The organism is Pseudoalteromonas sp. SR44-8, from assembly GCF_014163635.1.
Lineage (GTDB): Bacteria > Pseudomonadota > Gammaproteobacteria > Enterobacterales > Alteromonadaceae > Pseudoalteromonas > Pseudoalteromonas rhizosphaerae.
Genome location: NZ_JACJDS010000014.1, coordinates 1 through 57671 on the forward strand (window position 1 = coordinate 1; position 57671 = coordinate 57671).

Here is a 57671-nt window from a genome sequence, read left to right on the forward strand (position 1 = left end):
AGGCTAAAGGCTAAAGGCTAAAATTATAAAAGTCGTGTTTGTTAAATCAAGCACGGCTTTTTGCTTTGTATTCATTACAGTTCAATTAATACTAGTATTCACACATCAATTTAATTTCAAAATCTAATAGCAAACAACTACCAACTACCAACTACTAGAAATGGGACGATAAATGGCAGCCTGGTCGGCATGCTAAGAAAATAAAACAAATTAAAAATATTGCTAAAAACCACAGACAAGTTTATGAAAGGGCTGTAAAACACAGGGAAGTAAAAAAATAAATATCAAAACCAAAGAGAAAAAGAAAAGTCGCAATGTAAAGGTTCTGGTAGAGGAATTGCAAAAGTAATAACAGGCATCGTCTGTAGAATAAAATAACTATATTTTCATGAGCTGCATATTGCAGCTCATTTTCTAGGAGTAGATTTGATGGAAACTGAATTAGACCTTGAGGCTTTATGGGATGAATGCATCACCATGCCCGACGCTTCACCTGACGTAAAGTATGCCAAACAAGACTTTTTTAATCGTACGGAGCAACAGATATTCGTAACGTTTGATATGAGTGTTATTGAGAGCGCCAGTGAGCTAAGGAAAATCACTCCACCACTTTTTAATCTTTATTTTCCACACTTTCAAAATTATATTTTAAAATGTAAACACAATGCTATGGAGGCGAATGATATAGCAAGCTGTTACATTCGTCTTTTAGTAGAGAAGCTGCAGCAAGGAATAGTGAGTAATAAAGAGATTATTGAGAAAGCAGTGCTTGTTAATAAACACTTTAGAGAAAACCTCTGCTTTTACAACGACTGTCCAGAAGTATATGGCGACTTGAAGCTTAAATTAGATGAAGTCGATAAGTTGTTGGCTCAGTATGAAATTAAATAAACACTGATTAAAAAAGAAAAAGCGCGATGTGTTATAAATCGCGCTTTTGCTCACTTACAAACTTTCTTAACGAGCTAACTTTACTCTCGCCAACTTTAATCTACTTCCAACTTCTCATTTTATGGCCTTTAAGCGCATAGAATAAGATGAATAAGTAACTTGGGATCATCAAGGCGTAAGCACCTTGCGCACCTAAGCCTGCTGCGTTACCTAAACCAATCAGTAATGGGCCTAATGCACCACCTGCAATACCCATAATAAGTAAACCGGATGCAGTGCCAGTTAAACGACCTAAGCCAGTTAATGCTAACGGCCATATTGCCGGCCACACCATGGCATTGGCAAAACCAAGTAGGGCAATACATAACAATGGATCTGGCAGCTCAGGGCCACCAAATGGTACTAATAATATGTTAGCAAGAATAAATGAGTCGTTACTTCCCATTATTACTGCAAGTACAGTTACAATACCTGCAAGCCCAGACATAACGAGCGCATTTTGCTGCGACATAAAACGGGGAATAAGTGCAATACCAATGGCATAACCAACCAACATGCACGCCATGGTGTATGAGGTCATCACTGAGTAATCGGCAATCCCAATCTGTAATGCGTAAGAGCCAATGGTATCTGCGGCAATCACTTCAACAGCAACATATAAGGCAATACCAATTACACCCAGCACTAGGTGAGGATGTTTTAGTGCTTCTTTTACTTCGCCTTTACCATTACCTTCAGACTCTTCAAAAACCAAATCAGGTAGCGATGAAAATTTAGCAAATGCTGCAAACGCAAAGATCAAACCTGCAATTGCCATATAAGGTAAAATAAGACTATTCGCCATCGCATCTTTTTGCTGTTGTGATAATTGCTCACCATCAGCGACTACACCGCTGACAACAACGGCAGCAAAAATAACAGGCACGATAACCCCAGCAAATTTATTCAGTAAGCCCATAATACATACACGAACTGCCGCTGATTTTTCAGATCCCATTTTAACAACATACGGATTTACCGCTGTTTGTAGGATTGTTTGCCCAACACCTATCATTAGCTGTGCGAATAAAAATATTTCAATCATCTGCATTTTAGCGGCAGGAATATACATCAAGGCTGACGCGGCCATTACTGCACAGCCAATTGCCATACCATTTTTGTAACCTACACGCTTAATAAGCATTGCAGATGGGATGCCAGCGACTGTTACGGCAATATAAAATGAGGAAATAATAAACGAGGCTTGCAGTGGCGATAACACCAACATTTGCTGTAAAAACGGTGTAATAGCGCCATTTAGCCAAGTTATACAACCTAGAATGAAAAACATTGAGCCTGCCAATGTCATTGGTAGCCAAATACTATGTTTAGTGTTTGCTTCACACTCGACAGTTGCTTCCATAAATTTATCTCAACAGTTTATTTTAATTAATTATTTTAGCATTACGCCGTGAAAGCTCTATAAACCAAGGCGCTGCAATCCTAAAATCATTTTTATTACATTAAATTAATCATACACCAACAAAAATGACAGCGCTATCATTTTTAAAAAGCAAAAAATCGACCCTGTTTGTTATAAGGCTTTATAATAAGCAACGCTTAAAAGGCTTTTATTTCACCGCCAATGATCGCCCTTTACGGATACCTCTTTGAGAAAGCGTACGAACTTGCTTTACATTAGTGGCTTTATTTTCATCATCATAAATGAGCCAATTGCCAAGACTATTTTGATATTCGATGACAATCCCCGGATACAAAGTAAATGCATCTAAGCCTTCACTTTGTTGTTGTGCAGCTACGCTAGGTAAACGATAAAAGCGCCCTGCTTGCTCTAGCTTTGCAAATTCTTTAAAGCCAACTAACGCCGCAAAACGCTGCCAATCAGCTGCTTTTTGTTGCTTAAGCGTTGTATTAAAATGGCCTGTATTTTGATCATACTTAGCGCCTTGCCCGTTATAATCTAATTCCCATGGCGCTTTATGCCAAGCTCGCTCTGCAAGCGCTAATAACCGTGGATATAACATGTACTCAGCTTGCCTGTCACTGCGAATGAGCTCTGACCATAAATGCCCTTGCAAACCAATAAAAGGTTTTGTGCGCATCGTTTTACGATCATCAGCACTGTAATCATGATTGTTTACCGAACGCCAAATTTCAGCATGCGCAGGCAAATTATCCGGCATAAACTCAAACACTTTTTTACTGTCAATCGCGCGACTCGCCCAGTGATTCCCGGGCTCTTGCGGATGCGACTGATATGGGAAGTCAAAATAAGTTACATCCGGGCTTGATAACACCACATCCCAGCCTTGGTTAGCATGACGATGCGCAACCTCATGCCCACCATCGCTCAGCGTTGCCCACGCATTTGACTGCACATTTGCTGGCATGCTCTTTAGCGTAACGTCGTTCATACCGTCGCTCCATCCGGCCACTTTAAAGCCTTTTTTAGCAACTAGGCTACTCACTTTTTCAATAAAATAGCCATTAAATGAATGCAGCGCCGGTTGTTGGTTTTGCAAACGCCGACAGCTTGGAGAGTCAACCCACGCACCAGCCGTCTCATCGGCGCCAATATGGTAAGTTTTAAGAGGCACACCGGCTTGCACATGTAATGCGTTTACTTCATCGAGCACTTTATCGATAAATTGATAAGTCGATTCTAAACAAACATTTAAGGTGTTATCTTGATAATGCTGGATTGAACTGTACTGAGTTTTATCAGCGGGTTCGACTAAACGATACTGAAGCGCCTGTACGCTTTTGCCTTGGCCTATTAAACGGTTGAACCTTGCCTCCATTGCAACAATTGCCGCGCGCGAATGCCCTGGCATATCAAGTGATGGGATCACTTCAATAAAGTGCGCTTGAGCATATTTTAATATTTCAATATAGTCATTCTGGCTGTAGTAACCATTTACCGCTGATTGACTATCAAGTCCTGCGCCTAGCTGTGGTAACAAACAACGCTGTTCGGTTAAATCTAAGCAACGCTTGGCACCGACTTCCGTAAGCTCTGGTAAGTCGTTAATAGCCAATCGCCAGCCTTCATCATCCGCTAAATGTAAGTGTAATTTATTAAGCTTATAGGCGGCCATTTGCTCTATGGTATTTAAAATAAATGTTTTTGAACGAAAATTGCGTGCTACATCAATGTGCATGCCTCTAAATTCATAACGCGGCGCATCAGTAATATTAAGTGCTGGGATAGTTAAATTATCAAGGCTGACTAACCCTGCGATGCTCTGCAACGCATAAAATACCCCTGCAGAACTCGTTGCGCTAATCGTTATTTGCTCATGTTGAATTTTTAACGTGTAAGCCTCTGGGTTATCAGCTGCTAAATCTAACTTGAGCGTGGTTTTAATCCCTTGGCTATGCTGCTTAATACCAAAACGTGCTAAGCGTGCTATTGCCGCTGTAAGTTGTACTTGATCAATATCATTCGCTAGCTGTAGATTTAGGCCTTGGCTTAAATCTACAGCCTCACCCGATAATAAAGTTAAAGCGACCGGCTTTGGGATCAAGCTCAGCGGTGGCGTATTTAATATAGGCCGAGACTCACTTTCATATAAATACTCCGCATCCATCCATGGTGTCGCATCGTCGTTACTCGTTTGTAGTTGTTCATAGGTTAAAAATGGTGCTAAATATGGTTGTAACTCTAGCTTAGTGTCAGGATCAATTGAGGTTTTAGTACTGTTAATAACTCGGCTTGTTAAACCCGCACTTGCCAACATGTAATTAGGCATAAACTCAGCGCGAGTAATTTGCGATTCTTGACTATAAAACTCTATACTTATCGGCGTATTTTGTTTAAATCCGGCAAATGCCATGGTGGGCTTTATTTGGTGTAAATCGCCATTGATATGCGTAATGGTAAACTGCGACGAGTCAGTGCTATAAATTGGCATTAGCTGACTAAAATAAATTGACCACTGTTGACTGTTTGCATCAAAAGGTGTGCTGAACGTCAAACGCGATAAGTAACACTGCTTTTGATGAGGTGCAGGGCAAGTATCGGGCTTTGCCGAAAGTAACTCATATTTTACCGATAACTGCTGCGCGAGGGTATCTAACTCAGTCTGCGATGGTGCTTTAGCAAAAACTGCAGCCGGACATATGGCAAGCACCAATAATATAATTTTACGCATAGCTAGCTCCCAACGATTGCTCATAAGCCATGTCGTTTATAAATAACGCATGGCTGCCAAATAATGGAGCATCGTCGCCAAGCTCACTAATACGAATATCTAACGACTGCAAAATAACTGGGTTAACTAACTTAGCTAACTGAATATGCAAACTAGGTAAAAAGCACGCTGATGATTGTGCAACAGAGCCACCTAGTACAATAACGTCAGGGTCAAACGCGAGTATCACATGGTTTATTGCATGAGCGAGATGCTTGCCAAACTCATCAAATAAACGTTGTGCGTGTGCGTCATTTGCCAATGCCTCTTGGTAAGCTTGCTTGCCCGTTGTACCTTGATTAATAAAAAACTGCCCAGAGGTAAAGTGCTCAATAATCCCTTGTAAATAACTAAAACTGCCAAACTCTCCTGCGGCTGAGTGCTTACCCGTATATAATCGACCATTAAGCACCAGCCCGGCGCCAAGTCCAGTGCCTAAGCAAATGCCAATTAAATTCGTATCTGATTTAAAATTACCTTGAGTAAATTCTCCCATAGCAAAACAATTTGCATCATTATGCACCCGTACGGGCAGTTTAAAATGTGTGCTTAATAGCTGCTTTAACTGCACATTTTTCCAATTGGGGATATTAACCGTTTCGATCACTTCGCCAGTTTCCATCAGCACCATGCTAGGTACACCTACGACGATACCAATGCAAGTATTATCAACCACTTGCTTGATGATTCGACATAAAAAGTCGTTTGTTTGCTGCTTACTTGCTGAGCCGTCCACATCAAAATAGCGTTTTTCTATTACACCTGTTGCGGTTACTTTTGCGACCAGCGCTTTGGTGCCACCAAGGTCAACACATAATAAAGTTTGTGACATTACAACCTCTTTTGTCATTAGTTACTTTCAGCAAGCTTTGCTGTCTGTGGATTACTTTTAAGCGTGTGATTAGCAACCAGTGGGTTAGCCCAAATACCGACACTAAAAATATAACCAAGCGGCATTAACAGCAGTAATAGTGATATTTGTAAGCTACCTGTAAGCTCACTCACCGCACCAATAATAGGCGAGGCAAATGCACCGCCGACAATCCCTGTGCATAAAATACCAGATACAGTGCCATGCCCTTTTGCAACTGAGTTTAATGCCAACGAAAATATCACCGACCACATAATTGATAAGAAAAACCCAACCGCAGGAAACGCCCATAATGCCAGCTCAGTATGTGCAAATAATGCGGTAAATAGACTAACCACCGCACCAACACTAAAAGTAAGTAACACATGTTTAGCATCAAAGAGTTTTAACAGCACGATGCCCAATAAGCAGCCTAATGTCAGTGATAGCCAAAACTGACTCACTATCTGTGCTCCGCCTGTATTTGGGTCAAGTTGGTGATAGGTTTGTAAAAATACTGAAATTGAATTAGCCACTCCTTGCTCAAGCGCCACATAAGCCACGATGGCAAAAAAGAACTTGATCACGGTGGGGTCTTTAAATAATTGTAAGCTTTGTTTGATACTGCCTTGTTGCGGATTTTCTGCTTGGGTGTTGTGTTTTATCGGTAACACGCTAATAACCACCAACATCACTGTGCATAACAGTGCAAATAATAAGTACATACTTAGCCAAGTCATATCGGCGGGTACTAATTGCAATAACCAGTTTTGGCTCTGTGCTTGTGAATCTGCTTTAACAAGCGCGCTATATACCAGCGGTGATAAGGTCGCTGCACCACCAAACATTAACTGGGCTGCGACCGAAAAAACCGCAAAATGTTTAGAGCCACCACTGGCTCTAAGTAACGGATTAATTGCCACTTGCAATAGAGCCATGGCGGTCCCGATCAAAAATAATGCTGACATTGCAACAGCAAAAATCGGCAAGCTAACAAATAACACACTGCCAAATAATGCCAGTGAGAATGCTATAAGCATGACCTTTTTTTCACCTAAGCTTTGCACCAACAACCCTGCAGGGATCGACATAACTCCATACGCGATAAAAAATGCAAATGGGAAAAAACCAGCAAGGGTTAAGCCTATATTATAGCTTTGGATCAGAGCCGGAAATATCGGCGCTAATAAGTTCGTTATAAATGAAATAACAAAAAAGGTAACTAGTACTAGTAGCACTATCAAATAATTTCTTTTCATAATTGTTCTACCTGAAAGTCTCATTCTAAAAATAAATAGAGTGGTGATAGCCATCTGTTCGTGGGCATACAAACAAAATGATTCAAGGGAATAATTAATCACCACTCTTAATTAGCTAAGTCTGCCATCATAGAATGAGTTATGCGGCACTACTCTACGGCTTGTTGATACTTTTCAACTCACTTTATGCAGTCTTCATTGCACGTAGTTGCTCTGCATGTGGTTTACAGTGCTTATTACACAGTTCATGCAAATACATTTTTGCGCCATTACAAATTGCAGCGCAAGCGGGTTCAAATGACTGCTGGCACCGCGAGCTTTGGTAGTCCATGCCACCAAGTAAGCAATACCAACTAGGTCTAAAATAAACTTGCTGTTGGGTAAGCTTTGACAAATACGCATCAAAATCATCGCCATTAAGCCATGCTTTTAGTAAAGACTTTAAAGCACTAGAGCTGTGATTCAGTTGCTTGGCTGTAAGCCAGTATTCACTGTCGGTGCGTAAGCTAGTTGCATAATGCGCAACCACATAATCTTTAATGCCATACACTAATTGATGGAGTTGTTGATTGACGTGTTCTGCTACTTTTAATGACTGCTCGTTGTTTTTTAGCTTTGTTAAGGCTTGGCTAAATAACTTAATACTATGTTGAGTAACCATCAAAGATGTCGCTTCGATGGGCTCAATAAAGCTCTGCGCCAACCCTATAGCCATGACATTGCTTTGCCATGCAGACTGCATACAGCCGACTTTCATTTTTAAATGCCGAAACGCGCTATTTTGTGGATTTATGTTTAATTGCAGGGCAAGCTCATACTGGGCTTGCTCATCAGTGATATGTTTTGAGCTATATACATAGCCATTACCGATACGGCTAGTGAGCGGAATTTGCCAACACCAACCGGCACTTAACGCCGTAGATTGAGTAGCACATGGCATCACAGCATCGCTAGAAATTGGCGTCGCCACGGCTACAGCACGGTCGTTAAGTAGTTCATCAGCAAATGAATTAAAAGGTGTACCCAGTGTTTGCTCAATTAACAGTGCATTAAAACCACTGGCATCGATAAACATGTCGCCGTTAATTTGTCGTCCATCAACCAGCGTAATATCAGCTATATTGCCATTGTTGTTTATATGCGCGTGGCTAAACTCACCATCAATGTGTTCAACCCCATTCTCTTGTGCATAGGCTTTTAGCACACCCGCTAATTTTATGGCATCAAAATGATAACCATAAGTTTGCTCTTTGAGCATAGGTGTATGCACTTTTGGACTTAAATTTTGTTTTGCGATATGGCCTGTTAAAAAATACTCATCTGGGGCTTGCCAATCGCCATTACCGCGCCTTCGGGCATTAGCGTTTACAAAATAAACTTCGGCAGTTTTTTCATCCATGTCGCTATAAAATGGATGGAAATAACAACGTTCATCGCCATTCCAATTATTAAAGTAAATGCCTGCTTTGTAGCTTGCATCGCACTTGGGCATCCATTGTTGTTCACTAATACCGAGTGAATCCATAAAGTTTTTTAAGTGTGGTGTTGAACCTTCACCAACGCCAATACTGCCAATTTTACTCGATTCAATAACACTAATAGCTAATTCAGGATGCTGCTTTGATAAATACGCAGCGCACATCCAACCCGCACTACCACCGCCTAAAATTACTAATTTATTTATGATAGCCATAACTAAAAAAGGCCGCCAAGTGGCGGCCTATCTCCATTAGAATTTATAACTTACACCAAGGTAATAACGTGAACCAAACTCGATAGTATTTTGCGTTAAAGCAAAGTTAGTATCGTACGATTGCACCACTTCGTTGGTTAAGTTAACGCCTTCAAGGCTAACATCTAAGTTTTCCATGGCATGCCAGATGATTGACGCATCAATTTGTTGATAGTTATCGTTTTTAACTGCTTGGGCTGCACCAACACCAATCCATTCACTGCGCCAGTTATATGCTAAACGAGTGCTGATAATATCGTTCTCAAAGAACACTGATGCATTAAAACTGTTTTCAGAAACACCTGGTACCATTTCTTTTGAGCCATCTGGCGTGGTTGTTTCACTGTCTACGTACGTATAGTTAGTCACCACCCCAAAACCGTTAGCAAAGCTATGCTGTAGTTGCAGTTCAATACCATTTACAGAGCCTTCGCCGTTACTACGAGGACGAGTAACACGGCATTGCTCATATAGATCTGGACTGGCGCCACAGCCATCTACAAATTCAACCGCTTCAGTCGAAAAAACAACGTTATCAATTTGTTTGCTGAAAAATCCTGCTGATGCCATAGAAGCGCTTGTAAAGTAATACTCTATAGCAATATCGCCCTGGTTAGCTTCATAGGGTTTTAGATCAGGATTTCCCCCTGTGGCGCTACCAAAATTGGCATTAATTGCTAAGCCGGGTTTTAAATCACTGTAGTTTGCGCGAGACATAACTTGTGATGCTGCCGCGCGAATAATAATGTCATCCGATAAATCATAAGCAAAGTTTACGCTAGGGAGTAAGTTATTATAATCGACCGTCTCTTTGAAAACCGCGCCGTCGGCGTAGCCGCTCGATGTTTGCTCAGTCTCAACGTAACGTAAACCAATATTACCTCGGTAGTTTTCGCCACTAAAATCAGCCTTCGCGTAAATGGCGATCATATCTTCATCCACTGAAAAAGTATTACCTAAGTTAGCGACTTCGGTCAGTTCGCCAGCTGCATATTTACCGCTAATGAAATCCCACCATTTATCTGTATCAAGTGAGGCATATGCATCAAGCGTATGACCGGAGCTTTGTGAATGCAGCCCAGTTAATACGCCATCACTCCAATTTGATAAATTACCATCGGGAACAAAACCAAGTACTTCGTCTGGATTACGGTTAAATGCAATGCGCGAAAATTCGCTACTATTAAATTTAATGCCGGTCTTGATTGCAGTAAAGAAATTACCATCTAACTCAAATTTAACATCAGCTTGAGCATAACTCACATCATGCTCTTGCACTGTGGTATCAAAATTTGCTTCTTGGGCATGTTTAAATTGCGTTGCATCGGTAGCATCTAGCGAAGTTAGCCAAACTTGATAAGGACCAGTAGCATCATAAGTAAAACCACCATCAGTGCTGTTTTGTCCATTAGGAAATGCAGGATCACCTATTTTACCTCCTTCATCTGAGGCTGGGATCCACCATGAAGATGCGCCAAATTGCGTGCCGCCATCTGATGTTGATTTTCCAATTACACCACTGAGTTCAAAGCCATCACCTTGAAACTTACCAGTTAGGTTTAGTACATCAGCTTTCATATTAACGGCATTACGCACTACTGGATTATAAATAATGGAAGCATATGCAGGTAATATAGTTGCTTGCTCGGTACCGCCTAATGCATTGTTGGTTACATTAGTAGAACCCGCACCACGGGCGCCAACCGTCAGAAAGTTATGGTTTACATGCGGGTTATCAAATTCAAAACGAAAATAATCAAGCACAAACTCCATATTATCGGTTGGTGCAAACTGCGCGGTTAATTGCGCGCTGGTCCGCTCACGCTCAGACTTAAATGCTTGCGAACCTAAACTCCATGCACCGACTGTCGATTCTTGTCCTGTTGCTTGGTTTTCTGCAAAGTACTCATAGTAGCCGCCAATAGACTCAAGTACATGGCGCCCTGAAGTTAATTGTTCATAAGAGTACGCAGCTAAAATACCAAATTTTTCATCTTCATTTTTCCAACTAGCAAGAATTGATGCACCAGGATCAGTCTCATCATACAATGAACTTTGTGCCAACTCTGCAGAGAGCAGTAACGTATTTGCATCTAACTCCAGAGGTTTACGAGTCGTTAAGTTAACGGTTCCTCCCAGTGCTCCTTCTTCGATATCTGCCTCCGGTGTTTTATACACTTGCACACCCGACACTTGCTCTGCTGATAACAATTCCATATTAAAAGTACGTGTCGCTGGGCCTAAATCGTACCATGAGGTGCTTGCTACTGTTTGACCATTGAGTAATATTCTTGATTGCTCTGGTGCAGTACCACGAATAGTTACGCCATTTACCTCACCATATTGGCGGTCAACCGTCACTCCTGAAATACGTTGTAGTGCATCACCAATGTTTTTATCCGGAAATTTACCAATATCTTCTGCGGTAATGGCATCTACCACTCCATCTGCAAAACGCTTAGTGTTCATTGACGCTTCTAAAGAGCGACGAATGCCACGCACTTCAATGGTTTCTATATCACTGTCAGCTTGAGTTTGAGCTGCAGCTAATGCCATTGGACTGACGTATAGTGCTGAGATACATATCGCCAATGTCGATAGTTTAAGCGATGCTTTGTTGATGTTTTTCATTCCTAGTCCCCTATTTATTGTTATTGAAAGCGTTACTAGGGTATCGCGCCGCATTCGTGTTAAGCAGTACAATTGACACTTTATCCGGTACTTTCCTATCAAAGGAATGTTAATTTTGATGGCAAAATGTTCAATGTCCTGTTAGCAAAGAATCGCGTGCAATAGATTAATACTAAAAGTGAATTGAAAAGTATTACTTAGACTGCTAAAAATTGTTCAATATAGGGACTAAAATAAATAAGGAGGTCGTCATGCGGGCAATGTGTGAAAAAGTCATTCCTAATACCAATTCATCGTGGCGCTATTGTAAATATACGCTTGATTACATTCCATTTAATTGGCATTACCATCCAGACTTTGAGATTTGCCTTACTTTAAACAGTCAAGGGGTATGCCATATTGGCGATTACATTGCTCCTTATGGCGAACTTGATCTAGTGATCCTTGGTGCTGATTTGCCCCATACTTGGCAATCGTCACCGAATATAGATAACAGTGTACAAGTTGTTCACGTTGCACAAATTCCAAAAAAATGGCTTAGTCAGCAAATTACTAGTCACCCTGAATTTGCCATACTTGAAGAGTTATTAATCGCTGCGCGACAAGGCCTTAAATTCTCGACTAAAACAGCGATGATAGCGAAATCATATTTTGAAAAAATCGAGGTCAGTAACCCTTTTGAGCAATATTTAGGTTTATTTAAATTACTGTATTTAATGAGCCAAGAAGCAGTCCCTCAGCAGCTTTCTAGCGCGAGTTTTTGCTACACTAATAAAACTGATCCCGCAAAAGATAAATTTGATAAAGTGATTGATTATATTTATCGCCATTACACTGAGGGCTTAAGCGCAGAACAATTAGCTAACATGGCGCATATGAGCACTAACCACTTTCACCGCTTTTTTAAAAAGCGTATGGAACGCACTTTAACAGAATTTATTAACCAGTTAAGAATTGGTCAAGCTTGTAAGCTATTGATCAATACTAACCGCGCTATTACGGCTATCAGCGATCAATGTGGGTTTAAAAATACCTCTAACTTTAATCGCCGCTTTTTAACACTAAAAGGGACAACACCAAGCCAATTTAGAAAGCGCTTAAAACAAAAATCATTAGTGTGAAAGAGTAAAAAGGTAGGGCTACCTACCTTTTATAAATACCGTTATTTTTCAAGTAACCACAATGCAGGCGTGTTGGAAGGCTGCCAATTACTTTGGGAATAATGTGCTTGTAACACAGAATAAATTTTATCTTGATAACTTACAAAATTAGTAGCTTCGTATTGCCTGTTTTGTTGCCATTGAGGCGCATAATTATCAAGTGTATCAAATCGATAACCTTCTGCTCTTGCGTGCTCAACAAAGCTTTTAATTTTGGGCAAGTTAATCGTCGCACCTAGCCCGCGCGGACCATCTTCAAACAAAAAGTCATGGGTGAGTATCACTACTTTATTCGCTGCTAATCCATCGCTGCAATCTAAGTTTTGCGTGCGGCTATTGACAGGAACCATTGTTTTTCCAGGGCAAGTATTGACGATTTGATTAATGCTTTCGACCATTTGAATACCATCTGCCATTGTTTCTGCAGGGTAATCAACGCCCCAGTTCACTGGGCCCCAATCAAAATCCCAACCATAAACCTTATAGTCTTCGCTTGCTAATTTATCAGATATTTTTACTGCGACTTGTGAGCTATTGGTAGAAACCTGTGGATCACAAGAAAAAGCTGGATCCCAAGGTGGTAAATTATCAGATGTTGCGCATAAACCATCACCTTTAAAAGTTTTCGTAACACGCCACGCATTGGTATACGGCAAGCGTGCCATTGTTCTCATTTTAAAGTTTGGGAAGCTTTCTGCATTAGGTAATAACGCCAAGACCTTTTGAGTATTAAGCTCAAAGTAATCATAATCGGTACTTACATCTTGGTAGGATTTAACTGGCCATAAACCAACTTCGTTACAATAAACAGCACCAGAGCGCTCGCCATCCGTGCAATTATGCAACATATGGTCATAACTATGGTTAGCTAAAAGGTGACCGCTATTTAAAAGCTTAGCTAATGCTAATTGTGAGTGTTGTTCATTTTCATCGCCTTCGCCATACATGTGAAAAGCATTGATAAAAAATGTCGCTTTTATTTGTGCCTCATCTAAAGCATCAATTAGCCCTGAGGTGGCATTAATCGGGCCATCATCAAACGTTAAATAGATAACCTTGTCGTCATCTGCAAAGCTGTAAGTTGAGCATAAACTTGCACACAATAGCGTTACTGCCGTTTTATTTTTCATTTTGTTCTCCATTAATTAACACCAAATTAATATTGCATGCTATTTAGCCATCGACTGATACGAAGCAATGCAATTTAGGTATTAATCAAACAAAATGAATCTCTGCTACTTCCCTATCGCTTGCTTGGCAAACAGGTGCTTAATTGGGCCTAAGTTATCAACCAAGCTTAAACCCACACCACGTACCAGTTTTTTAAGTGGGTTAGCGCCTGCAAATAATTCTTTTAAGCCTTGCATCATGGCAATATGCTTTTGTGCATCAAGCTTGCGGGTACGCTCGTAATCACGCAATAGACGATTACTGGCAAACTCTTTATTGTCAGCAGTTAACAGCTCAATAAGGTAAGCGGCATCTTTAAGGCCTAAGTTCATACCAAGTCCTGCTAACGGATGAATGGTATGTGCGGCATCGCCCATTAATACCACTTTACCTGTCACCCATTGCTGCGCGTAACGCATTTTCAAAGGGAACGCTGTGCGCGCACTTTGTACCTCACATAAACCGCATTGGCCATCAAGGGCTGCCATAACTGCTTTATTAAAATCGCTATCATCCATGGCTAGTAACGTTTGGCAATGCGCAGGACTGGTTGACCATACAATTGAGTGCGTATTGGCATCTGGCAGCGGTAAAAACGCCAGTGGTCCAGTAGGTAAAAATACTTGGCGCGCAGTATTATTATGTGGCTCAGTGGTTCTTACCGTCGCAACGATGGCGTTATGATCATAATCTTTAAACGTAATGGGCAAATTAAACTGTTTCCGAATCGCTGAATTTGCGCCATCGGCTGCCACTAATAACTTGGCTATAACTGGCTCACCAGAGTCTAAGGTTATAAAGACGTCATTGTCACTTTGGTGTATTTGTTGATAGCGTGTATCAAACATAAGCGTTGCTTGGCTGTATTGTTCTAATTCATTGATCAGTGCATAACGAATGATGTCGTTTTCAACAATATGACCTAAATGAGGAAGGTCCAGTTCATCGCTGTTAAAAGCAATTTTGCCAAAGCTATCTTGGTCGCGCACATCCATATGGGTATAGGCGCGTGCTCTTTGAGCAATGATCTCAGGCCACACTTGCAAAGATTCAAACAAGTGTTGGCTGGCTAGGCTCAGTGCACTTACGCGCAAAGCGTATTCATCGCCTGGCAATACTTGTTTTGCTGCAGCATCAATTACTACTACACTTATATTGGCTTTAACAAGCCCCAGCGCGAGGGTTAAGCCAACACAGCCGCCCCCCACAACACATACTTGTGTCTGTTTCATAGTCGTTTACCTTGTTTAACCTGACCCATTAATTGCTTAGCTAAAGGTGTTTTTAAAGAAGCACACAAATCCATGGAGAATAGACCACAGCTGCGACCAAATGCGAGTATTCGTGATGAGTTTGAAAATAACCGCACTAAAGAATCTGTTAACGTCATTACAGTGGTTATATCTTGGTTACGTTGTTTGGCATATTCACGGGTAAATAGGTAACTGCCAATTGCCAATTCGCTATTTAATAATTCACATAGAAGTTGCACATCGCGCAGGCCTAAATTAAAGCCCTGCCCTGCAATAGGATGAATCGCATGCCCTGCATTGCCAATTAGTACCGTACGGTGAGCACTTAATGACTCTGCACGACCATACACCAGTGGATAGTTTGCACGCATGCCGACTTTAGTAAATTGCCCGCCACGATAACCAAATGCAGTTTGCAAAGCACTTACAAAAGCGCTGTCGTCAAGCTGCATATGCGCGTCAATATCGGCTTTATCCATACACCATACTAACGAGTAACGGTTATTACTCATCGGGAGTAATGCCATTGGTCCATGCTCAGTAAAGCGCTCAAAAGCATGGTTATGATGACCACCTGCCACTTCAATATTGGCAATGATCGCCCCTTGTGAATAAGGCTCAGGAGTAAAATTGATCTTTGCCAGCTGGCGAGTAGCCGATTGCGCACCGTCGGCAATCACCACTAATTGGCCATTAAGTTGAGCACCAGACTGCAAAGTAATACTTGCAAAGTCATGATGATAGGTAATATCTGCAACACTGTCAGGGCAATACATGACCACTTGGGTAGCTGCAAGTTGTTGATGTAAAGCACGACCAAACGGATTTACCTCAACAACATAACCTAGAGCTGACTGTGAAAACTGCGCACAATCGATCTGCGTTTTACCAAAGTGACCGCGATCCGACACGGTCACTTTTTTAATTGCCGCAGCAAATGAGGCATCAATATCAAAGGCATTAATGGTCTGTAAAAATTGCACCGATTGTTGTGCTAAGGCGATACTTCGGTCGTCAAAACTAGGATGGTGTTCAGTGCTTGGTTGATTTGCTTCAACCACCGCAATCGTTAATTGCGGCGCATGTTTCGCAAGACTCAGCGCACAACTGGCACCCGCTAAGCCACCACCGATAATAACAACATCAAACTGCTCTGCCACGTTATGCTCCTAGCGGTTAATTGCTTGCTTTTGCATTAACGCTTCAATCTCGCTGATACTTTTTGGCACACTCAAGGTAAGATTTTCGTGGCCTTGCTCGGTCACTAACAGGTTATCTTCAATACGAATACCAATGCCCTTATATTGCTCAGGTGCTTGCGCATCTAGGCTAACATACAAGCCAGGTTCAATAGTGAGTACCATACCAGCTTCAAATGGGCGTTCTTTTTCGTCTTTTTTATAGTCGCCTACATCATGCACATCAAGGCCAAGCCAATGACCAAGGCCGTGCATATAAAATGCTTTACATGCTTGGTTATCAAGTAACTCTTGTAACTCACCTTGCAAAATACCTAAATCAACTAAGCCTTGGGTGAGCACTGTCATCGCTAATTTATTAGCCTTTGATAAGCTACCACCGGGCTTTACTTCAGTAAACGCTGCTGCTTGCGCCGCTAGAACAATGTTATAAAGCTCAGCTTGAGGTTGACTAAATTGCCCATTAATAGGGAAAGTACGCGTAATATCTGCCGCGTAACCTTGCAGTTCAGCGCCAGAATCAATCAGCACTAAATCACCGTCGGTCAGCACATCACTGTTAGCAGTGTAATGCAATATATTGGCGTTATCGCCACCGCCGACAATGGTGCCATAGGCGGGATGACGCGCACCATGCATAGCGTAATGATGATGAAGCTCGGCTTCTAGCTGATATTCGGTAGCGCCTGGCTTTGCAAACTGCATAGCACGAATATGTCCTTGGGCACTTATTTCACACGCTTGGCGCATAATATTCACCTCAGCAGGTGATTTAAATAAACGCATTTCGTGCACTAAACCACGAATATCTTTAATCGTATGTGGCGCTTTATAACCTTTTTTAGGCGCGCCACGCAGCGTATTTAATAACGCCCACACTTTATCGTCAAACTGTGGATAAGTACCTTGTGCATAAAATAAAATCTGCTGGCCGTTCACCAAATTCAATAATTGTTCAGTTAGTTCACTCAGTGCACATGTTTGGTCGAATAAATAATCTTTTTTAGCTTTTTCAAAACCAATACGACGACCATGCCAAATTTCCGCCAGCTTATCTTTGTTCAAACAAAACAGCGTACTCGGTGTATCGCTGCTTGGGCAAAGCACTAACACTGCATCGGGTTCATTAAAGCCAGTTAAGTAGAAGAAGTCGCTATCTTGGCGAAACGCATATTCAGTATCACGGCTGCGGGTTACTTCACTTGCCGCTGGAATGATAGCCACACTGTTTGGTTCCATCATGGCAAGTAAACGATCTCTGCGTGCTTTAAACTCTGCTTTTTCTATTTTAACTGTTGGCATTATAAACCCTGTTTATACTGTTAATTTTAACTTAGTGAAGTGTTTTTTTAGTGCTTTTTGGCGCTTGCTCTCGACCAAGTTCAGCAAAACACAACAGCGCAGAAACTCGCACATATTCAATTACTTCGTGCAATGCTTGGCTGTCTTCTTCGGTTTCATCAAACATGGTATCTAAACGCGTAATTTCACTAAAATCACTGATCACTTCTTTTACATCAGCTGATAACTTGCCATAATCTTTTTGCTTTAAGCCAAAACCAAGCATAAACCCAGCGACCCATGACACTAAACCATTCGCTTGATCTACTAAGGTTTCGTCATCACTTGGTAAAAATAAATCAAATTGAAACTCTTCGTTGTTAAAGCTTTCTACAACTTGCTTATAAATAATGGCAAAAAATTCTTTCAGATCATGGCTAAATGCTTGGCCATCATTAAACACATCGCTTAATAAGCCTAAGTATTCTTTGGCTTCAATACTCAAGCCGCAGGCTAATAATCCACTGATCACGCCGTGTGCTTCTGAAGGAGTGACAAATATTTCGTTTTTTTCCAATAGTAATTGGGCTTGTTGGTAATCTGGTAATTCGTTCATGCTGAGATCTTCGCTTGGCTAATTAAGTCAATGCTACCACTCGATAAATAGCAACTCCAATGAAAAGTATGATTGAGGTCAAAAAGCAATCCGAAAAGTAAATAGCCAGTTACCAGTGCTGGAAAATCACTCGAACAGTATAATTATTTTGAATTTGGGGTGTAAGGATTGGCTTATGTCTTATATACTGAATTTGTTCCCTAGGGTGTTGGAGCTTGGTTAAGTCCCTGAGCCGATAAATTTTATGTTAGGGTTTCTGTTCGTCTGCTATTGTGCAAGCTCGGCATGTACCGAGAAGCCTACGGCAAACCGCAGATTCCCGCCCTGAGACCTTATGGTTTCAGGACTGACACCGAGTGCCGCATACTTGGGGAACACCTTTCTTACCTTCTTTTATACTATCTGCTGTTGTGCTTTAAACCATTAATAATAATATGAGCCAAAAGTATTTAATACCATCGTAAATGTAAGTAGTTCTTCAAGTTAGATCATCTATCTTAAAAGAATCAGTTACTGTTAATTTTTAACTCTCAGCGCACCCAATACGATACAGACAACACCACCGACCATTCCAGCCCAAGCCTCAATGGGTGTATCACCACTAAAAGTTCGCGTAATTTGCGCACTTGCAGAGTCATAAACGTCATAACCCCAAAAAGCCAGTGCAACTCCAATACAGATCAACACAATACCAATTACTTTATTCATTTTAATTCCTATTAAAGCTAACAAAGGTAATCTCTAAAAGTACGCTAAGGTATTGATTAAAGCAAAACTAAAAATAACCTTCACACCGCTATTTAAAAATTACTCATGGTATTTACGGATCACCGCAATCTTACCGTTTTCAATTTCCAGAACATCCATCAACGTTTGGGTGTATTCAATCAGTTGCTTGTTTTGCGGGTGCACACCTTTCGCGTGTTGCGTGTAACGAATCGCAATCGCGGTATTATTAAATATGAAAGTATCAAGTAACTTTGCTTCATATTCAGTGTGGGCACCTAGATAAAAAGTCATACCTTTGCGCATCATGGCCTTACCGTCAGGTGAACGAGAATCATCGCTTTGATAAGGTAGGTGTTGATTAGCAACATCGTCAGTGAGTAACGCTAAAAAAGCTTCTAGTTCTTTACTGCTAGCTTTAGGCGCCTGAGTTGCCGTCATGGTGGAAAAATATTGCTGGGCGAGTCCTTCTAGTTCGTTATTTTCGTCTTTTGCATGTAAGTTAAAAGTTGCGATAACAGCTAACAATAAAAAAGTAACGTATTTCATTATGCTCTCTTGCATTGTGTTTAATTATCACTCTATCAAAACAGCAACAAACTAAAATGTATAGTCTTTTTATAATAAATCACGCTTCGCCGGATGGTTTTATAAAATACTCTTATAAAATATCATCTAAAAGGCTGGCTTGTTCTGGACAATCTCAGTAAGCATGTAGCGAATCTTCTACAACTTAAGACCCATACCTTTTTAATTAAATTATTTTAATGTTCACCGGCACTTTCAATGCATAATAAAATTAACACACTCAATAACTTATTTAAATAAAAAGTCATTAGACTAACAACCAGCCTATAATTTACTTTAAAATAAATATAAAACTTAATGACCATTTAATATAAAAAAGTGATTGATTTAGGGAGAGGATAAATAATAGGGGTATTACGACTGCTAAGCAGCCGTAATAGAAATGCGTTGAAATAGATAGTAACGAGTTATAGGTGTGAAGAACTACCTGCTGATTCATTGAATGATAAACCTGATACAATGCCTTTAGCATTAAAACGGATTGTTACATTCTTTGTCTCATTTTGAGAACCACCGACATGGCCTGCGTATGGAATAAAGCCTACACCACCGCCTTGACCTTCGCTGTAGCTGTATGTCCATACAACTTCGTCATTACCTATATCATTAACGCCCATAGGGTCGCCAATCGCTTCTTTGACTTGCTCTTGAGTTGTTTCGCCTTTTTTGAAGCCTTTTACAACTTCCATATCAAAATCACGGCCTTGTGAGGTGCTATTACATGCGGCCAAAACAAACGCCATTGCAATTGTTAATAATATCTTTTTCATGTCATTCCTTAATAATTATCTTTTAAATTCCATTTCAACGCGATTAAGCGCATTAATTATGAACAAAAAAAATAAAATATCAACCCCAAATGGAAACATATTAAAGATAAAAAATTAATCAGTAAAAATGTATAATAAAATAAAAAACAAATACTATAATTATAAATATTTCAATCCCACTTATGATTAGATATTACTTTCCAACCCACTATAGCAACCATTTTATACCATGATTTCATTTGGATAACTTACTCACTAGTAGAGCACAACAATCCACAACTAAAGTAAATTAATGCAACATCAGCAACAATAAATGTCATTATCATTATTTTATTTTTGTAAACTCCAATTTTTAATAATTATTTTATATTTTTTATTTCGTTAAAAAATACAGCTGTAGTAATAATAGGTTAATTCACTGGATAAAATAACCAATCACTTGCCATTGCTCAGCAGATTTTTTTAATGTCACGGTTTCAATCGACTGTGCTTTATTTTCAAAATCAGTTTGAAACTCTAAAATCACATAATCACCGTCGGGCAGTTGCGGTATTGAGGTTAACACTTGACGACTGATACCTTCGCGAGATGTAACAGCACCTAGCGGCGTACGAACTTGCTCTAACTTAGATACCCAGAGCGCTTGCGGTACATTTTTTTGAAAAAACGCCCCAGCCTGCTGCCAACTGTTTGCGTATTTACCACTATCAACAACTTCTAACCAGCTAGTCGCAGGGGCGATTTCTGTTGATACATCAACAACCCTTAGCGTCTGAGACCACGTTAATGTGCTTATAAATAAACATAAAACAACAATTATATTTTTCATGGTGAGTCCTTTTTTCTATCAAGTTATTTTGCCTCAAGCACAAAATCACTGTTCAACTTTGCCATAAATGATTTTCAAAAAACAATCTGCACTGTCGAAGCATCGCTCACTATGTTCTGCTTAAAGCTGGCTTTTATTACAATATGTTGCCTTTTCAAAGTCACTGACATTCATTGCAATATTGTCGATATGTGGGAACATCTGAGTAAGTTTAGTCACTATCGCTTTTGATAATTCAGCTTTTTGCTCAGTCGTTCGCCCCTCCATTATATATCCAAAAACATGAATAAATTCGTGCTGTTTATTACCCACTAAATAACGATTATACGGGTTTACTCTGACTTTAATTTCATGCTCAGCGAACAAATCCGATGCGTTTGCAGTGTGATGAATTTGTTCATTAATGGTATCTTCATCATGATGAGTCAAGATACTCTGCGAGCAATCTATAATAAAGTGTGGCATTAAATAACTCCTTATTTATGCAGTCAATAAGTATTTAACTTACCTTTTTTTAAACTATAAAACACTGCTTAATAGTCAATTTTACTCTTGCTAACTTTGTCCTTGCTAACTCCTTCACATCTTACTTTTAACTTTACTCGTAGCCGCACTGGTGGCGGGGTTATCAGGCCAAAAGTGTTTTGGATAACGACCTTTCATTTCTTTTTGCACCTCCCGATAGCTGGTTTGCCAAAAGCCAGCAAGATCTTGTGTTAGTTGTAAAGGTCGTCTTGCTGGTGAGAGTAGTTCCATTAATAAGGGTAACTTGCCTTGCGCTAATATTGGCGTACTGGTCATGCCGTACACTTCTTGCATACGAACACTGAGTTTTGCAGGGCCGTCGAGTTGATATTCAATACGAATATTTGAGCCACTTGGAACTGACACTCTCAGCGGGAATAAATCATTTAACGCATTTTGTTGTTGCCAATTAAAACAACTTTGCAAGGCATTAAAGTAGTTAAACTTTTTCAATTGTTCGAGGGTTTTTATATCTTCCAGAAAAGTACCTAACCAAAGCTGTGCGTCATCGATTAAGCTTTGTTTAGTGACGACAGGAAATTGCTCCGGCACTAAATTACTGGCTAAACACATACGAATAAGTAACTGCTCACTGTCGCTTTGCTCATTAAATAATTCAAAGCCTTGTTTTTGAAATAAAGCTAACCACGCTTTCGCCCGCTCACTTTTATCAAGCGGATGTTTACTCGGTTGGCTAGTAACTGTAATTGCCCCTAGTTTGACTTCATCTTGATGAATAAAGCGCCCTGTTTTTTCGTCAAATTCACAGCGCGTTTGTGCAGTAAATAAATGTGTCAGTTCATCCTCAATCTCTGCAGGAGTGAACGCAACAGCTGCAAAAATACGACTGCCTTTTTGGCCTCCCATTGAAGCAATTGCAAGGTAGTCCTCGTTATGCCAATGCTCGTTGTTTAGCTCAGCACCTGCGCCATTGGCAAGCAAGTAACCATTGCCACGCTTTTTAGCTAATCGATCAGGAAAAGCAAACGCCACCAGCAAAGCCAAATAAGTGGTTTGTAGTTCGCGTACTTCAGTTAGCTTTAATCGCTTTAACCAAAATTTCAGTTGCTGTTTAAATACCGGATGTGGCCGAGCATGTTGGCTGTGTAATGCTAAGCTTAAATCTGCGGCATGGCTAATCCGACTCTCTAATAACGCAATTAAATACGCCGCTAATGTATAAATACCTGGCATCTGAGGTTCGAGTTGCTGCGCTTTAATTAGCATGTGCGCTAGGCGAATATCCGCGCCAAAACTTAGCATACGCGTAGCGAGGGGGGTCAATTTATTGTTATTATCGAGCGCCTCTAACATTTGCAGTAATTTTGTTGCTTGCTGTATTTGTTGTGCTGTTGGACTATCTAACAAGCTTAGATCAGTTAACTCCGCGCCCCAGAATTTTGCCTCCAATAATAATTGGCTAATATCAGCACTTAAAATTTCTGGCGCATCATGGCTATTACGCCGCTCAAAGGTTTGTTTTGAACCAAGCCTATAAACTACACCGGGCTCAATACGCCCAGCCCGCCCAGCTCGTTGAATTGCCGATGAGCGAGAAATACTTTGTGTGGTGAGTTCAGTAACGCCAGTTTTTAAATTAAAACTAGCAGCGCGGCGCTTGCCACTATCAACCACAATACGAATACCTTCAATGGTTAAGCTAGTTTCGGCAACATTGGTGGTCAGCACCACTTTACGAGTACCTTTTGCCGCAGGGGCAATTGCAGCTTGTTGAGATGCTTTATCTTGTTCACCAAACAGAGTAACTACATGGCAATTTGCAGGCAAATCTGACAGCGCTTGTTGTACGCGGTTGATCTCATATTGACCGGGCAAAAAAACTAACGCACTGCCTGTTTGTTCAACTAAAGCTTGTTTGATAATACTGGCCATAGCGTCAAGCCAGCGGCTTTCATCTTTAATGGGTATGTAAATTTCATCGATGGGAAAGCTACGCCCGTGGGAACTAATAATTGAACAATCAAAAAACTGCTGATAGCGTTCGCTATCAAGGGTTGCCGACATCAATAAAATCGTTAAATCATCACGCAGTGCAGCTTGAGATTCTAATGCAAACGCTAATGCGGTATCGGCCGCAATAGAGCGCTCATGAAATTCATCAAATATCAGTAGGTCAACGCCACTGAGCTCTGGGTCGTTTTGTAGCATACGCGTGAGCATGCCCTCAGTAACAATTTCAAGGCGGGTATTAACACTGACTTTGGTTTCCTGCCTGATACGTAAACCAACGCTTTGCCCTACGGTTTCGTTTTGGCACTGTGCTAAATAGTTGGCAATATTACGTGCAGCTAAGCGACGCGGCTCAAGCATGACAATGTGCTTAAAGTGCCCGTCGCGCATCAACTGCAATGGTAACCATGTTGACTTACCCGCACCCGGCGGCGCTTGCAGTAAGGTAATCGGATCACTTTGTAATGTAGTAACGAGTTGTTGATATATGTCTTGAACCGGCAGCACAGCTATTTATCCTAAATTGCTTTGTTAGCATTGTAACAAAAAACAATTGTGTGGCAGCGATTGATACTATTAATATTTAATACACATCGGCGTTTTGTGTTATCAAATTAAATATTATTGAAACAGTAAACCGACTGAGCGCAACTACCTTTATTTATGAAAGACTTAAAAAAACTTACAACAACATTTCAAAAAATAGAGCCGCGAGCTCATGCCTGCCAGTTACATCAGCCTTTTTATAAATAGCAGACGATTGATTACTAATGGTTTTTTCTGATTTATTTCGAATGCTAGCAATCTCTGATGTTGATAATCCCTTTACTAAAAATAGTGCAATCTCTTTTTCAGCAGCCGTTAATCCCCACTTTTGGAACTGCCCTTCAATTTCATTAAAAAATGCGACTTTAGAGTCTTCTAATTGCTGATTAAGAAGCCTTATATTTTCTTTCGAGACCTTTAACTGCGCCAAGTTTAACTTTTCATTAATAGTGCGCTTATGAATATCAATCACTAAATAAACGAACAATGCTAACGATAAAGCAATTAGCGTGATTTCTTGCCAAATATGCTTAGGTTCTATATTGCTTGAAATATCAGTTGATAAATCAATCAACTTAAAAATAACGATCATAATCAATGTGAATGAAATTAACTTATCTTTATGCATCATTTTTACCTAGCCATAAAAAAAGCCACAATAATGTGGCTTTATTTATTGTAATACGTTTCTTTACTTTAGCTCAGCTTCAGAAACAAGGATATATTTATTTTCCACCCATTGACCTTCAACTTCAATGGTACGACCCACGGCTAATGCCTCCATAAAAGTTATCAAATTTACATCTCGATCATTTAGCTCTAATTCTGCATTTTCCGATAACTGCACTTCGTAACCATTTAGCATAAAGCTCTTATTTGTTAAAAGCTGAGTAATGGTTCCTTCTAATTCAACATAGCCGACATGCTTATCATCGTTGCCATTGTCATCATCACCATCGTCACCTCGGTCTGCATCGCCTCCATCATCGTCGCTGCCATCATTATCATTGCGGCCAAGTTCAACCTTACCAAGAATAAATAAGTTATTAGTGTCGTATTGCCCTTCGACTTCAACACGATCTCCAACAATTAGTTGACTTAAAAACGTTGTAAAAGAAACTAATGCATCATCTATGATGTATTTTGCATCAGTAACTAACACTATTTCAGCACCGTTAACCGTAATTATATTGTTTGAAATTGCAGTTACTTGCCCTTTCATTTCCCATTCTTGTTGATATTCGTGTTGATCTTCTTTTTCAATTTTTAAAACACTAGGCAGTGGTGATGTTTGCAGGTAGGCAATTTCAACATAATCATTAATATTTAAAGTGGCAAAACTAAAGTACTGCTCATCATCATCTTCAAAACGGCTAAATTCATTAATTACATATACCACAGCATTAACGGTGATAGTTTTGTTTTCACGGTCTATATCTTCTATAACGCCTTTTACTTTACCGTCTGATGAATAAGAAGACTGTTTAAATTCGATAGAAGTGACTAAATTGTTATTAACATAAACCTCAACAAACATACCCACAGTTAAATCATTCAGTGCAGCCCCTTCAATCTCAACATCATTTGCATAGTCAAATATTTGCCCATTAACCCCAATAGATGTTGCGCTTACTTGGGTAATTAACCCCTCTATTTGGTAACGTAATACGCTATCATCATCAATATCAAGTGACTCTTTAACGGTTCTAGCATCAACCTTATTGGCAACCATTACCCCGTCAACTAAATTGCCTTCAACTTTAACATAGGTATTGTTTGCTAATACGCCATCAATTACAGCCGAGCTATAATCAATAACAACGCCATTAATAGTAAACTGTAATGTTGCCTCGTCTAAATTAGATACAATCCCAGCGGTATATTCATGCCCATCATTACTTTCATCGGTGTCGGCTTTAATGTATGACGCTAAAAAAGTACCGTCTGCTTGCGGGTAGCCGCTTATCTCGACCCTTTGCCCAACACCAATCAGTGTCTCTGAAGTATCAATAAAGTGCGTTAAATCATTATAAAAAACAACTGTATTCGCAATCTGTATTTGACTATTGTTACGATCAATACTTTGAATTACACCTTCAACTTCAGTGTCGTATGCCACGTCTTGCGCAACCCATTCGTCTAAGTCATTTTGTTGCGCTGAAAAACTAATTTTCATACCAACACTAAGCGCGCTTAATTGAGTGTTTAAGCCATTTTTCCTAATATTACTCGTATCAGTATTATATTTAATACCATCAACATAAATACTCCCAAAGCCAGTGATCGTACCTTGTGTTACAACAAGCTTAGGAGAAATTGAAACGGGAGGGGTTATCGGATTAACAACTATAGAGTCTGGTTGTTCACTTTGATTAGAGCCACCGCAAGCGGTCAATATGGTAAGTGCGCTTAAAGTGAATATATGTTTACTCATTTTTTTCATACTAATAATCCTAGGGTTAATTGTATTTACTGAATACATACTTCAACAACACTATTGACCTAGCTATTGCTTTAGTAAATAGGTAATTTTACCTACGTTTTTAACATGCTGTTTTTTATAAAAGAAAAAGCAAGCTAGGGGTATTAGGATTAAGGTAACCACAATAATGAATAAAAACATCTGCTGTTATGTAATTAACAAAAAACTGAAAACATCGAGTTATGCATAGCCACTATTTAGAAAAAGGGAAGCAAAACTCAAAGTTCGAATAGGTTACTAATTATTCTCAGGCAACTTACATAAGTAATAATATGTAACAGACAACAATATTTGCCACCGGTAGCATTGATATGTAGAATCAACTCAACGTTAACAAAATTGGTAGAGTCAAATGAAAATCGCATTAATGAACGAATTCAGTCAAGCGGCAAAAAACCCTACAGTACTTGAACAGCTTAACACTGTGGCTAATGCCCAAAATCACCAAGTATTTAATGTAGGTATGGATGGCGATAACGATCATCGATTAACCTATATTCACCTTGGGATCATTGCAAGCCTACTGCTCAACTCAAAAGCGGTAGACTTTGTAGTTACCGGTTGTGGTACTGGCCAAGGCGCGTTAATGGCGAGCAATGCATTTCCTGGTGTAACATGTGGCTACTGCATTGACCCATCTGATGCCTACCTGTTTGCGCAAATAAACAATGGCAATGCACTCGCTTTACCCTATGCCAAAGGCTTTGGCTGGGGCGCTGAGCTTAATATTAAATACATATTCGAAAAAGCATTTACCGGCGAAAAAGGCCAAGGGTATCCTGCAGAGCGTAAAGAATCTCAAGTAACAAATGCAGGTATTTTAAATCAACTAAAAGCAGATGTAGCTAAAGATTACTTAAGCGCACTTGAAGCTATTGATCCTGAGCTGATTAAACAAGCCATTGGCGGCCCACGTTTTCAAGAGTGTTTTTTCACACATTGCCAAGACGACGCAATTGCTGCATTTGTTAAAGCGCGTATTTAAATATATCCGGTATTCGTACTGACTCTAATTAATACGCACACGCCAATGTAATATATAAATTTCATTGGCTTTTTTATATGAAATAGTTAAAGGAAAATTCTAAAAAGTGAATTTCCCACACAAATATTAATAATCAATCCCTACTTTTCAAGGTCGTAATAATTACACACATTAACGTAATAATTAAACACACAATCTAATAGCTACCGAGAGAATAGATCGTAAAGCAATGATTTAAAATGAAATAAAATAAATATCTAGCATGGTATAGAGTTTGCTCTTTAATAACTGAACACGACAAGAAAATCACTTATCTATACAAGGAGTAAATTATGAATAGCGATCGTATTGAAGGTAATTGGAAAGAACTTAAAGGTAAAGCGCAACGTAAATGGGGCGACCTTACCAACGATGATTTAGATAAAATTGAAGGTAGTCGTAAAGAGCTTGTTGGTAAAATTCAACAAGCATACGGTAAATCGAAAGAGGAAGCTGAGCGCGAAGTTGATGAGTTTGAGAAAGGCCATTAACCTAAAGCATAGCAACTGCTTTTATGAAAAAACCGCCACTTGGCGGTTTTTTATCTATAGTAAGTTATTTACTATAAATTTGTCGGCGTCTACCAAGAAGAGAAAACGATAGCAATGCAATTAGATAATAGATGCCACCACCTGAGCTTGAACTAGACTCAGATGAAGGCGCACCTTGCTTACCTTCAACATTCACGGTGACAGTTTGAGTCGCAGAGCTAGCAAACTTATCTTTAGCGATATAGCTAAAAGTAATCGTATGACTTTCTTCTTCTGTTGGAGTTAATTTAAACAACCCAGTATCAGCTTCAAAGCTAAAACTCCCTGAATTAGGCTCAGTAACTAGCTCATATTCAATCGTATCATCGTCATTATCTAGTGCTGAAAAACGGCCATTTACTTCGCTATTATAAGACGTTTTATAGGTTAAATTTTGAGCTTGTGGAGTCGTATTTTTAAACTCGATAACTACATTATGTATTTTAGTTTCTATTAAAGAATCTCTGACTGTATAGCTTACTGACACTGGCTCAAGTGACTCCCCACTTGGCGAAAATGTAACACTCCCAGATGCAGCATCGATTAACTGAATCTGCCCATGCGCAGGCGTATTTTTAATATCAAATACCAGATTTTCTTCATCTTCATCTAGCCCCTCAAGGTTAAAATTAAGTGGCGTATTCCAATGTGTTTGCAGTGTCATGTTATTTGCAACCGGAGCCGTATTTGTCAAATCTAATGTTAAACTTGCTACAGCCGAACGCGCACGCCCTTTAACGGTGTAGTAGTTAAGCACATCAGTACCGATTGCAACTCCAGAAGGAACATAAGTCAACAATCCCGCTTTCCTATCACTGAACTCTACTTTGCCTAAGGTTGGTCTTTGATCCAATACAACATAATCAATATCATCAGCAACAGGTAAATCTATTTGAATACTTGATAACACGTGACCTGAATAGCTAATATTATCTGGTTTAGTTAAAGGTACAGCCGTTTGGTTAGAAAACACTTCTAATGACTTACCTGACAACAGTGTATAGTCAACATTATTGAACGTCGTACTTGCTAACCAACTAGCTTCGTTAGCTCTGTCGATCCTATATGAAATCGTATTATTATCTAAATCGTACTCACCAAATTGATCTGAACACGAATATTGCACAAATCCCGCTCTTACTGATACCAAGTTATTTAAAGTGCCTTGGCACACTTCAGCGATTAATGTTTCTTGACCGTTTAAAGCTACCTTATACAGCGACCCACTAGAGCTAGACGCTACTAAAGATTGTTCTCCGTTAGCAATAACATTAACTAAACCGTTAAAGCTTTGGCTTAGGGTAACCTTCATAATGGTATTGTTAGAATAATCATAACCAACTAGAGAACCATCCACTAAACTAACAATGTCGATATTGTCATTGTTAATAAAGCTTCCAGTTACTATTGAGCTCATTCCACGCCAAGAAAAACCCAAACTGGGCGATATTTTTAACACTTCCCCTGTTTGTCCATTTAAGACCTTGAAAAAATTCCCTTCACTGCCGGTATGTTCAGCACCATTGCCTACAATTATTTCTAGCTTGCCATCATTGTTGATATCAAACGCAGTTAACGCACTGACATAATCACCGCTACCAAGCTTTGTTTGAAATATCTCCTCACCACTATCAGGAGAAAAAACCTGAACATTTGCATCATATATTGCAGAACTACCAGAAATTATATAATTTTTACCGTCATTGAATAAATCAGCGGTAGTAATCAAAGTATTACTATCCCAGTCATTTTTCAGCTCAATATTTGTAAGAATTCTAGTTTTTGTTTCTGTATCAACAACATATAGAGAATTACTATCAGTTAGTGTGTAAAGTACATCTAAACTTCCATTATTATTGATATCAGCAAGCGCTAAAGATTTATTAGAATATTGCTTAATTTTTTTAGACCATTGCTTAGTTTTATCATCCACATTATGGATCTGAAACTCATCTTCACCTGAAGATGAATAACCCGCTCCCCAAGCAATATCCTGTTTGCCGTCACCGTTAAAATCGTCAACGACAATACCTGACACACCATGTCCAGGATTTTTTATACTCCAAAACTCAATACCAGTTGTAAGTGAAAGCGCGTACAACTGACCCCACTGGCCGTCACCGTAAACTAAATCATCGATGCCGTCTTTATTGATGTCTGCAACAATAACTTTATCAATATCTTGGCCACTCTGAGCTGTCCACAAAACTTTTTCTGTACTTGGGCTCAACATCTCTATGCTTTTCCAACTCTGCCCATTAATTACTTCGTCTAAGCCATCGTTATTTATATCCACTGCTATCAGGTGTTCGCCACTAGCATTTAAATTAAGTTGTTTATGCAGCACAAACGTATCATTTTCAAACCGAAAAACCGCACCATCACTAAATAGGATTTCTTTAACGTTAGCTTGAGTAAATGATCCCAGAACAAATTTTTGCTGTGCATTTTTAAGTGCTGCTAACTCAGACAGATCAAGAGCATTGAGCACTAACAGCTCATTGTTTCTATAAACAATAATCTCATCTTTGCCATCATTATTTATATCAAAAGCATCGACTGAATCAGCATTATAATAATCAAAAGTTAGCTCCGTGCTTAGTTCAACCTTTTGAGTGACTAAATTAACCTTTTTTAAAAATTTGCCTTCTAATACATATAAATAATAGGTATCAGTCACATTATCATTTAACAGTGCTGTATCTTGAATACTGCTGTCAAAATCATAACGAGCTGTTACCTGATACTCATCCTTCGTATATTCAATGATATTAAAGCTGCTCTGTTGGGCAGATATAATATGCATACTATTCAACCCTGTTAGCGCTGTAACATATAAGCCTTTTTGACCCATAGAGTTGTCTAATGAGAAATCACGAAATACACTTGTAAGTTCAATATTTTGGTTGTTAGTAGCAGTTTGAAAAGATGTATTATTTTTTGAAGGTGTAGATAATTTAGCTTTTGTAGTTAAGCTATCGAAGTGTGACTTATCAAAATTTATTTTTTGACCGTTAACTAAAACAGCATCACCATAGGTATTTTCTTGAGTATTTTGTAAGTGTTCTGCATCAGTAGCATTTACTGAATAAGCACTCATCATGAGTAAAGTAAAGCAAGATAATTTAATCAATTCCCTAATCCTTTGTATTTTATTTTTAATTATAATGATCCATTAGCACCAGCATTATATAACCAAACAGTTAAAAATAAAGAACCCATTAACAAAATTCAACAAAGATTAACAAAGTTAAAGAGTGGCTAGCACCGAGTAATGCATAACCATAACTTCGCAAATTTAAAACCAAACTCAATGGCCAATAGGTAACGAACTATTCATATGTATCTTAAATCAACTAAAAGCAGATGTAGCTAAAGATTACTTAAGCGCACTTGAAGCCATTGACCCTGAGCTGATTAAACAAGCCATTGGCGGTGCTCGTTTTCAAGAGTGTTTTTTCACACATTGCCAAGACGATGCAATTGCGGCATTTGTTAAAGTGCGTATTTAATAAAATAGCGCGCTATATTTAAGGGAAGCACACTCCCCTTTTTTGCATCTAAGATAATTAACTTTTAACTTCCAGTGTTTATAATATCCTGAGACAAAATACGCTTATCGTCTTTGTATACTTCAAGCCAACCTGGTGGCGAGGTATCACAGCCGATCACTGTAACTTGTAATACATAGCTGTAACGGCCATTGTTAAATGTGTAGCTATGGTTACCACCGCTACCGTCAAACTTTATATCGCCATTAACTAAAACAATATCTGGTTTATCACTGAGTTTTTTATCAATACTCCACGATACATAGCGGAAGTTTCCATCCCCTAAGTCATCGATACGAATACGGAATTTAGCCGTTTGCCAATCTAAAATAGGCTCTGCAAAAGTATTAACACTTGGGGGCAGCGCTTGTTTATCAGCTGCTATTAAACGTTTCGCTAGCAACTGCTCTTTGGCTGTTTGGTAATTTATACCGATAATTTTACCGTTGCTATCAACCCAAACGATGCCACTATTTAGCATAATGCCGCGCCAGCCCACCTTATCCCAGTCAGTATCGATATTTGAATTAGCAATCTGTGCAATCAGCTGCGGATCAAATACCTGCTCGAAACGTTCGACTAACTCAGCTTGATTATTAATAGCAGGCACTGGATAGCTGCGCTTTAACGGATAACTAACCAGCGCAGCAACCGCCGCTTTATCATCATCTTTAAACGCGGCAATAATAGATGAAATATTTTGATGATACTGCTGCTCAAGCGCAAACGTATTTGATGCGAAAAGTAGAGATAAGCACAGTAAAGTGAGATTTAGAAACTTCATGTGTAGCCCTTTAGTTAAAATATTGATTAATAAGGAGACGTAAAGAAACTAGGCGTTAGGTAAAAGTCAAAGACAAGAAACAATCCCCTTATACCTACAGTTATAATTACAGTTTTTAAGTCGTTGCGAATCATTATAAGTTTACGCCTAGATAAATTCATAATGCTATTTTAGTGACTTATCCCCTACCAACATGACTTAAATTGCATCATTGAATAACTCCACCAAACAAAGGTAATAAATCACCAGCTTATACAATTATTATTCATAAAAAAACGAGCCTAATTTGACTCGTTTTTACTTATCACTTACCGCTTAAAGCTGCCCTATTCCGGCTCATACCCCAAATTAGGCGACAGCCACCTTTCGGCCTCTTCCAGCGTCATGTTGGTACGTTTAGCGTAGTCTTCAACCTGATCCTTTTGTACTGCCGCTACGGCGTAGTATTTAGCCTCAGGGTGAGAGAAGTACCAGCCTGATACCGCAGCACCGGGCCACATGGCGTATGAGCTGGTGAGCTGCATGCCAATGCGCTTTTCAGTGTCGAGTAGTTGCCAGATTTTCTTCTTCTCAGTGTGCTCTGGACACGCTGGGTAACCGGGTGCAGGGCGAATACCTTGATAGTTTTCACGAATAAGATCTTCATTCGCAAGGTTTTCGTCTGGGGCAAAACCCCAATATTCTTTACGCACTTGTTCGTGTAAGTACTCAGCAAAGGCTTCGGCGAGTCTATCTGCCACCGCTTTTACCATTATTTTGTTGTAGTCATCTTGCTGTGCATCGAACGCATCAGCTAAGTCGTCTTCTTCAAGACCGCCTGTTACAGCAAATGCACCAAAGTAATCAGGCGTGCCTTTCGGGGCGATATAATCAGCTAAGCAGTAGTTAGCAAAGTCGGTTTTTTCTGTTTGCTGACGTAAATGGCACGATGTGGTTAATAGTTCAGCGCGAGTTTCGTCTGTGTATATTTCAATATCGTCACCCACGCGATTAGCTGGGAATAAACCAATTACGCCAAGCGGTTGCAAACTGCCTGACTTTTCAAGATCGTCTAACATGTCGTTAGCGTCTTTAAATAAGCTTTGCGCCTGCTCGCCAACCACTTCATCGGTCATGATACGTGGGTATTTACCAGCGATTGACCAGGTCATAAAGTACGGCGTCCAGTCTATGTATTGTCGTAAAGTGGCTATCGAGACATTTTTAAACTCTGTCACGCCCAGCTTTTTCGGCACCGGTGGAGTGTAATTATCCCAATCAAGCTTGGCGGCGTTGTCGCGGGCACGTTGAATAGTAACCGGTTTTGAACGTGGTTTTTTGCGTGCTTGCTGCTCGCGTACTTTGACATATTCAGCGCTGGTTTTTGCTAAAAATTCAGCTTTATGCTCTTTCGACAATAAGTTAGAAACCACGCCTACAGCGCGACTGGCGTTATTTACATAAACCACGCCTTTGTCATATTGTGGCTCGATTTTAACGGCAGTATGCGCTTTTGAGGTAGTCGCGCCACCAATCAATAGCGGTAGTTCAAAACCACGGCGCTTCATTTCTTTGGCAACATGTACCATTTCATCAAGCGATGGTGTAATCAGCCCTGATAAACCAATAATATCGGCTTTTTCATCAATCGCGGTTTGCAGTATTTTATCGGCAGGCACCATTACGCCTAAGTCGATAACTTCATAGTTATTACATTGCAGTACTACGCCAACAATATTTTTACCAATATCATGTACGTCACCTTTAACGGTGGCCATCACGATTTTACCGTTAGTAGCCCCTTCTTCTTTTTCAGCTTCAATGTAAGGGTCTAGGTAGGCCACTGCGCGCTTCATCACTCGCGCTGATTTAACGACTTGCGGTAAGAACATTTTACCTGCGCCAAATAAATCGCCTACCACGTTCATGCCGTCCATTAACGGCCCTTCAATCACATGAATAGGCTTATCGGCAGCAGCGCGGCATTCTTCGGTGTCTTCATCTATAAAGGTAGTAATGCCTTTAACAAGAGCATGTTCAAGGCGCTTTTCAACTGGCCATGTGCGCCATTCTAAATCCTCTACGCGTTCTGCTTGCGCCATACCAGAGTATTTTGGTGCCAACTCTACTAAGCGTTCACCGGCACCTGGGTCGGTATTTAAAATAACGTCTTCAACAGCTTTTCGCAGCTCTGCTGGAATATCATCATACACAGCGAGTTGCCCTGCATTAACAATCCCCATATCCATACCCGCTTGAATTGCGTGATATAAAAATACTGAGTGAATAGCCTCTCGCACGGGGTTATTCCCACGAAACGAGAACGATACATTCGACACCCCGCCCGACACTTTACAGTGTGGCAAGTTTTGCTTAATGCGACGTGTACCTTCAATAAATTCAACTGCGTAGTTGTCGTGCTCTTCAATACCAGTTGCTACCGCAAAGATGTTGGGATCGAAAATAATATCTTCTGGCGCAAAGCCAATTTCATCCACCAAAATGCGGTAACTACGCTGACAAATTTCAAACTTGCGATCGGCTGTATCTGCTTGGCCGTCGGTATCAAACGCCATAACCACTGCAGCGGCGCCAAAACGTTTAATAATTTTAGCTTGGCGAATAAATGGCTCTTCACCTTCTTTTAGCGAGATTGAGTTTACAATTGCCTTGCCTTGAATACACTTTAAGCCCGCTTCAATGACTTCCCATTTAGAAGAGTCAACCATAATTGGCACGCGAGAAATATCAGGCTCGGAGGCAATCAAATTTAAAAACTTCACCATGGCGGCTTTTGAGTCCAGCATGGCTTCATCCATGTTGATATCAATAACCTGTGCGCCGTTTTCTACTTGCTCGCGGGCAACATTAAGCGCACTCTCGTAATCTTCTTCCATGATCAAACGTTTGAACATGGCTGAGCCGGTCACATTGGTACGTTCGCCAACGTTGGTAAATACTGCTATTTTTTGTGTCATCTCGGCTACCTTAGTTTAAATTACACGCTTCAAGGCCTGATAAGCGCATACGCACTTCAAGCTCTGGCAATAGGCGAGGTTTAACACCTTCAAGCCCTTTCGAAAATGCCCTGATGTGTGCAGGTGTGGTACCACAACAACCGCCAACAATATTGATAAAGCCAGACTTGCCCCAATCGATAATTTCTTGAGCCATTTCAGGTGCTTCTAAATCATATTCCCCAAACTCGTTCGGTAAACCAGCATTGGGGTGAACAGAGACAAAGGTTTCGCAAACACGCGATAGTTCTTCTACATATTGGCGCAATAAATCTGGACCTAGCGCGCAGTTCAAGCCAATTGAAATTGGCTTTATATGACGAATAGAATTATAAAATGCTTCGGTGGTTTGCCCTGACAGCGTACGGCCCGAGGCATCGGTTATGGTGCCAGAGATCATCACAGGCAACTTGCGCCCTGCTTGTTCAAACGCTTCTTCAACCGCGAATGAAGCCGCTTTTGCATTAAGCGTATCAAAAATTGTTTCTATTAAAATGAGATCAACACCACCTTCCATTAAAGCAAGGGTTGATTCAACATACGCGGTGACTAACTTATCAAACGTGACATTGCGATAACCGGGGTCGTTCACATCCGGTGAGATTGAACAGGTTTTTGAGGTTGGCCCTAAAACACCCGCAACATAGCGTGGTTTAGCTGGATTTTTAGCAGTAAACTCATCACAAATACTGCGTGCTAATTTAGCTGACTCTAAGTTTACTTCACGGCTGATGCTGGCCATATCGTAATCTTCCATCGAAATTGTAGTCGAATTAAAGGTGTTGGTTTCGATAATATCGGCACCTGCACTTAAAAAGCCACGATGAATATCAGCAATAATTTTTGGTTGTGTAATGCTTAATAAATCATTATTACCTTTAATTAGCACATGCCAGTCTTTAAAGCGCTCGCCACGGTAATCGTGTTCTTCTAATTTGTGTTCTTGGATCATGGTACCCATAGCACCATCAAGAATTAAAATACGCTGTTTTAACGCTTCAATTAACTCGGCGCTTTTGTTTTCTAAATTATTCGGCATAGTTGTTAGTCCTTACGGCTTGGCTAACTAAATTAATATCATAGGGTGTGGTTTGGTACACATAATAATTTAACCAATTCGAAAACAGTAAAAAGGCATGGCTTTGCCAAGTTTTCGACGGTTCGTTAGCTGGGTTGTTCTCTGGAAAGTAATTTTCAGGCAATGGCGCATCAGGGCCTTTTTCTAAATCGCGCTGATATTCGCCTTTTAAAGTGTCTGCATCATACTCAGGATGCCCGGTAATATACACTTGGCTGCCGGATTTATTTTTTATTAAGTAAGCGCCTACTTGCTCTGAACCTGCCAGCACAACTAAGTCATCACAAGCGTTAATTTTTTCAATATCAATATGACCATAACGCGAGTGCGGCACTACAAAGGTATCGTCAAAACCACGCGTTAAGGCTCCATGTTCAAAGTAACACTTATGGGTAAACACGCCACAGAGCTTATTTTCTTTTAGTTCACGCTTTAGATTATAATGATGAAATAAACCCGCGTGAGCCGCCCAACACGAAAATAATGTTGAGGTTACATGCTGCTCCGCCCAATCTAAAATTACTTTTAGTTCATCCCAGTAGGCTACATCGTCATATTCTAAATGTGCCAATGGTGCGCCGGTAATGAGTAATGCATCGTAATTGTTGTCTTTCACTTCAGAGAAATAACGGTAAAAAGTGTCTAAATGCTGCTCTGAATTGCTACTGCTGCGATGAGTGTCTAAACGTAGAAGCTCTACATTCACTTGTAAGGGTGAATTAGCGAGCAAACGAATAAATTGCACCTCGGTTTCTACCTTATTAGGCATTAAGTTTAAAATCGCCAAGCGCATCGGACGGATCTCTTGGGTTTTAGCGCGGCTTTTTGGCATTACGAATACGTTTTCTTGACGTAACTTCGCAATTGCGGGCAATTCATCTTTAACGGTAATAGGCATACTCATCTCCAAGGCATAATTAACCAATGGCTAATTATGAACGGATAGCTGGAAATTTCAACCTCTAGATGTTTAGATGTCCAAATGAGTTTGTTTTAACTATTCTTTTGCATTCTAAAAACCGCTCGCCATAATGCGCCTGTTGATTTTATTTTAAGGTGGTAAACGTGATTGATTGGCTAGGCTTAGGAGAACTTTTTGCTATATTAGCAGCTATTGTTTGGGCGCTTTCGACCATTTTATATAAAGGTTTTAGCCATCACTTAACGCCTATGCAGCTAAACATCAGTAAAGGCGTGTTAGCAAGTGCCATGATGTTAGTGACTATTGCGATTACTCAAGACGCTGCACTACCACATCATCCGACAAGCTGGCTTTGGCTAATTGCTGGCGGGGTGATTGGGATTGCGATTGGCGATAGCGCCTATTTTACTGCGCTGCGAAATATTGGCCCTGCTCGCACGTTAGTTATTGAGTCCCTTGCTCCAGCCCTTGTGGGGGTTTTTAATATCCTGCTATTAAATCATTATTTATCGCCATTTGCATGGTGCGGTATTGTACTTACAACCATTGGCGTAGTAATAGCAATCAAGCCTGAAAAAACATTGCCACAGGTTGATCATCAACTTTATCGCAAAGGTGTTTTATGTGCCCTTGCAGCTGCTATCTGCCAAGCGCTCGGTATGGTGATGTCTAAAGGCGCACTCAATAATGAGCATATGAGTAGCTTATGGGCGGCATTAATTAGATTAGCAGCAGGTACGATGACTGTGGCCTTAGTTGTTGCAGTGTTTAAAAGCAGTGAATTTAAACAAGCACTAACTCTAAGGGGAATTAGCGGCAAACAATGGTTTTTTGCGGCTGTGTTTTTAGGCACTTTCCTTGGTTTATGGCTTCAACTTGGCGCAGTTAAATATACCGATCCAGCCATTGCACAAACGATTTTCGCAACCGCGCCATTAATTGTAATGAGCATTGGTTTTATAAAGCGCGAGCCCGTTACCAATAAAATGTTAATAGGCGGCTTGCTTGCTTTAATCGGTGTAGGAGTATTGCTCGCGAATTAGCACATTGTTATTTGGTTGATTCGTTGACTGTTTCACCTGTGAGCCACTACAATACAACATTGAAATTTTTATTATTATTTGAAGGCTCCTTCCATGGTTTTACCTGATAAGTTTATTTTCTCGATGAGTCGAGTATCTAAGGTTGTGCCACCTAAGCGCACTATCTTAAAAGATATCTCTTTGCATTTTTTTCCTGGCGCTAAAATTGGTGTACTTGGTTTAAACGGTTCGGGTAAATCGACATTACTGCGCATTATGGCCGGTCTTGATCAAGAGTTTGAAGGTGAGGCCTATCCTCAACCGGGCACTAAAATTGGTTACTTACCGCAAGAGCCTATTCTAGATGAAAGCAAAACGGTTCGTGAAACTGTGGAAGAAGCAGTCAGCGAAGTTAAAAACGCGCTTAACCGTCTTGATGAAGTATATAACGAATACGCGATGGAAGATGCTGACTTTGACGCACTAGCCAAAGAGCAAGGTGAACTTGAAGCAATTATTCAAGCCCACGATGGTCATAACATCGACAACGTATTAGAACGCGCCGCAGATGCCCTGCGCTTACCTGAGTGGGATGCTAAAATTGAATTCTTGTCAGGTGGTGAGCGTCGCCGAGTGGCTATCTGTCGTTTACTGCTTGAAAAACCAGATATGCTTATCCTCGATGAGCCGACTAACCACTTAGATGCAGAATCTGTAGCATGGCTTGAGCGCTTCTTGCATGATTACGAAGGCACTGTTGTGGCGGTAACCCATGACCGTTACTTCCTTGATAATGTTGCTGGCTGGATCTTAGAGCTTGACCGTGGTGAAGGTATTCCATGGGAAGGTAATTATTCTTCTTGGCTTGAGCAAAAAGATGCGCGCCTACAGCAAGAGCAAAAGTCTGAAAAAGCCCGTCAAAAATCAATTGCACAAGAACTTGAGTGGGTACGTTCAAACCAAAAAGGTCGTCAAGCTAAGTCAAAAGCGCGTATGTCGCAATTTACTGAAATGCAGCAGTCTGATTACCAAAAACGTAATGAAACCAACGAGCTATTTATTCCACCTGGACCACGTTTAGGTGATCAAGTTATTGAAGTTAAAAACTTGAAGAAAAGCTTTGGCGATCGCGTGTTAATTGATGATCTAAGCTTTACTGTGCCTAAAGGCGCAATTGTTGGCATTATCGGTGCCAATGGCGCAGGTAAATCAACGCTGTTTAAAATGCTCAGTGGTGAAGACAAACAAGACAGCGGTGAAATTAACCTAGGTGAAACGGTTGAACTGGCAACCGTTGATCAGTTCCGTGGCAATATGGATGACAGCAATACTGTTTTCCAAGAAATTTCAAACGGCCAAGACGTACTAAAAATTGGTAACTTTGAATTCCAAAGCCGTGCCTATGTTAGTCGCTTTAACTTCAAAGGTAACGATCAGCAAAAATTTGTTAAGGACTTGTCAGGTGGTGAACGCAACCGCTTACACTTAGCGAAGTTATTAAAAGCCGGTGGCAACGTTATCCTACTGGATGAGCCAACCAATGATTTGGACGTTGAAACATTACGTGCCCTTGAAAATGCGATTTTAGAATTCCCAGGCTGCGTTATGTGTATCTCGCATGACCGTTGGTTCTTAGACCGTATTGCAACACATATTCTTGATTACCGTGACGAAGGCCAAATTAACTTCTTCGATGGTAACTACACTGAATATGAAGAATGGCTTAAAAAGACCTTAGGCACTGCGGCTACGCAACCTAAGCGTATTAAGTACAAAAAGATAGGTTAAGTTCTAGGTTCTAAACATTTTTTAAGCCCCACATTTATGTGGGGCTTTTTTTATTAACCTGGAATATAGATCAGAGATTCACGATCCAGAGTTCAGCTTATACCAATCGTGTTAAGTTACTGACCATTTATAGCGACAGATAAATGGAGTGATAACAAGACATAAATTTTGACATGTAGTTGTTCTACATGAAAAATTTATAACGCAGTTAGCGCTTTATTTAGCTCGCTAGAATGGTTAAATATTTAAGTCGATTGGTATTAATTACACATAATGACTAAAAAATAGGCTACACTTAATCCCAATACTCCTACAAGGAATAATGATGGAAAACCGCCGACATTACACGCGCATTTTATTTTCAACTCCCGCGCATTTAACCAATAATTCCCATAGTTATCCGTGCCAGTTGCTCGATATCTCATTAAATGGCGCTCTGGTTAGTCGCAATAATAACTTTAACTTTACAAAAAACAGTAGTGCTATTCTTGCCTTTAAACTCCCGCAAAGTGAAGTAATCATCGCGATGACTGTCACTATTTGCCATATCGAACAACAACATATAGGTTTAAAATGTACCCATATTGATATAGATAGTATTACCCATTTAAAGCGTTTAATTGAATTGAACCTCGCTGACGATACACTACTGCACCGTGAACTTGAGAGTTTGATCCATAGTGCGTAAAGCAAGTAACTGGATTGAAATTGCCCTGTAGGTTACCCTAGAGAAAATTCGCAACGCAATCTGACTATGGCTCTTAATCAACACTTACCGCTGGTTTATCACCCTAACTATTCGTTTAACTTTGATCCTAACCATCGTTTTGTAATGAGTAAATTTGCCCATTTATACCAACAAGTAAAAGCACTTGGTTTGGCGAATAGCAACCTAATAACACCTCAACTTGGCAGCCCTGAGGCGCTTGAATTGGTACATTGTGATAATTACATTCAAGATTTATGGCATAACCGCTTAGATGATAAAGCGATGCGTCGTATTGGGCTACCTTGGTCAGAACAATTAATGGCACGAACTTTTACCGCACCTCAAGGCACGTTGCAAACTGCGCGCTTAGCTCTTGAGCACGGCATTGCATGCCATTTAGCCGGCGGTACACACCACGCTCACAGCGATTTTGGCTCTGGCTATTGTATGGTCAACGACTTAGCCTTTACTGCACAAACGCTGATTCAATCAGCTGAAGTGACCAATGTATTGATTTTTGACTTAGATGTACACCAAGGCGATGGCACCGCAGCCATATTACAACACCAACCTTATGCATATACTTGCTCGATTCATTGTGAAAAGAATTTTCCATTTCGCAAATCCGCCAGCGATCTCGACATTGGTTTAGCTAATAATATGCAAGATGATGAATATTTAGGGGTTGTTGATGATACCTTGCGCTTTTTACTCAGAGAACTTAACCCTGATTTAGTGCTGTATGATGCCGGAGTTGATATTTGGCAACAAGATGGCTTAGGTAAGCTTGATGTTAGCTGGCAAGGCATTGAAAAACGTGATCACTTAGTGTTTAAGCGCTGTATTGAGCACAATACGCCAGTGGCAAGCGTGATTGGCGGAGGTTATGACAGAGATCACTTGCGCCTTGCAAAACGCCACGCAATTGTTATAGAGCAAGCTGCGCTGTTTTAAAAGCAGAGTATAAAACTGCTAAAACAGTATTTTTAACTACACTTTAAATTCATACCTTTATTGAGATCATTATGCGACTGTTGTTTATTTTGTTACTTGCATTTATGTCAAGTATTGCCAACGCCGAAGAAGAAGCTGTAAAAGAAGAGCTTCCGCCGATTAACCCAGCTTACAATGCAGAGCATGCTATGGTGCTCGTTAATCAAGGCTCGCGTATTTTTGCAGTTAGCCTACCGACTTATAAATTACCTCACGATGTACAAGTTGTTTATCAAATTGAAAACCCAGATGTCGCTTTTTTAAGCCTGGTACGTGATGCAGAGCTTATTACTATCAAACCACAACCATTTAATATTCAACGGCTAATGCGTGGCGAAGAACTAACAATTACGGCAGATGTGTATGCCGGACACTACCAGCGCGATGGCAGTTTGGTTTATCAACATAGACCTATTGTAATGAGTAAATTACTTTATGCGCGGGAATTAACTGATTTGAACGAATCATCGCAGTGGCAAGAATACGACATGATCACCCTCAAAAATAATGAGCGAATTTATATCCATAAAATTACCCAAGCACCGAGTTTTAATCACCTTATTTTTGCAGATTTAACCAATGCCTGTTTGCAAAAATTTCGCACATCAAAACGCGTCCCAAGTATTGGGGAACTCACCTATAAATTTGCCAACTGTGGCACCTTAAAGCCGCTCTATTTTGATGTTGAAGGTTTGCAGTCAAAGTGACTAAAAACTCAACGAGATATGTGAAATGTTGTTAATAACATTGAAAAACATGTTTGCTTGTTCATCAGGCATCACTTGCTCTCCCCAGTAGTAAACATAAGAGCGTCCATCACTGCCATGAAATTGTATCCAATGGTTATCCCGTTGAAGGTTTTGCATTATCTACTTCAACACCTTCACCACGCCAATAATCATCAGTTCATTGCTACTGAACTAGCAGCACTGAAAAAAAACACATAACAAGGAAACACTAATTTTAAACATATTAAACTCCCAACAACGTTATTTTAAATTTTATAATAAAGCTTTAATCGCAATAAAAGATAAAAAAAGGAAATATCTGTCTCTATTTATTCTTTTAGGTAACCACTACCGATTATTAATTTTGTATTATCTTTTGATGGGTAAAAACTGTGCCAGTCATAATTTTCGAATAAAACAACTTGTCTGTTTTTTTTATCAACATAAATATAGCGAACTTTGGGTTTACTTGAAATTTCTAAAGTGACAGCTAAGTTCTGCCAGTTATCTATAAAGTCCGCACTACATATAGGTAATTTATAAAGGCCATCGATTAAATTAAGCAGCTTATTGAAGTGACTACCTTCATGTTCAACTGATGGTGTTTTATCTATACTATAACTAATATCATAACGTTCACTTCGGTAATTATGTACTTCAAAAGTACGTGCTCCAATATTAATCTTTTCCTTGCTAATAAACTCCCCTTTGGCCGTTAATATGTCACGCTCAAATAAAACTTTTGATTCCGTTTCAATCTGAAACTGTTTGAACGGTACCTTTAAATCAGTAACATAATTAAGATCTATAAGTTTTATTGCCTCTATTGTTTTTTCACATGAAAAAGCCACTGATGAAATACTTATCATTAGTAATATCAATAATCTTACCAACATCTCATTGTATCCCCGCATTTTGGTGCAACGTCCCTTATATAAGACTTTTCAATTTCATTTATTGAATGTGCACACCTGCAGGGTCAGGTCTTACATCTTGCCTTTTATTATAAAAGTCAAAAAGAAAGACCTGACCCTACTCTCTTCACTTGATGTCTAAAGTCAAGATTTGACCCCATTTTCTCTCAAAAAAGTTATTTTAACTATTACTACAAAGCTGTAATCGCAATAAAATAAAAAGGCAAAAAGAAAGACCTGACCCTACTCTTTTTCATTTATCAATTTCAATACCACTTCCTAATGGGGTTAAATACCCTTGAGAAAACGCACTTGTGCTACACAATAGTGAGGCGATAGCCAATTGTTTAAATTTCATAGTAATCCTTATTTTTAATAATTATTTCCAGCTACCTTAGGTATTCAACAGAATATATTTCACAAACCGGGAGGCTTGATCCACTCCACCTTTTATCACTAGCTGTTAATCCATGGATTGTAATAGGAGTTTGCGCTTGATAAGCAGCAAGCAATGAGCTAAATGTTGATTCATAGCCATTGCTGTTTTTGCTTATAAAACATCCACTTTTGCATATAGTACCGTTTACTGGCAAAGTAACATACACATCGCCGTTGCCATAATTTGCAAAGGTGACTAGCTTCTTTATAACCCCAACAGCGGAAGACTCATAAGACTTAGCCAATAACGTTTGAGGTAATAATAAAACCAATAAAAAAACAAATTTAATGTTCATAATCATCTTTATCCGTATTAATCATGTAAGTTCAAAAAGTAAAAGCGGTGATATACATTACTGAAATCAAGGGTCAAAGCATCAAGGTCAAAGGGTCAAGTCTTGCATCTTGCCTTTTATTATAAAAGTCAAAAAGAAAGACCTGACCCTATTTATTCTTAAGTATTCTTAAGTATTAAATAAGTTGATAACTCTGAACTAATTAGACAACGTTAAAACTTTCCAAGTTTTTCCTTGAAAAAAGTATAATTGAATACCATTATCAAAGAACAACACAATACTATCATTTAGTAAAAAAAAACTTTTTATAACTTCAATTCCATGAATAGAATAAAAACTGATTAATACTCTATCTTCTGTAGAGATATCAGTATCTCTAGGACCATTTTTTATAATTTTCAATTGTGCTACTGCGGATTCAAAGCTTAAATCAGAGTCAAAGAGCTTTTCGGAAAAAACTTCGAACCCCAAACAGTCCATATGCATTGTACCCAAATTGGTTTTCAATTCATCTTTGCATTCATTCAATTCTTGAAAACTTTTAGCAGCTATACCTGGTGCTACCAAGCCAAAACTTAGTATTAAAACTTTAAACCATTTCATATTTACTTTCCTGAGTAATGCGAGTTAATTAATAAAAACCTATTATCTGAGAAGCTTTGTTCAAATTTTGTAGGTTCAGACCAATAAAAACTTTGAACTGACTGAATGTCCCACATCGTATTTATTTGTATAACAGCTCCAAGTGTAGCTGTCCCATAAGCTATTGGAAAAGATGAAGTAGCGCTTGAAACAATATCTGAAACTAAGCCGACTTGAGCAAGAGCACTTGTCGGATCTGCAGCATCTAACGCTTTAGGAAAAGAGTCACTAAAGGGTCAAAAGGTCAGGTCTTGCATCTTGCCTTTTATTATAAAAGTCAAAAAGAAAGACCTGACCCTATTTATTCTTTTTCACACTCAACTCAAAAATTAGGTTTTCATTTCCTTCTATTAGGTAAGAAATTTTAACAACTCGTCCCTCTTGGATTGTATCTGAATCATGCTTTCTATTCGCAAAAAAGATGCTTTCTGTTCCGTAATCATTATACTTAAAGCGTACTCCACCAACTGTAAAAGTCTCTTCTCTACTATTTCTTTCAACAATTTGAATATCTTCAATAATTCCTTCAACTGTAGAATAACTTCCAGAGTCTATGTCATTAGATTTTGATACTAGGCCATAAAATGAAAGTGACTGCATTACAAAAAAGCCAAATACAAATAAGAAACCAAGCCAGAAGTTAACTTTCTTTTTAAATTGTAGTTTCTTCTCGTACCAGTATTTTATTTTCGGGCAGCACAATAATAGTAGAACAGAACAAACAAGTGTTAAGTAAAAACTAAATTTGGTGCCCATAAAATCGGACTGATAATAGATTTCAAACATAAACTAAATCTCCTCCGATTAATCTATTGGCGCGTCGTTGTCATATGTACCATATTAGCTCCGCTTCCCCAGCCAATATCAAAACCGAAAGACGTATTAGATACCACACCCGGCCCATAAGTTATAGCAACATCCAACCCAAAGGGACTAAATGTGAGCAGTCAAAGGGTCAGGTCTTGCATCTTGCCTTTTATTATAAAAGTCAAAAAGAAAGACCTGACCCTACTAATTCTATATTAAACTCTCAACAACGTTATTTTAACTATTACTACAAAACTGTAATCGCAAATAAAATACAAAGGAAAATAGAAAGACCTGACCCCACCATTTCTATTTAAATTTATTTATTTATTTCCTTTTCTAAAACCCCACCAATTAAGATCCGATCATTATACTTGGTCTTAATTATAAAGCTCGCATCTTTCCAGTCGCCTTCGTGATACCAAACAATTACATTTTCAGTTTTAGACGAAAAAACCTCAATATATTTTGACCCTGAATGTACAATAAGTGAAGTAAGAGCCAAATAATTTGCGATTTTTTTAGGCTTACAGGACAAGGTATTATCTTTTCTAAAATCATTAATAATGGAAATCAAAACATCAAAGTAATTATTATTAACAAGGTTTATAGTTGGTAGCGCGTTAACTACCATCTCTGTAAAATGAAGTTCGTAGTTATCATTTTCATATATATTCACAACTAGAGGTCGCTCGTCCGTGCCTATATTTTCACTATAATAGCTAGAGTCTTTAGGTATACCCACTTCCAAACCCTCAGAACTCTCTAGATTAAAATGTTTCAAAGATTCAATGGGACTTTTATCAATAAAACGATAAATTTTCATAACTTCAACATCAGATGCAGACAAGTTACACCCCGCATAACAAATATTAGAAAATAAACCTAAGAGAATAGTTTGGAGTATTCTTTTTAACATCTGAATGCACTTCCACAATTTTCTGCATAATATTTCAACGAGCGGCTATCTAGTTTGTTGAGAGTCATTTTAAAACTGTCTGAACGGCTATAATAATTATTTGCCGCCGATGCCGCCGCCCATAGCCCCATGGCCCCGTCAGCTTGAGCCATCACGCCAATATTAGGTAGAGAGACTCCAACAGCTTGTTTAATTGTTTGCTCGGGATCTCCTATTAATGTCATGCCGCCACTGGCAATCGACATAGCTGAAGGTAACAACTCATTAAATGCATCCACACTTAGGTCGTTTATCATAAAAGTCCGAATTCGTCTAGCAACAAGACTAGACCTCACAATATTCGCTCCATTACCTTTTGTATAGCCGCCCCTGATAGCCCATCCAGCTATCTTAGCTCGATCTCCTATATCTCTATAGTTTAATTTAGCTAAATGTTCACGAACCGCTCGTGCATGTTCTTTAATCTGCTGCTTTTTGGCTTCAACAGCCCCTGCTCCTTCAGCATTATACCACCATTGCATTGCTGAGGTGACGGCGCCATTGGCAAACTTTCCACCCGTAAGTTTAGACACGGTGCCGCCCACAACCCCTGCAATCGCGGTACGACTATATGCATTACCAAATTCAGTGGTTTTTGGATTCATAAATCCTTTCATACTGGCGGTGACTAAGGAGCTGACAAAGCCATGACCAAATTTACCACCTTGCAAGACTGCAGAAACGCCTCCTACCATCGCATGCGATGCCACATTTTGAACAGCAGTCCACCCACCAACATCAAAGTCTAATTTAGCACCAATTTCCCCTGAAACAGCCGCAGTCATCGCCGTTAATATACCTGCTTTTAAGCCTGCACCAAAATCCCCCGTGACAGCATACGCTTTTAAACCTTGATAAAGAGCCGCGCACCAAACTTGGCATCCAGGGATAAAATTTAATGCAATCCCTACAGCTGCATCAAGTATCGGAATACTGGCAATGGCTTTGAGTATTGATGTAAGCCCCGTTATTTTCATCAGCTTTTTCAAGAAATAACCGCTGGGGTCGTTATAGGTCAGCGGGTTATTTAACACGTAACTATAGCGGTTATGACTTTGCGTTAAATTAGGGAACTGGACAAAGGGATCCGCTTGTAAAAAACGACCTATATTGGCATCATAAATACGGCCATTCATATGGATGACTTCCAGCTTATCCATTTGTTCGTGGCCGGTGAAGCTGCGCATTTGCGACAATAACATCGCATTGCTGGTGAGCGCTTGGCTTGTATAAACTTGTTGCTGCTTGCCCCACGGATCATAAATGTATTGGCCAATGCCTTTACCTTGTTGATCTGTAATAAGCACCGTAGAGCCAAGCATATCTGTATGGGCTACTTGTACTTTTTGTGCTTGCCCTTCAATTTGGCTTAGTTCAGAAGAAAAGGGACAGCCATATATTTTTGATTTCCCATAATAGCTATCTGTCGTTAAAGTTACACTCCCACCCGATTAAGCTACTCACTTAACCAAACCATCCAGCTTGTCTCAAATTATCATTTAAAGCGTTATTATAAACCGAGCTAAATAATATAATTAACATTTTAAATTAATATGAAAATCTAATTTCCCCCACTCCAATTCTTAACTAACTTCTCAAACGGAATATCTACCGAAAGCACGCACACTTCTCCATTACCACTTTCATTTGAGCGATATTCAAAATTAGCTATTAATTCAGAATATAAATTAGAATCAAACCAAATTGCAGAGACAACGAATTTATTATTTTCTTTATACTCTTCAATTTTAGAGTATAAAGATAATCGACTATCTTTTTTATTAAGTAAAAACATTACACTTTCAATCTTCAAGCCTGAAAATTCTTTAGGATAAAAAACATACAGCTGCGTTGCATCGTTGAAAATAGTTTCTGACTTATAAACATGTTCAATCAAATTTTCTTTTTTTGGACAACCATTCAGCGCTTTATTAATAAAGACTTCATTTGAGGTAATTGCTGCCATCATTACAAAAATTACATTAATCATTTTTTACACTCGACCTATACTCTTTGAAATTACAGATTCAGGTTTATTGCTTCATAACACTACTTATATGCCAGCATCGAAAAACCGTCACTGAGGAATTATGACAAGCTATTATGAAGCAAGTGAGCTGAACCCTATTTGTTCGTGGTTTTTGTGCAGTCAATTTCTTCTTCGTAAAGTTTGTCGCTGTAATACGTGGTGTCATTGGCGTTCACTTACATAAAACGCTGATGTTGCGGGCCACAAGTAAAGTTGAGGGTTTGCATATCTTTTAATATTTACGTGGGTTTACCCATAGCGTTATAGCTCGTGCTGGTGAAGCCGTCACCTCACGTCATGTTTCCACGGAAGTTTTAGCTAAAGGTGCGCCAACTACCGCTACGTACAGGTATTTACTCTAATTCAAGTTCAAATAAGTTGACAGGCAAAAAGAAAGACCTGACACGATTTATTTTTCTTCTAATCAACAATTTCTAAAAAAATTAAAATTCTAAATGCAATTGCAAATACTAAAAGTGATAAACCTAAATAAAAAGCAATTCTAAGTGGCAAAAATACGTCATCTTCATACTTACGTTTTCTATAAAAAATAAAAAAAGTGTATTTATAATGAAAAGTAGAAGATAAATATAAAAATGACTCTTTAGCGTCATCAATAAAACCACTAATTGGATTATAAGAAAAAACCACGTTAAAGCTATTATAATCATCCCCCCTTAATTTTTTATTCACGATAAAGCAGGTTTATTTATTAGTTTATTCGAATTGGTTTAAATCCACTGAAGTAATTGATGTTGCTAAGATGAACTGGTTCCTTAAAATAGCATCAAGCAAGTACTCAATTTGAACACTAAATCTCATTGTAAATTTAAGTCCCCCCCAATTCAATTTATGCAACTCAACTGTAAGCTGTCTTACTTGTTGTCCATAGCCCCTACTCCCACCACATGTTAGCTCAGTTTTTAATCACATTCTTATATGATTAACCGACTGATTAATAAAATATTTAAAGTTATATATAGATCCAGATTATGAAAAATTAATAACTAAAGCCATAACAAAAGTAATAGCAATAAAGTTATCTATGATTAACTTTCTACTATATTATTTTCGTACACTGGCATACAACTCCTGCATTACAAGCTGTAAACCTTGCTGCATCTTCTCACTCGATTGTCCTGCAAAACCAAGCCGAGCATAGCTATAGTTTATGGGTTTTAAGCTACGTACTGAGTTGGTAAAGTAAAACTCGGCTTGGGTTTGTAAATATATACCTTGCTTTGCTAACTGCGCTTTTAAGTGCTGAGTGTCTTTATTAAAGTTGACCCACATCGCCATGCCGCCGTCGGGCTTTTTATATTCTATAGGATGCCCAAGTGCTTGTAGCTCTATTAAATAGGCATCCATCGCTTCATAGCGCTGTTTATACAGTTTGGTCATACGCTTTAAATGGCGTTCAAAGCCACCTTCTTTCATCCAGTGCGCCACAGCTAATTGCATGATCACATCGTTCTTATGGTTAATCAGCTGCTTCCACGCAGTTAATTGCGCTAATACTTCAGGCGCTGCGCAGATATAACCGATACGTGCAGCTGAAAACATAATCTTTGAAAACGTCGATAGGTAAATAACGATGCCCGCGGGGTCATCGGCGGCCATGGGTTGCAATGGCTGACAGCGATAATGAAATTCATGGTCGTAGTCATCTTCGATGATCATCACGTTATGGGCATAACACAGTTGATAAATTTGCAAGCGCCGCGTTGGCGATAAGGTCACGGTAGTTGGATATTGGTGCAGCGGCGTTAAGTAAAGCATTTTAATTGGATAAAATTCCAGCTGGGCTTTTAAATCATCAACACATAAGCCTTCATCGTCTTGTTTTATATCAACCAATTGCGCGCCACAAGCTGCAAATGCTTGCCTTGCTGGCGGATAACCTAACGTTTCTACTGCGACAAAATCATCTTTTTTTATAAACGCTTTTGCGATTAAGAACAGTGCTTCTTGCGAGCCATTGCAGATCAATACGTCGCTTACGTTTAAATTACGCGCTTTGTATAAGTAATCACAAATATGAGCTTTTAATTGCTCGTTACCACTGACCTGCCCATAATGCAGTTGATTGATATCTAAGTGATTACACACATGGCTGACGGAGCGTTTAAATTCTTTTTGTGGGAAACTGGCAAGATCAGGCAAGCCACCAGCAAAGTTATATTTATACGCAGTTAAATCCATTCCAGCAGCAGGCACAGCCAATGTTTTAGCAAATTGATAAGGTTTTACTTTCAGTATTGGAGTACTTGAGGTACTAACACTACTTTGAATGGGCAATGACTTGATGATCCAATAACCTGAGCGCTGCTGAGATTCAAGCCAGCCTTCCGCTACTAATAATTGCAAAGCATTCATCACTGTATGGCGATTGAGCTGATAAGTGTTTGCCATGACACGCGCCGAGCTGAGTTTTACCCCTGGCGCAAGCTTGCCTTGCATTATGGCACTACGTATCGCGCTGGCCAGTTGCAAATATTTGGCAGGCTCGGACTCATCAAATTCAATAACTAACGGCTGCATTACGACTCCAAAAACACTCTAAACTGGTCTAGTTAAAAAGCTAAAACTGGTTGTTTATTACTGACCAAAGTAGCGTACCTTTGTTATTCATAAATAGCAAAATATGGGGCTTATCATGTTTACAAAACACATTCATCAAACCAATAAGCTGGCTTTAGAGCCACTGACACAAAACCACCTAGAGGGGCTATATCAAGCAGGCCAAGATCCACAAATATGGCGTTGGGTTTTAATGAATTACACCCAAACCCGTGCAACTCTCGATGATTGGTTTATCAATACAGCGCAGTTTAATGCCGAACAACAAATAGTCTACGCCATAGTTGATAAAGTAAGTAAGCAGGTGCTTGGTACTACACGTTTATTTAGGTTAGATAAACAAAATTACAGCGCCGAGATTGGCCACACATTTATTGCTAAAAAGTGGCAACGTAGTTTTGTAAATACCCACGCTAAATACTTGCTACTGCAATATGCGTTCGAAGAATTAGGCTTAGTGCGTATTGCTTTTAATACCCATGAACAAAACCAAAAATCGCGTAATGCTATAGCACGCCTTGGCGCGCGCTTTGAAGGCATTAGTTATAAAGACAGGTTACTTGCTGATGGCTCATACCGAAACACCGCTCAGTTCAGTATTATAGACGAGCAATGGCCGACAATAAAATCTCAGTTAGAAGGAAAACTATAATGTACCCAGCGGCCCATTTTCAACAACATGATAGCAAGCAATTACAACAGTTAGTAAATAGCTATCCACTGGCGACCATTTTAATGCCTAATACACAAAACCAACTCAATGATATATGCCGCGTGCCATTATTATATGACCCAGCTCGCGAGGTTTTTATCGGCCATGTGGCCAAATATAATCCCCTGTCATCATTTGATGGTCAATCAGTGAAGCTATTGTTTAGTGGCGATGATTGCTATTTATCGCCCGCTTACGCACACAATAAAACCCTACCTAGTTGGCTTTATTCGAGTGTTTATGTGACAGCTAAAGTGCGTATTGTTAAAGACCAACAGCACAAAGAACAGATCATGCAACGACTAACCGATCACTTTGAGCAACACTTTACTGAGCATGCTACAGATAAATGGCAAATTAATGAGGTACCCGTACAGCATCGCCATGTAATGTACCAACAATTAAGCTTTATTGAATTTATTCCTAGTCACTGGTGTGGCAATTTTAAACTTAGTCAAAACAAGCCTGCTGAAATACGTGCAGCCATAAAACAAAGCTTAATGTTAGCGGGGAAACTCAGTATTGCTGAGTTAATCAATTAGCGGTGCTATAAAAATGAAAAAAGGCTCCTCGGAGATCTTAGAGCCTTTGGTTAACTTTGAAATAAACTCGGTTTAGTAATTAGTTAAAAGCAAACAGATGCGGGGCAATATTTTGGTAATCAACTGCCATGGCGATACTCAGTGCAGTGATATTCACAATTGAAAACGCAAATACTTGGCGTGCCCAACCACTAATATCAATATTACGACGATAACCTCGCAGCGCCATTAATAACCACCAAAAACTAGTAGTGCAAGCAACAGCTAAAAAAGCCATACCGGTATAACCGCCAATGGTTAATAACATTACCACTAACGCATATACCGCGATATACAACACAATATGATGTTTAGCTTTATCAATACCTTGCGCTACCGGTAATACCGGAATACGCGCAGCTTGGTAGTCTTTATAGCGAAAAATAGCAATCGCATAAGAGTGCGGCATTTGCCACAAACTAAACATTACTAATAAGATCAACGCGCCAACATCAAACTGTGCTGAAACAGCGCAGTACCCTACCACTGGTGGTACTGCTCCTGATAAACTACCGATAAACGTGCCATACACTGAGCGACGCTTCATATATAAGCTGTAAACACCCACGTATATGACATAACCAAACACAGCAAAAAATACCGCAATCCAGTTAGTAAAAACCATTAGTAAAGCAAAGCCTAGTAAGCCAAGTACTGTGCCATGCAGCAAAGCCGTGGTTGCAGACATTTCACCGGTAACGGTTACCCGTGTTCGCGTGCGCGTCATGCGAATATCAATATCACGGTCGATCACATTATTGATCACGCAACCTGAGGCTACCACCAGCGATAAGCCAACTAATGTAGCAAGCATTAGCCAGCCATCAATATCACCACGCGAGGCGAGTAAAAACCCACCCGCAACCGAGATCAAATTACCCATGATAATACCGGGCTTAGTGACCTTTAAATAACGACGAAACATCTGCAGTTCCCCTATTCTTTGCTTTACGAAAACGTACTAGCTGGGGCTAGTACATCATCATGGCGTTCGATTCGTAGATGATCCATACAGACAGGCCAACCACCATGACGATGATCAGCGCACTGAAGATGAACGATAACGAACTGGCTTTACCGTCTTCGGTGGTAAAGTTCAGGTGCAAGAAGTATTTTAAATGCACCCAAATTTGCACAATGGCCATTACGACAACACAGGCAAATGTGGTTGGTTTTGACAATGTACCGCTCATCACCGCCCAAAATGGAATGGCCGTTAGAATGATTGATAAAACAAAACCTATTAAATAGTCTTTAACACTGCCATGTGAAGCATCACTATGGCTTTGTGTATGTAGCTCATTAAATACATGTGATTCACTGTGGCTCATTACATCACTCCCATTAAGTAAACAACGGTAAATACGCAGATCCATACCACATCTAAAAAGTGCCAAAACAAACTTAAGCAACTTAAACGTGTAACGGTTGCTGGGTTTAAACCACGACGTGATACTTCGATCATCATCGTCGCCATCCAAATTAGACCAGCGGTTACGTGCATACCGTGTAAGCCTACTAAAGAGAAGAACGAGGTTAAAAATGCGCTGCGCTGCGGGCCATTACCATGGGCAATTAAATGATGAAATTCATAAATTTCCATACCAATAAACACAGCACCAAAAGCAAAAGTAATTGCCAGCCACGTTAATGTAGCGGCCTTCTTTTGCGCATGAGCTGAGATCATCGCAAAACCAAAAGTGATACTACTTAGTAGCAATGCAGCAGTTTCAACCGCTACAAAGTCCAGTTCAAAAATATCTTTGCCAGATACGCCACCCGCTGTATTCATATAAAGCACAGCGTAGGTTGCAAAAAATGAGGCAAACAATAAGCAGTCGGTCATTAAGTAAAGCCAAAAACCAAATACCGTATCGCCACCAGTATCATGATGCTCGTGAGCATGGGCATCATGATTGATGATATTTATATCTGCAGAGGTAGCACTCATGCGCTGAACTCCTTACCTTGGTTAAATGTTGTTGCACTTTTATTATGTGCACTTTCAATTTCAAGAATTTCTTCTGGTTGCACGTAGTAATCAACATCACTGGTGTAACAGCGCTTAAAAAATACCGTGATGCCAGCAATAACACCGACAATTGCCAACCACCAAATATGCCAAATCATGGCAAAACAGAATGTGGTAAAACACGCACTCATCATCACCCCTGCCGAAGTATTTTTTGGCATATGAATAGGCGCATAGCTTGCTTGTTGTTGATACGCTTGGCCTTTTTCTTTCATATCAGTCCAAGTATCAATGTCATGCACATGTGGGATAGTAGCAAAGTTGTAATACTGTGGTGGTGACGATGTTGACCACTCAAGCGTGTGACCATTCCACGGATCGCCGGTTGTATCTTTTAATGCTTCGCGATTTTTAAAGCTCACAATAAGCTGTACAACTTGGAACAAAATACCAAACATAATGATCACCGCACCGACAAAGGCAATGTACAACCAGATATTCCAATCTGGGTTATTGGTGTGGTTTAAGCGACGTGTCATACCTAAGAAACCAAGTACGTATAGCGGCATAAATGCAACAAAGAAACCAATTAACCAACACCAGAAAGACGCCTTCCCCCAACCTTCATGCAGTTTAAAGCCCATTGCTTTAGGGAACCAAAATGCAAAACCTGCCAAGTATCCAAATACCGCACCACCAATGATGGTGTTATGAAAATGTGCAATCAGGAATAGGCTGTTGTGTAATACATAATCAGCACCTGGGATTGCTAGTAGTACCCCTGTCATCCCGCCGATGGTAAAGGTCACCATAAAGCCAAGTGTCCAAAGTACAGGAACTGTGATGCGTAAACGACCACGATAAATAGTAAATAACCAGTTAAACAGTTTCACTCCGGTGGGCACCGCAATGACCATGGTCATTACGCCAAAGAAAGCATTAACATTAGCACTGGACCCCATAGTGAAGAAATGGTGTAACCAAACAATAAAACCTAAGATAGAAATTGCACCGCTGGCATAAACCATAGATTTATAACCAAATAAACGTTTTCCAGTAAAAGTGGAAATAATTTCAGAGAAAATACCAAACGCAGGTAAAATCAAAATATACACTTCAGGATGACCCCAAGCCCAGAACAGGTTGATGTACATCATGGCGTTACCGCCAGCTTCATTAGTAAAGAAGTGGAAATCTAAATAACGGTCTAGCGTTAACATAGTCAACACAGCTGTTAAGATTGGGAATGACGCAGCAATTAAGATATTTGCCCATGTACATGTCCAGGTAAAAATTGGCATTTGCATTAAACGCATACCAGGGGCACGCATTTTAAACACTGTTACTAAAAAGTTTACTGCCGTTAATAGTGTACCAATACCTGATATTTGCAGTGCCCAAATATAATAATCGACCCCGACTCCAGGGCTAAAAGACATCTCCGATAGCGGCGGATAAGCCACCCAACCAGTTTTTGCAAATTCACCACAGAACAATGAAATATTAATTAATATTGCACCACCGGCAGTAAGCCAAAAACTTAAATTATTTAAAAACGGAAATGCTACATCGCGCGCACCAATTTGCAGTGGCAATACAATGTTCATTAAACCAATCATAAATGGCATCGCCATAAAGATGATCATGATCACCCCATGCGCGGTGAAGATTTGGTCATAATGCTCTGGCGGCAAATAACCCGTTGCGCCTCCTGTAGCAAGCGCCAATTGTGCCCGCATCATAATGGCATCTGAGAAACCACGAAACAGCATGATCAAGGCAAGGATAATGTACATCACGCCTAAGCGTTTATGATCGATTGAGGTGATCCAGTCGTGCCATAACACCCCCCATTTTTTATATTTTGTGACTAAAGCTGCAATCAATGCCCCTGCAATCACTACTACCGCCATTGTCACCATCAAAATAGGTTCATGGAACGGAATGGCATCTAACGATAATTTTCCAAATAACGACATAATTATTCCTCGCCCTCGCTGTGCATTGTGTGATTTTCATGACCGCTGTGCTCAGGCATTGCACTGTGCATCTTGTTCATATCACCATGTGCTTGCATATATTTCATAATGATGGTGTGGAACAAGCCATCATCAACATCAGCAAAATAAGTCACCGGGTTGTTTTCACTCGGTAATGCCAGTGCATCATAATTCGCTTTAGTGAGCGTATTAGCTTGGCTTTTCACCTTGTTTACCCACGTATCAAAGTCAGCTTGCGTTGGCGTAGCTATGGCATTAAATTTCATACCAGTAAAACCTGCGCCGCTGTAGTTAGCAGAAAAGCCTTTAAACGTACCCGGTTCATTAGCAATTAAATGCAACTTAGTTTCCATGCCCGCCATCGAGTAGATTTGACTACCTAGTTGTGGGATGAAAAATGAGTTCATGGTACTTTCTGAGGTGATTTTATATTCCACTGGTACATTGGCTGGAAATACCAATTCATTAACCGTAGCAATACCTTGCTCAGGATAAATAAACAGCCATTTCCAATTCAGTGATACCACTTCAACTGTTAAGTGTTTGCCTTTACCTTCAAGCGGTTTATAAGGGTCAAGCTGTTGCGTTGATTGCCAAGTAATGACACCCAGTACAATTACTATCACAATAGGAATGGCCCAGACTGCGGCTTCAATTTTTCCTGAGTGTGCCCATTTTGGCGCATAAATTTGCTGCTCTTGGCCATCACGATATTTCCACGCAAAGTACAAGGTCATCACAATCACAGGAATAACCACAATTAACATCAGCACAGTGGCAATGATGATCAGATTTTTTTCATCTATCCCAACTTGCCCTTTTGGATCAAGCACCCCGCCTTTACAGCCAGTCAGTGCGAGCACAGTTGTGCCCAGAGCAATATTACAGAGGTTTCGAATTAACAAAGGACTATCCTACAACCTAAAATTTGATATGTGCTGCCCC

51 protein-coding genes and 1 other RNA gene are annotated in these 57671 nt (G+C 39.7%); 13 read left to right on the forward strand and 39 right to left on the reverse strand.

From position 1 onward, the window contains the following. The first annotated feature begins 429 nt into the window (after window positions 1-429). The gene (locus H5183_RS08645; protein WP_182731452.1) at window positions 430-891 is read left to right on the forward strand and encodes a hypothetical protein; all 462 of its coding nucleotides are present in this window, start codon (window positions 430-432) and stop codon (window positions 889-891) included. A 100-nt stretch (window positions 892-991) separates the two neighbouring features. On the opposite strand, the gene nagP is transcribed toward H5183_RS08645, so the two are convergent. The 6 genes from nagP to H5183_RS08675 all read right to left on the reverse strand — a co-directional run bounded on the left by nagP (window position 992) and on the right by H5183_RS08675 (window position 11556). Continuing rightward, complete coding sequence (nagP, locus tag H5183_RS08650) at window positions 992-2293, reverse strand: N-acetylglucosamine MFS transporter NagP (RefSeq protein WP_182731453.1); 1302 nt, start codon at window positions 2291-2293, stop codon at window positions 992-994. Window positions 2294-2501: 208 nt separating this feature from the next. Continuing rightward, window positions 2502-5045, reverse strand: a complete 2544-nt coding sequence (locus H5183_RS08655) for a family 20 glycosylhydrolase (RefSeq protein ID WP_182731454.1) — start codon at window positions 5043-5045, stop codon at window positions 2502-2504. Then, window positions 5038-5916 (reverse strand): ROK family protein, encoded by an 879-nt coding sequence (locus tag H5183_RS08660; protein ID WP_145241877.1) that lies wholly within the window; start codon window positions 5914-5916, stop codon window positions 5038-5040. The genes H5183_RS08655 and H5183_RS08660 overlap by 8 nt, the downstream gene beginning before the upstream one ends. 17 nt (window positions 5917-5933) lie before the next feature. Further along, window positions 5934-7193 (reverse strand): MFS transporter, encoded by a 1260-nt coding sequence (locus H5183_RS08665; RefSeq protein ID WP_182731455.1) that lies wholly within the window; start codon window positions 7191-7193, stop codon window positions 5934-5936. A gap of 184 nt (window positions 7194-7377) precedes the next feature. Next, window positions 7378-8886, reverse strand: coding sequence for a tryptophan halogenase family protein (locus H5183_RS08670; protein WP_145241881.1), 1509 nt, complete (start codon window positions 8884-8886; stop codon window positions 7378-7380). Window positions 8887-8922: 36 nt separating this feature from the next. After that, the gene (locus tag H5183_RS08675) at window positions 8923-11556 is read right to left on the reverse strand and encodes a TonB-dependent receptor (RefSeq protein ID WP_220494549.1); all 2634 of its coding nucleotides are present in this window, start codon (window positions 11554-11556) and stop codon (window positions 8923-8925) included. 251 nt (window positions 11557-11807) lie between these two features. On the opposite strand from H5183_RS08675, the gene H5183_RS08680 reads away from it, so the two are divergent. Beyond that, window positions 11808-12677, forward strand: coding sequence for an AraC family transcriptional regulator (locus tag H5183_RS08680; protein ID WP_145241883.1), 870 nt, complete (start codon window positions 11808-11810; stop codon window positions 12675-12677). A gap of 41 nt (window positions 12678-12718) precedes the next feature. On the opposite strand, the gene H5183_RS08685 is transcribed toward H5183_RS08680, so the two are convergent. The 5 genes from H5183_RS08685 to H5183_RS08705 all read right to left on the reverse strand — a co-directional run bounded on the left by H5183_RS08685 (window position 12719) and on the right by H5183_RS08705 (window position 18235). After that, complete coding sequence (locus H5183_RS08685; protein WP_259397143.1) at window positions 12719-13846, reverse strand: polysaccharide deacetylase family protein; 1128 nt, start codon at window positions 13844-13846, stop codon at window positions 12719-12721. Window positions 13847-13951: 105 nt separating this feature from the next. Next, on the reverse strand, window positions 13952-15118 hold the full coding sequence (locus tag H5183_RS08690; protein WP_182719172.1) for an FAD-dependent monooxygenase: 1167 nt from the start codon (window positions 15116-15118) through the stop codon (window positions 13952-13954). Continuing rightward, a complete protein-coding gene (gene ubiH / locus H5183_RS08695) occupies window positions 15115-16299 on the reverse strand; it encodes a 2-octaprenyl-6-methoxyphenyl hydroxylase (RefSeq protein ID WP_182731457.1) in 1185 nt (394 codons plus the stop codon). Before ubiH ends, H5183_RS08690 begins: the two co-directional genes overlap by 4 nt. A 9-nt stretch (window positions 16300-16308) precedes the next feature. Next, window positions 16309-17640 carry a Xaa-Pro aminopeptidase gene (gene pepP, locus H5183_RS08700; protein WP_145241892.1) on the reverse strand — a complete coding sequence of 444 codons (1332 nt, stop codon included), beginning with the start codon at window positions 17638-17640 and terminating at the stop codon, window positions 16309-16311. A 31-nt stretch (window positions 17641-17671) separates the two neighbouring features. Next, complete coding sequence (locus H5183_RS08705; protein WP_182731458.1) at window positions 17672-18235, reverse strand: UPF0149 family protein; 564 nt, start codon at window positions 18233-18235, stop codon at window positions 17672-17674. A 194-nt stretch (window positions 18236-18429) separates the two neighbouring features. Between H5183_RS08705 and ssrS the strand changes: the two genes are divergently transcribed. After that, window positions 18430-18613, forward strand: a non-coding RNA gene (gene ssrS / locus H5183_RS08710) — 6S RNA. Window positions 18614-18751: 138 nt separating this feature from the next. Here the strand turns inward: ssrS and H5183_RS08715 are convergent. The 8 genes from H5183_RS08715 to H5183_RS08750 all read right to left on the reverse strand — a co-directional run bounded on the left by H5183_RS08715 (window position 18752) and on the right by H5183_RS08750 (window position 26633). Beyond that, complete coding sequence (locus H5183_RS08715) at window positions 18752-18943, reverse strand: DUF3185 family protein (protein WP_182731459.1); 192 nt, start codon at window positions 18941-18943, stop codon at window positions 18752-18754. A gap of 99 nt (window positions 18944-19042) precedes the next feature. After that, window positions 19043-19510: a nuclear transport factor 2 family protein gene (locus H5183_RS08720; RefSeq protein WP_145241905.1), complete on the reverse strand. Its 468-nt coding sequence runs from the start codon at window positions 19508-19510 to the stop codon at window positions 19043-19045. 446 nt (window positions 19511-19956) lie between these two features. Continuing rightward, on the reverse strand, window positions 19957-20319 hold the full coding sequence (bamE, locus tag H5183_RS08725) for an outer membrane protein assembly factor BamE (protein ID WP_145241390.1): 363 nt from the start codon (window positions 20317-20319) through the stop codon (window positions 19957-19959). A gap of 415 nt (window positions 20320-20734) precedes the next feature. Continuing rightward, complete coding sequence (locus H5183_RS08730) at window positions 20735-21148, reverse strand: DUF4019 domain-containing protein (protein ID WP_145241388.1); 414 nt, start codon at window positions 21146-21148, stop codon at window positions 20735-20737. Window positions 21149-21268: 120 nt separating this feature from the next. Continuing rightward, window positions 21269-21613 carry a 5-carboxymethyl-2-hydroxymuconate Delta-isomerase gene (locus H5183_RS08735; RefSeq protein ID WP_182731460.1) on the reverse strand — a complete coding sequence of 115 codons (345 nt, stop codon included), beginning with the start codon at window positions 21611-21613 and terminating at the stop codon, window positions 21269-21271. A 114-nt stretch (window positions 21614-21727) separates the two neighbouring features. After that, window positions 21728-24151 (reverse strand): ATP-dependent helicase HrpB, encoded by a 2424-nt coding sequence (gene hrpB / locus H5183_RS08740; RefSeq protein WP_182731461.1) that lies wholly within the window; start codon window positions 24149-24151, stop codon window positions 21728-21730. A 175-nt stretch (window positions 24152-24326) separates the two neighbouring features. Next, on the reverse strand, window positions 24327-24821 hold the full coding sequence (locus tag H5183_RS08745) for a LuxR C-terminal-related transcriptional regulator (RefSeq protein ID WP_257324018.1): 495 nt from the start codon (window positions 24819-24821) through the stop codon (window positions 24327-24329). Between the two features lie 60 nt (window positions 24822-24881). Further along, complete coding sequence (locus tag H5183_RS08750) at window positions 24882-26633, reverse strand: DUF5666 domain-containing protein (RefSeq protein ID WP_182731462.1); 1752 nt, start codon at window positions 26631-26633, stop codon at window positions 24882-24884. Between the two features lie 391 nt (window positions 26634-27024). On the opposite strand from H5183_RS08750, the gene H5183_RS08755 reads away from it, so the two are divergent. Together H5183_RS08755 and H5183_RS08760 are read left to right on the forward strand one after the other, a co-directional pair. Beyond that, window positions 27025-27657: an RpiB/LacA/LacB family sugar-phosphate isomerase gene (locus tag H5183_RS08755; protein ID WP_182731463.1), complete on the forward strand. Its 633-nt coding sequence runs from the start codon at window positions 27025-27027 to the stop codon at window positions 27655-27657. A 332-nt stretch (window positions 27658-27989) separates the two neighbouring features. Further along, window positions 27990-28187 (forward strand): CsbD family protein, encoded by a 198-nt coding sequence (locus H5183_RS08760; RefSeq protein WP_145241378.1) that lies wholly within the window; start codon window positions 27990-27992, stop codon window positions 28185-28187. Window positions 28188-28251: 64 nt separating this feature from the next. On the opposite strand, the gene H5183_RS08765 is transcribed toward H5183_RS08760, so the two are convergent. Then, entirely contained in the window at window positions 28252-31359 is a 3108-nt protein-coding gene (locus H5183_RS08765) for a VCBS repeat-containing protein (RefSeq protein WP_182731464.1), read from the reverse strand. Between the two features lie 211 nt (window positions 31360-31570). On the opposite strand from H5183_RS08765, the gene H5183_RS08770 reads away from it, so the two are divergent. Next, the gene (locus tag H5183_RS08770) at window positions 31571-31738 is read left to right on the forward strand and encodes a hypothetical protein (protein ID WP_257326397.1); all 168 of its coding nucleotides are present in this window, start codon (window positions 31571-31573) and stop codon (window positions 31736-31738) included. A 64-nt stretch (window positions 31739-31802) separates the two neighbouring features. Here H5183_RS08770 and H5183_RS08775 read toward each other — a convergent pair whose 3' ends face one another. The 4 genes from H5183_RS08775 to metA all read right to left on the reverse strand — a co-directional run bounded on the left by H5183_RS08775 (window position 31803) and on the right by metA (window position 37533). Further along, the gene (locus H5183_RS08775; RefSeq protein ID WP_182731465.1) at window positions 31803-32561 is read right to left on the reverse strand and encodes a hypothetical protein; all 759 of its coding nucleotides are present in this window, start codon (window positions 32559-32561) and stop codon (window positions 31803-31805) included. 326 nt (window positions 32562-32887) lie between these two features. Further along, complete coding sequence (metH, locus tag H5183_RS08780; RefSeq protein WP_182719161.1) at window positions 32888-35518, reverse strand: methionine synthase; 2631 nt, start codon at window positions 35516-35518, stop codon at window positions 32888-32890. A 10-nt stretch (window positions 35519-35528) separates the two neighbouring features. Continuing rightward, window positions 35529-36596, reverse strand: a complete 1068-nt coding sequence (locus H5183_RS08785; RefSeq protein WP_149982019.1) for a homocysteine S-methyltransferase family protein — start codon at window positions 36594-36596, stop codon at window positions 35529-35531. Further along, a complete protein-coding gene (metA, locus tag H5183_RS08790; RefSeq protein ID WP_182731466.1) occupies window positions 36586-37533 on the reverse strand; it encodes a homoserine O-succinyltransferase in 948 nt (315 codons plus the stop codon). The genes H5183_RS08785 and metA overlap by 11 nt, the downstream gene beginning before the upstream one ends. Window positions 37534-37700: 167 nt before the next feature. Between metA and H5183_RS21945 the strand changes: the two genes are divergently transcribed. From H5183_RS21945 to H5183_RS08815, 5 genes are all read left to right on the forward strand, one after another. Then, window positions 37701-38600, forward strand: a complete 900-nt coding sequence (locus H5183_RS21945) for a DMT family transporter (RefSeq protein WP_182731467.1) — start codon at window positions 37701-37703, stop codon at window positions 38598-38600. Window positions 38601-38693: 93 nt separating this feature from the next. Next, the gene (gene ettA / locus H5183_RS08800; RefSeq protein ID WP_145241364.1) at window positions 38694-40367 is read left to right on the forward strand and encodes an energy-dependent translational throttle protein EttA; all 1674 of its coding nucleotides are present in this window, start codon (window positions 38694-38696) and stop codon (window positions 40365-40367) included. A 325-nt stretch (window positions 40368-40692) separates the two neighbouring features. Beyond that, window positions 40693-41055, forward strand: coding sequence for a PilZ domain-containing protein (locus tag H5183_RS08805; RefSeq protein WP_182731468.1), 363 nt, complete (start codon window positions 40693-40695; stop codon window positions 41053-41055). A 66-nt stretch (window positions 41056-41121) separates the two neighbouring features. Further along, a complete protein-coding gene (locus tag H5183_RS08810; protein WP_182731469.1) occupies window positions 41122-42030 on the forward strand; it encodes a histone deacetylase in 909 nt (302 codons plus the stop codon). A 71-nt stretch (window positions 42031-42101) separates the two neighbouring features. Next, window positions 42102-42776: a hypothetical protein gene (locus tag H5183_RS08815; protein WP_182731470.1), complete on the forward strand. Its 675-nt coding sequence runs from the start codon at window positions 42102-42104 to the stop codon at window positions 42774-42776. Here H5183_RS08815 and H5183_RS08820 read toward each other — a convergent pair whose 3' ends face one another. The 10 genes from H5183_RS08820 to H5183_RS08865 form a co-directional block, all read right to left on the reverse strand. Beyond that, entirely contained in the window at window positions 42777-42935 is a 159-nt protein-coding gene (locus H5183_RS08820; protein ID WP_182731471.1) for a hypothetical protein, read from the reverse strand. It abuts the gene before it with no gap. 191 nt (window positions 42936-43126) lie between these two features. Beyond that, the gene (locus tag H5183_RS08825; RefSeq protein WP_182731472.1) at window positions 43127-43666 is read right to left on the reverse strand and encodes a hypothetical protein; all 540 of its coding nucleotides are present in this window, start codon (window positions 43664-43666) and stop codon (window positions 43127-43129) included. A gap of 434 nt (window positions 43667-44100) precedes the next feature. Beyond that, complete coding sequence (locus tag H5183_RS08830) at window positions 44101-44445, reverse strand: hypothetical protein (RefSeq protein ID WP_182731473.1); 345 nt, start codon at window positions 44443-44445, stop codon at window positions 44101-44103. Window positions 44446-44643: 198 nt separating this feature from the next. After that, entirely contained in the window at window positions 44644-45048 is a 405-nt protein-coding gene (locus H5183_RS08835) for a hypothetical protein (protein WP_182731474.1), read from the reverse strand. Between the two features lie 336 nt (window positions 45049-45384). Beyond that, window positions 45385-45873: a hypothetical protein gene (locus H5183_RS08840; RefSeq protein WP_182731475.1), complete on the reverse strand. Its 489-nt coding sequence runs from the start codon at window positions 45871-45873 to the stop codon at window positions 45385-45387. A 340-nt stretch (window positions 45874-46213) separates the two neighbouring features. Then, window positions 46214-46744, reverse strand: coding sequence for a hypothetical protein (locus H5183_RS08845; protein WP_182731476.1), 531 nt, complete (start codon window positions 46742-46744; stop codon window positions 46214-46216). Between the two features lie 62 nt (window positions 46745-46806). Then, the gene (locus H5183_RS08850) at window positions 46807-48174 is read right to left on the reverse strand and encodes an RHS repeat domain-containing protein (protein ID WP_182731477.1); all 1368 of its coding nucleotides are present in this window, start codon (window positions 48172-48174) and stop codon (window positions 46807-46809) included. Between the two features lie 239 nt (window positions 48175-48413). Beyond that, entirely contained in the window at window positions 48414-48842 is a 429-nt protein-coding gene (locus H5183_RS08855) for a hypothetical protein (protein ID WP_182731478.1), read from the reverse strand. A gap of 459 nt (window positions 48843-49301) precedes the next feature. Further along, window positions 49302-49574, reverse strand: coding sequence for a hypothetical protein (locus H5183_RS08860; RefSeq protein ID WP_182731479.1), 273 nt, complete (start codon window positions 49572-49574; stop codon window positions 49302-49304). A 372-nt stretch (window positions 49575-49946) separates the two neighbouring features. Continuing rightward, window positions 49947-51422 (reverse strand): PLP-dependent aminotransferase family protein, encoded by a 1476-nt coding sequence (locus tag H5183_RS08865; RefSeq protein WP_182731480.1) that lies wholly within the window; start codon window positions 51420-51422, stop codon window positions 49947-49949. Window positions 51423-51537: 115 nt separating this feature from the next. Here H5183_RS08865 and H5183_RS08870 point away from each other — a divergent pair, with 115 nt between their 5' ends. After that, window positions 51538-52113, forward strand: coding sequence for a GNAT family N-acetyltransferase (locus tag H5183_RS08870; protein WP_182731481.1), 576 nt, complete (start codon window positions 51538-51540; stop codon window positions 52111-52113). Next, a complete protein-coding gene (locus H5183_RS08875; RefSeq protein WP_182731482.1) occupies window positions 52113-52715 on the forward strand; it encodes an FMN-binding negative transcriptional regulator in 603 nt (200 codons plus the stop codon). The genes H5183_RS08870 and H5183_RS08875 overlap by 1 nt, the downstream gene beginning before the upstream one ends. A 79-nt stretch (window positions 52716-52794) precedes the next feature. On the opposite strand, the gene cyoE is transcribed toward H5183_RS08875, so the two are convergent. The 5 genes from cyoE to cyoA are packed head-to-tail and all read right to left on the reverse strand — an operon-like array spanning window position 52795 to window position 57631. Further along, complete coding sequence (gene cyoE / locus H5183_RS08880) at window positions 52795-53679, reverse strand: heme o synthase (protein ID WP_182731483.1); 885 nt, start codon at window positions 53677-53679, stop codon at window positions 52795-52797. A 46-nt stretch (window positions 53680-53725) separates the two neighbouring features. Continuing rightward, on the reverse strand, window positions 53726-54085 hold the full coding sequence (cyoD, locus tag H5183_RS08885) for a cytochrome o ubiquinol oxidase subunit IV (RefSeq protein ID WP_145241350.1): 360 nt from the start codon (window positions 54083-54085) through the stop codon (window positions 53726-53728). Further along, on the reverse strand, window positions 54085-54705 hold the full coding sequence (gene cyoC, locus H5183_RS08890) for a cytochrome o ubiquinol oxidase subunit III (RefSeq protein ID WP_182731484.1): 621 nt from the start codon (window positions 54703-54705) through the stop codon (window positions 54085-54087). The genes cyoD and cyoC overlap by 1 nt, the downstream gene beginning before the upstream one ends. Beyond that, window positions 54702-56705, reverse strand: a complete 2004-nt coding sequence (gene cyoB, locus H5183_RS08895; RefSeq protein WP_149982038.1) for a cytochrome o ubiquinol oxidase subunit I — start codon at window positions 56703-56705, stop codon at window positions 54702-54704. Before cyoB ends, cyoC begins: the two co-directional genes overlap by 4 nt. Window positions 56706-56707: 2 nt before the next feature. Continuing rightward, a complete protein-coding gene (gene cyoA / locus H5183_RS08900) occupies window positions 56708-57631 on the reverse strand; it encodes a ubiquinol oxidase subunit II (RefSeq protein ID WP_145241343.1) in 924 nt (307 codons plus the stop codon). Window positions 57632-57671 lie beyond the last annotated feature (40 nt).

Coding starts and splice junctions, on each gene's coding strand:
- H5183_RS08785 (WP_149982019.1), bottom strand. CDS start 36,596: ATGCCGAATAATTTAGAAAACAAAAGCGCCGAGTTAATTGAAGCGTTA.
- H5183_RS08665 (WP_182731455.1), bottom strand. CDS start 7,193: ATGAAAAGAAATTATTTGATAGTGCTACTAGTACTAGTTACCTTTTTT.
- H5183_RS08855 (WP_182731478.1), bottom strand. CDS start 48,842: ATGATTAATGTAATTTTTGTAATGATGGCAGCAATTACCTCAAATGAA.
- H5183_RS08750 (WP_182731462.1), bottom strand. CDS start 26,633: ATGAAAAAAATGAGTAAACATATATTCACTTTAAGCGCACTTACCATA.
- H5183_RS08720 (WP_145241905.1), bottom strand. CDS start 19,510: ATGAAATACGTTACTTTTTTATTGTTAGCTGTTATCGCAACTTTTAAC.
- H5183_RS08755 (WP_182731463.1), top strand. CDS start 27,025: ATGAAAATCGCATTAATGAACGAATTCAGTCAAGCGGCAAAAAACCCT.
- H5183_RS08660 (WP_145241877.1), bottom strand. CDS start 5,916: ATGTCACAAACTTTATTATGTGTTGACCTTGGTGGCACCAAAGCGCTG.
- H5183_RS08685 (WP_259397143.1), bottom strand. CDS start 13,846: ATGAAAAATAAAACGGCAGTAACGCTATTGTGTGCAAGTTTATGCTCA.
- H5183_RS08705 (WP_182731458.1), bottom strand. CDS start 18,235: ATGAACGAATTACCAGATTACCAACAAGCCCAATTACTATTGGAAAAA.
- H5183_RS08735 (WP_182731460.1), bottom strand. CDS start 21,613: ATGCCACACTTTATTATAGATTGCTCGCAGAGTATCTTGACTCATCAT.
- H5183_RS08645 (WP_182731452.1), top strand. CDS start 430: ATGGAAACTGAATTAGACCTTGAGGCTTTATGGGATGAATGCATCACC.
- H5183_RS08875 (WP_182731482.1), top strand. CDS start 52,113: ATGTACCCAGCGGCCCATTTTCAACAACATGATAGCAAGCAATTACAA.
- cyoD (WP_145241350.1), bottom strand. CDS start 54,085: ATGAGCCACAGTGAATCACATGTATTTAATGAGCTACATACACAAAGC.
- H5183_RS08850 (WP_182731477.1), bottom strand. CDS start 48,174: ATGCTTGGCTCTACGGTGCTTATTACAGATCAACAAGGTAAAGGCATT.
- nagP (WP_182731453.1), bottom strand. CDS start 2,293: ATGGAAGCAACTGTCGAGTGTGAAGCAAACACTAAACATAGTATTTGG.
- H5183_RS08835 (WP_182731474.1), bottom strand. CDS start 45,048: ATGAAATGGTTTAAAGTTTTAATACTAAGTTTTGGCTTGGTAGCACCA.
- H5183_RS08870 (WP_182731481.1), top strand. CDS start 51,538: ATGTTTACAAAACACATTCATCAAACCAATAAGCTGGCTTTAGAGCCA.
- cyoC (WP_182731484.1), bottom strand. CDS start 54,705: ATGAGTGCTACCTCTGCAGATATAAATATCATCAATCATGATGCCCAT.
- H5183_RS08760 (WP_145241378.1), top strand. CDS start 27,990: ATGAATAGCGATCGTATTGAAGGTAATTGGAAAGAACTTAAAGGTAAA.
- cyoB (WP_149982038.1), bottom strand. CDS start 56,705: ATGTCGTTATTTGGAAAATTATCGTTAGATGCCATTCCGTTCCATGAA.
- bamE (WP_145241390.1), bottom strand. CDS start 20,319: ATGAAAAAGATATTATTAACAATTGCAATGGCGTTTGTTTTGGCCGCA.
- H5183_RS08745 (WP_257324018.1), bottom strand. CDS start 24,821: ATGATGCATAAAGATAAGTTAATTTCATTCACATTGATTATGATCGTT.
- H5183_RS08655 (WP_182731454.1), bottom strand. CDS start 5,045: ATGCGTAAAATTATATTATTGGTGCTTGCCATATGTCCGGCTGCAGTT.
- pepP (WP_145241892.1), bottom strand. CDS start 17,640: ATGCCAACAGTTAAAATAGAAAAAGCAGAGTTTAAAGCACGCAGAGAT.
- H5183_RS08680 (WP_145241883.1), top strand. CDS start 11,808: ATGCGGGCAATGTGTGAAAAAGTCATTCCTAATACCAATTCATCGTGG.
- H5183_RS08820 (WP_182731471.1), bottom strand. CDS start 42,935: ATGCAAAACCTTCAACGGGATAACCATTGGATACAATTTCATGGCAGT.
- H5183_RS08840 (WP_182731475.1), bottom strand. CDS start 45,873: ATGTTTGAAATCTATTATCAGTCCGATTTTATGGGCACCAAATTTAGT.
- ettA (WP_145241364.1), top strand. CDS start 38,694: ATGGTTTTACCTGATAAGTTTATTTTCTCGATGAGTCGAGTATCTAAG.
- metH (WP_182719161.1), bottom strand. CDS start 35,518: ATGACACAAAAAATAGCAGTATTTACCAACGTTGGCGAACGTACCAAT.
- cyoE (WP_182731483.1), bottom strand. CDS start 53,679: ATGTTTCGTCGTTATTTAAAGGTCACTAAGCCCGGTATTATCATGGGT.
- H5183_RS08775 (WP_182731465.1), bottom strand. CDS start 32,561: ATGAAGTTTCTAAATCTCACTTTACTGTGCTTATCTCTACTTTTCGCA.
- H5183_RS08830 (WP_182731473.1), bottom strand. CDS start 44,445: ATGAACATTAAATTTGTTTTTTTATTGGTTTTATTATTACCTCAAACG.
- H5183_RS08865 (WP_182731480.1), bottom strand. CDS start 51,422: ATGCAGCCGTTAGTTATTGAATTTGATGAGTCCGAGCCTGCCAAATAT.
- H5183_RS08810 (WP_182731469.1), top strand. CDS start 41,122: ATGGCTCTTAATCAACACTTACCGCTGGTTTATCACCCTAACTATTCG.
- H5183_RS08675 (WP_220494549.1), bottom strand. CDS start 11,556: ATGAAAAACATCAACAAAGCATCGCTTAAACTATCGACATTGGCGATA.
- H5183_RS08825 (WP_182731472.1), bottom strand. CDS start 43,666: ATGATAAGTATTTCATCAGTGGCTTTTTCATGTGAAAAAACAATAGAG.
- H5183_RS08715 (WP_182731459.1), bottom strand. CDS start 18,943: ATGAATAAAGTAATTGGTATTGTGTTGATCTGTATTGGAGTTGCACTG.
- H5183_RS08690 (WP_182719172.1), bottom strand. CDS start 15,118: ATGAAACAGACACAAGTATGTGTTGTGGGGGGCGGCTGTGTTGGCTTA.
- H5183_RS08815 (WP_182731470.1), top strand. CDS start 42,102: ATGCGACTGTTGTTTATTTTGTTACTTGCATTTATGTCAAGTATTGCC.
- metA (WP_182731466.1), bottom strand. CDS start 37,533: ATGCCTATTACCGTTAAAGATGAATTGCCCGCAATTGCGAAGTTACGT.
- H5183_RS08670 (WP_145241881.1), bottom strand. CDS start 8,886: ATGGCTATCATAAATAAATTAGTAATTTTAGGCGGTGGTAGTGCGGGT.
- H5183_RS08805 (WP_182731468.1), top strand. CDS start 40,693: ATGGAAAACCGCCGACATTACACGCGCATTTTATTTTCAACTCCCGCG.
- H5183_RS08730 (WP_145241388.1), bottom strand. CDS start 21,148: ATGAAAAATATAATTGTTGTTTTATGTTTATTTATAAGCACATTAACG.